Annotated in this window: 59 protein-coding genes (2 of these 59 cut by a window edge); 27 read left to right on the forward strand and 32 right to left on the reverse strand. The window is 68.9% G+C overall.

Annotated features, from left to right (window positions below):
• A protein-coding gene (locus tag LT971_RS13660) for a protein kinase family protein (RefSeq protein WP_237007497.1) crosses the window boundary here: on the reverse strand, positions 1–548 show its 5' portion. It extends 958 nt beyond the left edge of the window; the window shows 548 of its 1506 coding nt (coding positions 1–548); the start codon lies at positions 546–548; its stop codon lies off the left edge, out of view.
• 112 nt (positions 549–660) lie between these two features.
• On the opposite strand from LT971_RS13660, the gene LT971_RS13665 reads away from it, so the two are divergent.
• From LT971_RS13665 to LT971_RS13680, 4 genes are all read left to right on the forward strand, one after another.
• Entirely contained in the window at positions 661–1995 is a 1335-nt protein-coding gene (locus LT971_RS13665; RefSeq protein ID WP_237007498.1) for a glycerate kinase type-2 family protein, read from the forward strand.
• An 83-nt stretch (positions 1996–2078) separates the two neighbouring features.
• The gene (locus tag LT971_RS13670) at positions 2079–3107 is read left to right on the forward strand and encodes an LLM class flavin-dependent oxidoreductase (RefSeq protein ID WP_237007499.1); all 1029 of its coding nucleotides are present in this window, start codon (positions 2079–2081) and stop codon (positions 3105–3107) included.
• A 70-nt stretch (positions 3108–3177) separates the two neighbouring features.
• The gene (locus tag LT971_RS13675; protein ID WP_237007500.1) at positions 3178–4329 is read left to right on the forward strand and encodes a thiolase family protein; all 1152 of its coding nucleotides are present in this window, start codon (positions 3178–3180) and stop codon (positions 4327–4329) included.
• The gene (locus tag LT971_RS13680) at positions 4326–4712 is read left to right on the forward strand and encodes a Zn-ribbon domain-containing OB-fold protein (RefSeq protein WP_237007501.1); all 387 of its coding nucleotides are present in this window, start codon (positions 4326–4328) and stop codon (positions 4710–4712) included. The genes LT971_RS13675 and LT971_RS13680 overlap by 4 nt, the downstream gene beginning before the upstream one ends.
• 32 nt (positions 4713–4744) lie before the next feature.
• Here the strand turns inward: LT971_RS13680 and LT971_RS13685 are convergent, their stop codons facing one another.
• The 3 genes from LT971_RS13685 to LT971_RS13695 form a co-directional block, all read right to left on the reverse strand.
• Positions 4745–4969 carry a hypothetical protein gene (locus LT971_RS13685; RefSeq protein ID WP_237007502.1) on the reverse strand — a complete coding sequence of 75 codons (225 nt, stop codon included), beginning with the start codon at positions 4967–4969 and terminating at the stop codon, positions 4745–4747.
• 109 nt (positions 4970–5078) lie between these two features.
• Positions 5079–6290: a GNAT family N-acetyltransferase gene (locus LT971_RS13690; protein WP_237007503.1), complete on the reverse strand. Its 1212-nt coding sequence runs from the start codon at positions 6288–6290 to the stop codon at positions 5079–5081.
• Positions 6291–6335: 45 nt separating this feature from the next.
• Positions 6336–7436 (reverse strand): NADH:flavin oxidoreductase/NADH oxidase, encoded by a 1101-nt coding sequence (locus tag LT971_RS13695; protein ID WP_237007504.1) that lies wholly within the window; start codon positions 7434–7436, stop codon positions 6336–6338.
• Between the two features lie 129 nt (positions 7437–7565).
• On the opposite strand from LT971_RS13695, the gene LT971_RS13700 reads away from it, so the two are divergent.
• On the forward strand, positions 7566–8276 hold the full coding sequence (locus LT971_RS13700) for a DUF7504 family protein (RefSeq protein ID WP_237007505.1): 711 nt from the start codon (positions 7566–7568) through the stop codon (positions 8274–8276).
• A 3-nt stretch (positions 8277–8279) separates the two neighbouring features.
• On the opposite strand, the gene LT971_RS13705 is transcribed toward LT971_RS13700, so the two are convergent.
• Positions 8280–8528: a hypothetical protein gene (locus tag LT971_RS13705; protein ID WP_237007506.1), complete on the reverse strand. Its 249-nt coding sequence runs from the start codon at positions 8526–8528 to the stop codon at positions 8280–8282.
• 104 nt (positions 8529–8632) lie between these two features.
• Positions 8633–9274 carry a nitroreductase family protein gene (locus LT971_RS13710; RefSeq protein WP_237007507.1) on the reverse strand — a complete coding sequence of 214 codons (642 nt, stop codon included), beginning with the start codon at positions 9272–9274 and terminating at the stop codon, positions 8633–8635.
• A gap of 214 nt (positions 9275–9488) precedes the next feature.
• Between LT971_RS13710 and LT971_RS13715 the strand changes: the two genes are divergently transcribed.
• From LT971_RS13715 to LT971_RS13725, 3 genes are all read left to right on the forward strand, one after another.
• The gene (locus LT971_RS13715; RefSeq protein WP_237007508.1) at positions 9489–9986 is read left to right on the forward strand and encodes a metal-dependent transcriptional regulator; all 498 of its coding nucleotides are present in this window, start codon (positions 9489–9491) and stop codon (positions 9984–9986) included.
• Between the two features lie 65 nt (positions 9987–10051).
• Positions 10052–10933, forward strand: coding sequence for a hypothetical protein (locus LT971_RS13720; protein ID WP_237007509.1), 882 nt, complete (start codon positions 10052–10054; stop codon positions 10931–10933).
• A 58-nt stretch (positions 10934–10991) separates the two neighbouring features.
• Complete coding sequence (locus LT971_RS13725; RefSeq protein WP_237007510.1) at positions 10992–12047, forward strand: DUF2249 domain-containing protein; 1056 nt, start codon at positions 10992–10994, stop codon at positions 12045–12047.
• 179 nt (positions 12048–12226) lie between these two features.
• Here LT971_RS13725 and LT971_RS13730 read toward each other — a convergent pair whose 3' ends face one another.
• Positions 12227–12676: an SRPBCC family protein gene (locus LT971_RS13730; protein ID WP_237007511.1), complete on the reverse strand. Its 450-nt coding sequence runs from the start codon at positions 12674–12676 to the stop codon at positions 12227–12229.
• A gap of 106 nt (positions 12677–12782) precedes the next feature.
• On the opposite strand from LT971_RS13730, the gene LT971_RS13735 reads away from it, so the two are divergent.
• From LT971_RS13735 to LT971_RS13755, 5 genes are all read left to right on the forward strand, one after another.
• A complete protein-coding gene (locus tag LT971_RS13735; protein ID WP_237007512.1) occupies positions 12783–13790 on the forward strand; it encodes a hypothetical protein in 1008 nt (335 codons plus the stop codon).
• On the forward strand, positions 13783–14094 hold the full coding sequence (locus LT971_RS13740) for a sulfurtransferase TusA family protein (protein WP_237007513.1): 312 nt from the start codon (positions 13783–13785) through the stop codon (positions 14092–14094). The genes LT971_RS13735 and LT971_RS13740 overlap by 8 nt, the downstream gene beginning before the upstream one ends.
• The gene (locus LT971_RS13745) at positions 14087–14806 is read left to right on the forward strand and encodes a hypothetical protein (protein WP_237007514.1); all 720 of its coding nucleotides are present in this window, start codon (positions 14087–14089) and stop codon (positions 14804–14806) included. Before LT971_RS13740 ends, LT971_RS13745 begins: the two co-directional genes overlap by 8 nt.
• 142 nt (positions 14807–14948) lie before the next feature.
• Positions 14949–15608 carry a helix-turn-helix domain-containing protein gene (locus LT971_RS13750; protein ID WP_237007515.1) on the forward strand — a complete coding sequence of 220 codons (660 nt, stop codon included), beginning with the start codon at positions 14949–14951 and terminating at the stop codon, positions 15606–15608.
• A 50-nt stretch (positions 15609–15658) separates the two neighbouring features.
• Positions 15659–16132: a redoxin domain-containing protein gene (locus LT971_RS13755; protein WP_237007516.1), complete on the forward strand. Its 474-nt coding sequence runs from the start codon at positions 15659–15661 to the stop codon at positions 16130–16132.
• Between the two features lie 18 nt (positions 16133–16150).
• Here the strand turns inward: LT971_RS13755 and LT971_RS13760 are convergent, their stop codons facing one another.
• Positions 16151–17083, reverse strand: a complete 933-nt coding sequence (locus LT971_RS13760; protein ID WP_237007517.1) for a C40 family peptidase — start codon at positions 17081–17083, stop codon at positions 16151–16153.
• A gap of 22 nt (positions 17084–17105) precedes the next feature.
• Entirely contained in the window at positions 17106–17885 is a 780-nt protein-coding gene (locus LT971_RS13765; RefSeq protein WP_237007518.1) for a carbon-nitrogen hydrolase family protein, read from the reverse strand.
• Between the two features lie 96 nt (positions 17886–17981).
• Here LT971_RS13765 and LT971_RS13770 point away from each other — a divergent pair, with 96 nt between their 5' ends.
• On the forward strand, positions 17982–19424 hold the full coding sequence (locus LT971_RS13770; protein WP_237007519.1) for an aldehyde dehydrogenase family protein: 1443 nt from the start codon (positions 17982–17984) through the stop codon (positions 19422–19424).
• A 34-nt stretch (positions 19425–19458) separates the two neighbouring features.
• Here LT971_RS13770 and LT971_RS13775 read toward each other — a convergent pair whose 3' ends face one another.
• Positions 19459–20259 (reverse strand): ZIP family metal transporter, encoded by an 801-nt coding sequence (locus LT971_RS13775; protein WP_237007520.1) that lies wholly within the window; start codon positions 20257–20259, stop codon positions 19459–19461.
• Between the two features lie 105 nt (positions 20260–20364).
• Here LT971_RS13775 and LT971_RS13780 point away from each other — a divergent pair, with 105 nt between their 5' ends.
• The 3 genes from LT971_RS13780 to LT971_RS13790 all read left to right on the forward strand — a co-directional run bounded on the left by LT971_RS13780 (position 20365) and on the right by LT971_RS13790 (position 23969).
• Entirely contained in the window at positions 20365–20667 is a 303-nt protein-coding gene (locus tag LT971_RS13780; protein ID WP_237007521.1) for a MazG nucleotide pyrophosphohydrolase domain-containing protein, read from the forward strand.
• Between the two features lie 135 nt (positions 20668–20802).
• A complete protein-coding gene (locus LT971_RS13785; RefSeq protein WP_237007522.1) occupies positions 20803–22905 on the forward strand; it encodes an acetate--CoA ligase family protein in 2103 nt (700 codons plus the stop codon).
• Positions 22902–23969: a phosphotransacetylase family protein gene (locus LT971_RS13790; protein WP_237007523.1), complete on the forward strand. Its 1068-nt coding sequence runs from the start codon at positions 22902–22904 to the stop codon at positions 23967–23969. The genes LT971_RS13785 and LT971_RS13790 overlap by 4 nt, the downstream gene beginning before the upstream one ends.
• A 20-nt stretch (positions 23970–23989) precedes the next feature.
• Here LT971_RS13790 and LT971_RS13795 read toward each other — a convergent pair whose 3' ends face one another.
• Positions 23990–24388 carry a chemotaxis protein CheW gene (locus LT971_RS13795; RefSeq protein ID WP_237007524.1) on the reverse strand — a complete coding sequence of 133 codons (399 nt, stop codon included), beginning with the start codon at positions 24386–24388 and terminating at the stop codon, positions 23990–23992.
• An 88-nt stretch (positions 24389–24476) separates the two neighbouring features.
• Between LT971_RS13795 and LT971_RS13800 the strand changes: the two genes are divergently transcribed.
• A complete protein-coding gene (locus LT971_RS13800) occupies positions 24477–24824 on the forward strand; it encodes an ArsR/SmtB family transcription factor (protein WP_237007525.1) in 348 nt (115 codons plus the stop codon).
• Positions 24825–24892: 68 nt separating this feature from the next.
• Positions 24893–25174 carry a DUF7521 family protein gene (locus LT971_RS13805; protein ID WP_237007526.1) on the forward strand — a complete coding sequence of 94 codons (282 nt, stop codon included), beginning with the start codon at positions 24893–24895 and terminating at the stop codon, positions 25172–25174.
• 14 nt (positions 25175–25188) lie between these two features.
• Here LT971_RS13805 and minD read toward each other — a convergent pair whose 3' ends face one another.
• The 10 genes from minD to LT971_RS13855 all read right to left on the reverse strand — a co-directional run bounded on the left by minD (position 25189) and on the right by LT971_RS13855 (position 35805).
• Positions 25189–26166, reverse strand: a complete 978-nt coding sequence (minD, locus tag LT971_RS13810; RefSeq protein WP_237007527.1) for a MinD/ParA family ATP-binding protein — start codon at positions 26164–26166, stop codon at positions 25189–25191.
• A gap of 44 nt (positions 26167–26210) precedes the next feature.
• Positions 26211–27956, reverse strand: coding sequence for an archaellar assembly protein ArlJ/FlaJ (gene arlJ, locus LT971_RS13815; protein WP_237007528.1), 1746 nt, complete (start codon positions 27954–27956; stop codon positions 26211–26213).
• A 4-nt stretch (positions 27957–27960) separates the two neighbouring features.
• Entirely contained in the window at positions 27961–29850 is a 1890-nt protein-coding gene (gene flaI / locus LT971_RS13820) for an archaellum flagellar ATPase motor FlaI (RefSeq protein ID WP_237007529.1), read from the reverse strand.
• Between the two features lie 12 nt (positions 29851–29862).
• Positions 29863–30633, reverse strand: a complete 771-nt coding sequence (gene arlH, locus LT971_RS13825) for an archaellum protein ArlH (RefSeq protein ID WP_237007530.1) — start codon at positions 30631–30633, stop codon at positions 29863–29865.
• A complete protein-coding gene (arlG, locus tag LT971_RS13830; protein WP_237007531.1) occupies positions 30630–31085 on the reverse strand; it encodes an archaellum stator protein ArlG in 456 nt (151 codons plus the stop codon). The genes arlH and arlG overlap by 4 nt, the downstream gene beginning before the upstream one ends.
• The gene (gene arlF, locus LT971_RS13835; RefSeq protein WP_237007532.1) at positions 31086–31523 is read right to left on the reverse strand and encodes an archaellum stator protein ArlF; all 438 of its coding nucleotides are present in this window, start codon (positions 31521–31523) and stop codon (positions 31086–31088) included.
• Entirely contained in the window at positions 31507–32967 is a 1461-nt protein-coding gene (locus tag LT971_RS13840) for a FlaD/FlaE family flagellar protein (RefSeq protein ID WP_237007533.1), read from the reverse strand. Before LT971_RS13840 ends, arlF begins: the two co-directional genes overlap by 17 nt.
• A 171-nt stretch (positions 32968–33138) precedes the next feature.
• Entirely contained in the window at positions 33139–33609 is a 471-nt protein-coding gene (locus LT971_RS13845; protein WP_237007534.1) for a FlaD/FlaE family flagellar protein, read from the reverse strand.
• Entirely contained in the window at positions 33606–35510 is a 1905-nt protein-coding gene (locus LT971_RS13850; protein WP_237007535.1) for a methyl-accepting chemotaxis protein, read from the reverse strand. The genes LT971_RS13845 and LT971_RS13850 overlap by 4 nt, the downstream gene beginning before the upstream one ends.
• A 55-nt stretch (positions 35511–35565) precedes the next feature.
• Positions 35566–35805, reverse strand: a complete 240-nt coding sequence (locus LT971_RS13855; protein WP_237007536.1) for a DUF7385 family protein — start codon at positions 35803–35805, stop codon at positions 35566–35568.
• Positions 35806–35966: 161 nt separating this feature from the next.
• Between LT971_RS13855 and LT971_RS13860 the strand changes: the two genes are divergently transcribed.
• The 5 genes from LT971_RS13860 to cheF1 all read left to right on the forward strand — a co-directional run bounded on the left by LT971_RS13860 (position 35967) and on the right by cheF1 (position 40053).
• A complete protein-coding gene (locus tag LT971_RS13860; RefSeq protein ID WP_237007537.1) occupies positions 35967–36548 on the forward strand; it encodes a flagellin in 582 nt (193 codons plus the stop codon).
• Between the two features lie 4 nt (positions 36549–36552).
• Positions 36553–37167 (forward strand): flagellin, encoded by a 615-nt coding sequence (locus tag LT971_RS13865; RefSeq protein WP_237007538.1) that lies wholly within the window; start codon positions 36553–36555, stop codon positions 37165–37167.
• A gap of 2 nt (positions 37168–37169) precedes the next feature.
• Complete coding sequence (locus LT971_RS13870) at positions 37170–37745, forward strand: flagellin (protein ID WP_237007539.1); 576 nt, start codon at positions 37170–37172, stop codon at positions 37743–37745.
• Between the two features lie 70 nt (positions 37746–37815).
• Positions 37816–39036, forward strand: coding sequence for a HEAT repeat domain-containing protein (locus LT971_RS13875; RefSeq protein WP_237007540.1), 1221 nt, complete (start codon positions 37816–37818; stop codon positions 39034–39036).
• Positions 39037–39180: 144 nt separating this feature from the next.
• Entirely contained in the window at positions 39181–40053 is an 873-nt protein-coding gene (gene cheF1, locus LT971_RS13880; RefSeq protein WP_237007541.1) for a chemotaxis protein CheF1, read from the forward strand.
• Positions 40054–40110: 57 nt separating this feature from the next.
• Here the strand turns inward: cheF1 and cheF2 are convergent, their stop codons facing one another.
• From cheF2 to LT971_RS13930, 10 genes are all read right to left on the reverse strand, one after another.
• Positions 40111–40974, reverse strand: coding sequence for a chemotaxis protein CheF2 (cheF2, locus tag LT971_RS13885; RefSeq protein ID WP_237007542.1), 864 nt, complete (start codon positions 40972–40974; stop codon positions 40111–40113).
• Positions 40975–41079: 105 nt separating this feature from the next.
• On the reverse strand, positions 41080–41886 hold the full coding sequence (cheR, locus tag LT971_RS13890) for a CheR family methyltransferase (protein WP_237007543.1): 807 nt from the start codon (positions 41884–41886) through the stop codon (positions 41080–41082).
• Positions 41883–42347 carry a chemotaxis protein CheD gene (locus LT971_RS13895; protein WP_237007544.1) on the reverse strand — a complete coding sequence of 155 codons (465 nt, stop codon included), beginning with the start codon at positions 42345–42347 and terminating at the stop codon, positions 41883–41885. Before LT971_RS13895 ends, cheR begins: the two co-directional genes overlap by 4 nt.
• Positions 42344–43525: a chemotaxis protein CheC gene (locus LT971_RS13900; RefSeq protein WP_237007545.1), complete on the reverse strand. Its 1182-nt coding sequence runs from the start codon at positions 43523–43525 to the stop codon at positions 42344–42346. Before LT971_RS13900 ends, LT971_RS13895 begins: the two co-directional genes overlap by 4 nt.
• A 1-nt stretch (position 43526) precedes the next feature.
• Complete coding sequence (locus tag LT971_RS13905) at positions 43527–44114, reverse strand: chemotaxis protein CheC (protein WP_237007546.1); 588 nt, start codon at positions 44112–44114, stop codon at positions 43527–43529.
• 3 nt (positions 44115–44117) lie between these two features.
• Positions 44118–46226, reverse strand: coding sequence for a chemotaxis protein CheA (gene cheA, locus LT971_RS13910; RefSeq protein ID WP_237007547.1), 2109 nt, complete (start codon positions 46224–46226; stop codon positions 44118–44120).
• A gap of 1 nt (position 46227) precedes the next feature.
• Entirely contained in the window at positions 46228–47268 is a 1041-nt protein-coding gene (cheB, locus tag LT971_RS13915) for a protein-glutamate methylesterase CheB (RefSeq protein WP_237007548.1), read from the reverse strand.
• Positions 47265–47627, reverse strand: coding sequence for a chemotaxis protein CheY (cheY, locus tag LT971_RS13920; protein ID WP_237007549.1), 363 nt, complete (start codon positions 47625–47627; stop codon positions 47265–47267). Before cheY ends, cheB begins: the two co-directional genes overlap by 4 nt.
• A gap of 46 nt (positions 47628–47673) precedes the next feature.
• Positions 47674–48210, reverse strand: a complete 537-nt coding sequence (locus LT971_RS13925) for a chemotaxis protein CheW (protein ID WP_237007550.1) — start codon at positions 48208–48210, stop codon at positions 47674–47676.
• A 102-nt stretch (positions 48211–48312) separates the two neighbouring features.
• Entirely contained in the window at positions 48313–48930 is a 618-nt protein-coding gene (locus LT971_RS13930; protein ID WP_237007551.1) for a DUF7500 family protein, read from the reverse strand.
• Between the two features lie 165 nt (positions 48931–49095).
• Between LT971_RS13930 and LT971_RS13935 the strand changes: the two genes are divergently transcribed.
• Positions 49096–50586 carry a S8 family peptidase gene (locus LT971_RS13935; protein ID WP_237007552.1) on the forward strand — a complete coding sequence of 497 codons (1491 nt, stop codon included), beginning with the start codon at positions 49096–49098 and terminating at the stop codon, positions 50584–50586.
• 52 nt (positions 50587–50638) lie between these two features.
• Positions 50639–51544: a DUF7544 domain-containing protein gene (locus LT971_RS13940; protein WP_237007553.1), complete on the forward strand. Its 906-nt coding sequence runs from the start codon at positions 50639–50641 to the stop codon at positions 51542–51544.
• Here LT971_RS13940 and LT971_RS13945 read toward each other — a convergent pair.
• The gene (locus tag LT971_RS13945) at positions 51537–53870 is read right to left on the reverse strand and encodes a DEAD/DEAH box helicase (RefSeq protein ID WP_237007554.1); all 2334 of its coding nucleotides are present in this window, start codon (positions 53868–53870) and stop codon (positions 51537–51539) included. The genes LT971_RS13940 and LT971_RS13945 overlap by 8 nt on opposite strands.
• Positions 53871–53983: 113 nt before the next feature.
• Here LT971_RS13945 and LT971_RS13950 point away from each other — a divergent pair, with 113 nt between their 5' ends.
• Positions 53984–55008: the 5' portion of a pyridoxal phosphate-dependent aminotransferase gene (locus LT971_RS13950; protein ID WP_237007555.1), read on the forward strand. The gene runs 121 nt beyond the window's last position; 1025 of the gene's 1146 nt are visible here — the first part of the coding sequence; the start codon lies at positions 53984–53986; its stop codon lies beyond the right edge, outside the window.

Raw genomic sequence — 55008 nt, forward strand, 5'->3', positions numbered from 1 at the left:
GCCTCCGCAGCGCGCACGAGCATCGGGTAGCCGGCGTCGTCGGCGCGCGCAGCGATAGCCTCGGTCACGTCCCGGAACGCCTCCTCGGCGTACCGCGCCAGCAGCTGGTCCTCGTCCGCGGTAAGTTCCGCCAGTTTCGACAGGCCAGTCGTCGCCCGGCCCGGGTAGCGCTTCGTCACGCCCGCTACCGCGACGGCGCCGTTCTGTCGGACCAGCTGGTCGTCGGCGTCCGTCAGCTCGACCAGCTCGGAGAACTTCACGGAGAGCGCGTCCGGCTGGCGCTCCGCGAGCTCCGCCACCACCCACGTGGCGCCGCGACGCACCCAGCGGTCGTCGTCGTCGACGCACGCGACCACGTCGTCGAGGTGTGCGCGGACCGCCGTCGGGCGCCGCGACGCGGCCTCGACGAGCCGCCACGCTGCGCCCGCGCGTTCGTCGGAGTCCTCGCTGTGCAGTCGCTCGGCGAGCTCGGCGACATCGTCCGTGTCGACGGACGACTGGAGCTCGGCGACAGCCTCGGAGTCGACGCCTCGGCGCTGTGTATCCATCGACCGTATCGGTCGTACCCTCTCGCCGCCCCCAATTGAACGTTTGGCTTCGCGGTCTGCAACTGGCCCGCCAGCCCGGGTAATTTTGCCGCGCGCACCCGTCGGGGCGGGTATGGTGACGATTCGTGACCGCACGGCGCTCGCGGACACGCCGGCCAGAGACACGGCGCTGGCGTGTCTCGAGGCCGGCGTCGAGGCGGCGCAGCCACGACGGGTCGTCCCCGAGACGGTCGCAGTCGACGGCGAAACCCTGCGCGTGCAGGACGCGACCCACGACCTCGCCGCCTGCGACGCGGTCGTGGTGCTGGGCGGCGGGAACGCGGCGGCGCAGGTCGCTCGCGCGCTCCACGACGTCCTCGGGGACCGGCTCGACGGTGGCGTCGTGGTGACCGACGACCCCGTCGACGTGCCCGGGGTCGACGTGCTGGCGAGCGACCACCCCGTCCCGTCCGAGCGCGGCGTCGCCGCGACGGAGCGCCTGCTCGCCGCGGCACGAGATTGCGGTCCGGAGACGCTCGCGCTCGCAGTCCTCACGGGCGGCGGGAGCGCCGTGCTGCCCGCGCCCGCCGGCGACCTCGATCTCGCCGACCTCCGGGCGACCACGGACGCGCTGCTGGACTCGGGGGCCCCAATCCACGACGTGAACGCCGTGCGGAAGCACTGCTCGGCGGTCAAGGGCGGCCGGCTCGCGCGGGCGCTCGCCCCGGCGACGGTCGTCACGCTGGCGTTCAGCGACGTGGTCGGCGACGACCTCGACGTCGTCGCCAGCGGCCCGACGGTCCCGGACCCGTCGACCTACGGGGACGCGCTGGCAGTCCTCGACGAGCACGACGTCGACGTGCCGTCGCGCGTCCGCGAGCACCTGCAGGCCGGCGCTGCCGGCGACCGCCCGGAGACGCCGAAGCCCGGCGACGAGCTCTTCGAGGAGACGACCGCGCACGTGCTCGCGAACGGCCGGACGGCCCTCGACGCCGCCCGCGAGACCGCACGTGAGCGGGGGTACGAGCCCCTCGTGCTGTCGGCGGAGATCGAGGGTGAGGCGCGCGAGGTCGGCGGCGTCCACGCCGCGATAGCGCGCGAAGTGAGGGCGACCGGCGACCCGGTCGAGCCGCCGGCCGTCGTGCTCTCCGGCGGCGAGCTCACGGTGACCGTCGCGGGCGACGGTGACGGCGGTCCGAACCAGGAGTGCGCGCTCGCCGCGGCGGCGTCCGGAGTACCCGAGGGGGCCGCGTTCGCCTGCGTCGACACCGACGGCATCGACGGCGCCAGCGAGAACGCCGGCGCCGTCGTGGACCGAGAGAGCGTCGAGGACCCGGCAGCGGCGCGCGCGGCGCTCGACGACAACGACGCCGGCGGCTTCCTCGCAGACCGGAACGCCCTGCTCCGGACCGGGCCGACAGGGACGAACGTCAACGACCTCCGGGTGCTCGTGGTCGAATCGGTGTGACGCGAGCAGCGGGGCGCGCCCGGAGACGCCGGGAGCGCTGCTGGTAGCCGAATCGTTTTCTCCCGCAGCGCCCGAGGACCCCCGTGGACCTCTCTATCGTCGACCTCTCTCCGGTCCCCGACGGCGGCACGGCCACCGACGCCTACGCGAACACCGTCGACGCCGCCCGGCAGGCCGAACGCCTCGGCTACGAGCGGTTCTGGGTCGCCGAACACCACGGCATGGGCGACACGCTCGCGGGGACGACCCCCGAAGTACTGCTCGGGCACCTCGCCGCCGAGACCGACGAGATTCGGCTCGGCTCCGGCGCGGTGTTGCTGAACCACTACAGCCCGCTGAAGGTCGCCGAGCAGTTCGGCGCGCTGGACGGCCTCGCGCCCGGCCGAGTGGACGCCGGGCTCGGGCGGGCGAACGGCTCGCCGGCGGTCGACAGCGCGCTCGGGACGGAGCGCCACGTCAGCGACCCCGACGGCGACCACCGCGAGAAGGTCGAGTCCGTCCTCTCCCACCTCTACGACGACTTCCCGGAGGGACACGCCTACGCCGACATCGAGATTCCGCGCTCGGGCGAGCGTCCGCCGGTGCCGTGGTTGCTCGGGTCCAGCCCGTCCAGCGCCGCCATCGCGGGCGAACTCGGGCTGCGGTACTGCTTCGCGGCGTTCATCCGGCCGCAGTTCGCCACCCACGCCTTCGACGAGTATCGCGACACGTTCGAGTCGTCGCGGCTCCCCGGCGGCGTCGACGAGCCCGAGGGCGTCGTGGCGGTGAACGCGGTGTGCGCGGAGACCGACGAGGAGGCCGCCCGGCTGCGGGCGTCCGCCGAGGCGTCGTTCCTGCGCATGAAGCGCGGCGAGGTCGGCACGACGCCCGGCGTGACGGAAGCCATCGAGGAACTCGGCGGCGTCCCGGAGCCGACGCCCGAGACCCTCGACGAGGACGAGTGGCCGCGCGCCATCTCCGGCAGCCCGGAGACGCTGGCGGGTCTCCTCGAGCAGCTCGCCGACCGGGTCGGCGTCGACGAGGTGATGGTCCAGCACGTCGTCCCCGACCACGAGGCGGCCCTCCAGTCGCACGAACTGCTCGCGGACGGCGTCGGTATCGACGCCCACTGAGCAGGCGGGACCGATACGTGGCCTGGGCGCGCGTGGAAAGCTAAATGACGCCCCTGTACGAGGGAGGTGTATGGACCGCGTAGCAATCGTCGGCGCGTCGATGACGCAGTTCGGCGACCGCGACGCGTGGCTGCTGGACCTCCTCGCGGAGGCCGGCGACGCCGCGCTCGACGACGCCGGCGTGGACGGCGACGACGTCGACCACCTCTACGTCTCGAACATGGCAAGCGGCGAGTTCGAGGGCCAGACGGGCGTCCCGAACGCGCTCGCCCACGACCTCGCCGCGATGCCGGCGCACACCGCCCGCATCGACCAGACCAGTTCATCGGGCGGCGCCGGCATCTACGCCGCCTGGCAGTCCGTGGCGTCTGGCGCCAGCGAGACGACGCTGCTGGTCGGCGGCGAGAAGATGACCCACCGGACGACCGGCGAGGCCACGGACGTCATCGCGAGCCTCACGCACCCCGTCGAGTACAAGCACGGCGTCACGCTCCCGAGCTTCGCGGGGCTGACCGCTCGCAAGTACCTCGACCAGTACGACGCGCCCCGGGAGAGTCTGGGCAAGGTCGCCGTGAAGAACCACGAGAACGGGCTGGACAACCCTCACGCGCAGTTCCGGAAGGAAGTCGACCTCGAGACCGTCCTGGAGTCACCCATCGTCGCGGACCCGCTGCGGCTGTACGACTTCTGCCCCATCACGGACGGCAGCGCCGCGCTCGTGTTCTGCCCGGAGTCCGTCGCCGCGGAGTACACCGACGACTACGTCGTGGTGTCGGGCGTCGCGGGCGCGACGGACACCCACGTCGTCCACGAGCGCGACGACCCGACGACGATGCGCGGGGTCGTCGAGTCCTCGAATCAGGCCTACGAGATGGCGGGCCTCGGGCCCGACGACGTCGACGTGGCGGAGCTCCACGACATGTTCACGATTCTGGAGTTCCTGCAGAGTGAGGACCTCGGCTTCTTCGAGAAGGGCGAGGGCTGGAAGGCCGTCAGGGACGGCGTCACAGACCGAGACGGCGACCTCCCCATCAACACCTCGGGCGGCCTCAAGTCGAAGGGCCACCCGCTCGGCGCCAGCGGCGTCGCACAGGCCTACGAACTCTACCAGCAGCTGCTCGGGAACGCCGGCGACCGGCAGGTCGACGCCGAGGTCGGCCTGGCCTGCAACGTCGGCGGGTTCGGCAACTGCGTGACCACCACCATCCTCGAACAGCCATGAGTGACGACGACACCGAACGACGCCTCGACGCACACCGCTGCGAGAACGGCCACCTCAGCTACCCCGGACACACCCGGTGTCCGGACTGTGGCGCCGAACAGACCGAGACCGTCGACCTCTCCGAGCGCACGGGCGAGGTCGTGACGTGGACGACGTCGACGGCGACGCCGCCGGGCGTCCGCGAGCCGAACCACCTCGCAATCGTCGAGTTCGAGGTCGAGGGCGGGGCAGTCCGGGCGCTCGGCCAGCTGACGACCGCCGACGGCGTCGACATCGGCGCCGCCGTCGAGCCGGTGTACTGCGAGGAGCTGCGCGAGCCCGGCGCGGGCATCCGGGAGCCCGACAGCCAGGCGTGGGACGGCTACCGGTTCGAGCCGGTCTGACCGCCTCCCGAATCTGTTTCCTGCGGGCCTGCTCAGAGGCCGGCGGGCGTCAGGTCGCTGACCGTCTTCCCGAGTTTCTCCGCGGACCCGTCGACGAACGACCGCACGGAGCCGAGGACGTCACCGACGAACTCCGGCACCGGGTCCGGGAGGTCGACGGGCGGTCCGCCGCCGCCGCTGGCGGCTCCGGCGGCTTCTGCCGCAGCGGTTCCGACGTCGACGCCGACAGTCGCGAACAGGTCGAGTAGTTCGATCATTGCACTCGGCCCGAGGAGCCCGGGCCATAAGGGAAGGCGAGTCCGTGGCGCCGGGTTTCGGACAGTTAACGCCAGTTTCGGTGGGTTCGACCGCGCTCCCCCGAACGAGTCAGAATCCCTCCCGGAGGAACGTCGGCCGCTCGGGGAAGCAGTCGGCGAGCGCGTCGAGGGCGCGCTCGCCGGCGGCGTCCACGTCGCCGACCGCCGCGAGGTCGCTGGCGCTCCGGTAGCCGACGTACAGCTGGGAGAGCGCGCCGACGTCGAGTTCGACGTCGGCCGCCGCCGGGTCCGCCCCCCGCTCGACCGTGGCGGCGCCGCCAGCGACGGACAGCCGGTAGGTGTCGTCGTTCCAGTCCGCAAACGAGTCGCTGACGGCAACCACGAGCTCGCAGTCGGCGCCGTCGGGGTACGAGAGCGCCCCGAGGGCGGCCCCGACGTCCACGAGGCGCGCCATCGGACAGAGCCGGACTGTCGCCTCCACGTCGTCCGTGTTCGGGAGGTGGTCGAGCAGGTCGGCGTCGGCCGGCGTCCAGACGTGCACCCGGTCGACCTGCGAGTCGTGGTCGGCGAGGAATCGGAGGACTGCGAGGCGGGCGTCGTGGTCGACGGCCGCCCAGTCCCGCACCTGCAGCGTCTTCTCGTCGCCGTCGCCCTCGACACTGTACGTGAGGTACGCCGCGAGGTCGCCGTCCTCGCGTTCGAAGCCGTAGGCGTAGGGGTCGTCTTCCCAGCCGGCGAAGACGCGCTTGCGCCACCACTCCTCGGAGCGCTCCATCGTGAGTTCGTAGCCCGCGCCGTGGGCGTCGTGGACGGCGGCCGTGCGCTCCCAGTCGTCGTCGACATCGAGGGGCACGAACTCCCCGTGGTCGTGGTCGGGCGCGAACGACAGCGCGTCCGGGTCGAGGTCGTGTTCGACGGCGCGGGTCGCCGTCGCCCAGCCGTACTGGCCGTAGAATGACCGCTTGAACGGCCAGAGCGCGGAGAGGTAGACACCCTCGCTGCGGGACTGGACGAGGCTCTCGTGGAGCATCTGGCCGACCAGCCCCCGGCGCCGGCGCTCGGGCGGGCTGGCGACCGCCGAGAGGCCGTGGAGGTCGTGGACGTCTCCCCGCAGGCGGGTGCGGAAGTCGATGTGCTTGCAGGCAGCCAGGAGGTCGTCGTCGCCGTCGTACAGGCCGTATCGGGTGCCGACTGTCGCGCCGGCCGGGAGGTCCTCGGGGTCGAAGTCGTCGAAGGGGCCGTCCTCCGGTCGGAAGGCGTACGAGACGAGCGAGTGGAAGGCCTCGCGGTCCTCGTCGGGGACGTGGCGGAACTCGGGCATAGGAGCATCCCGGACGGACGAGCGCTTGAAGCTACCGGGAGCGTGTCACTGGAACCCGCGGCGGTACTGCGCGGGGACGTCGATTGCGTCCTCGCGGCCGAGTTCGCTGGCGGCGTGCAGCGGGAAGTAGGGGTCGCGGAGGAACTTCCGGCCGACGATGGCGAGGTCCGCGCGGCCGTTTCGGACGAGCGCGTCGGCCTGTTCGGCGGTCTGGATGCCGCCGACCGCGCCGACGGCGATGTCCGAGTCCGTCTCGGTCTTGATGCGTTCGGCGAACCGGACCTGGTAGTTTGGGCCGACCCAGTCGATGTCCTGGTCGGGGTGGATGCCGCCCGTGGAGACGTCGACGAGGTCGGCGCCCGACTCGGCGAGGTCGTCGGCGAGCCGGACCGACTGCTCGACGTCCCAGGAGTCGCGGTCGTCGAGCCAGTCCGTCGCGGAGATGCGCACGAACACGGGCTTGCCGTCGGGCCACTCGTCCCGGACGGCCTCGGTGACCTCCCGGACGAGCCGGGTGCGGTTCTCGAAGCTGCCGCCGTACTCGTCGTCGCGGTGGTTCGCGACCGGGGAGAGGAACTCGTGGAGGAGGTAGCCGTGGGCAGCGTGCACCTCGGCGACCTCGAAGCCGGCCTCGCGGGCGCGACGGGCGCCCTGCCGGAACGAGTCCACGACGTCCCGGATGCCCTCCCGGTCGAGCTTTCGGGTCTCGCGCGGGTCGTCCTCGAAGGGGTAGGGGTCGGCACTCGGCGCGACCGGATCCCAGCCGCCCTCGGCTTCCGCGAGCGGGCCGCGCTCCTCCTCCCACGGGCGCGCGGTGCCGGCTTTCCGACCGGCGTGCGCGAGCTGGATGCCCGGGGTGGCGCCCTGCTGTTTCACGAACTCGGCGACCGGTTCGAGGGCGTCGCGGTGGTCGTCGCTCCAGATGCCGAGGTCCTCGGGGGAGATGCGACCGCGGGCCTCGACGGCGGTCGCCTCGGAGATGACGACGCCGGCGCCGCCGACCGCACGCGACCCGAGGTGGACGCGGTGCCAGTCGGTCGCGAGGCCGTCGCGGTCCTCGCAGGAGTACTGGCACATCGGCGACACCGCGATTCGGTTCCGTATCGTCGTCTCACGCAACTGCAGTGGCGAGAAAGCGTCTGGCATCGTCGCTGGCTACCCGCCCCCGGGGTTTAGCGGTGGTGGACGCCGGGGCGTTTGCCGACACACCGGTGGGTTTCGTTCGACCCCGAGATGCCAAATTTTATACTGGACGGCGCCATCTGAACTAGTAGGATGAGTTACCCTTCCGCCGGGGACGGGTGGTCGTCGTCACCCGAGACGTTCGCCGACGCCCTCCAGGAGCTCAAGACGGCCGGCTGCATGGTGCTGGTCGTCGAGAACGACGACTGTGCCACCCACGACGGCTGCGACCGGCTGCTCGGCGCCGACCACTCCGAGGACCGCCGCCGGCTGTTCGTACAGACCGACGCTGCCTCGTCTTCCCGACTCTCGGCCGCGGGGAGACGGGACCGCACCACGGAGCGAGTCGCCCGACTCGAGACAGCGACCCGGAGCACCGCAGCCGGAGCGTCGACCTCCAGCCAAGGGGACGCCGACGGTCCGAGCCCCCGCACGAGCGACACAACTGTCGCTTCGGACCTCGACACGCTGGCGGCGGACGCCCGGGACGCCGTCGACGCGCTCGCGCCGCCGGACGGCTTCGAGCCCGGGCAGCTCCGCATCTGCATGGACGCCCTCGGCGACGTCGTCGCGGCCGTCGACACTGCCGGCGCGACCGGGCTCGTCGCGGACCTCCGAGCGCTCGTCGAGACACACGGTGGCCTCGGGCACGTCCACGTGACGCAAGCCGCGCCCGGCGCGGCCGCCGAAGCGCTCCTCCCGCAGATGGACGCCGTCGTGGAGATCGCGGGCGCCGACGGCAGCCCCCGCCACCGCTGGCACCTCCCCGACGAGTCGCTGACGAGCAGCTGGCTGTCGCTGTAGCCCTTACTCGTCGTTCTCGGGGGCAGCGTGTTCCTCGCCGTCCTCCGAGTCGCGGGACTGTTCGTCGCTGGGTTCGCTGTCCTCGGCCGAGTAGTCGGGTTCCCCCGCGACCTGTATCTCGGCTTCGACCTCGATCTCGAGGCCCGGCGCCGTCAGTTCGGCCTCGAAAGACTCCTCGTCGCCCGCTTCGACTTCCAGTTCGGTTGAGTCGACCTCGACCTCGACCTCAGCGTCGACGTACGTGTCCGGCATACGCGACACCACGGCCGCGACGCCGGTAAGCGATGTGGCTGTTCGCAGCCCGTGAAGCAGTGAACTGGAGACCCCGTGCGCCCGAGGTGCGTCGGGCAGTCAGCCTAGAAGGATTCGCGGTGGAGCACTTCGTCGACGCTGCGGCGGGGCAGGCGCTCGGGCTCGTCGCCGCCGCTCGGACCGACGGCCAGCAGCACGACCGGAATCGTGTCCTCGGGCAGGTCGGCGAACTCGGCGGCGGCCTCGAAGTCGAAGCCGGTCATCGGCGTCGCAGTGAGGCCGCGGGCGTGCGCCGACAGCAGGAGGTTCTGCGCCGCGAGGCTGGCGTTCCGGACGGCGTAGTCGCGGCCGGCGCGGTCGCTCTCGTAGCCCGCGACGGTCTGCTCTTTCATGCCCTGAGCGGTCTCCTCGTCGACGCGGCCGGCCTCGACCCACTCCTCGAAGACGCGGTCGGCGGTCTTCGGGTCGGTGTGGCCGGCGACGAGAATCGCCGTGCCCGCCTCGGCGATGTGTTCCTGGCCGAACGCGATGTCGACGAGTTCGTCCAGTCGGTCGTCGTCCTGCACAGTCACGAACTCCCAGGGCTGGAGGTTGTACGAGGACGGCGCGAGCGTCGCGTCCCGGACGAGTTCCTCCAGCGTCTCCTCGTCGAGGTCGGCGTCCGCGTCGAAGTTGTGGCCCGAGCGGCGGCTCCGCAGCCCGTCGATGAGGGCGTCCGTCTCCGGCAGCAGCTGTGTCTCTGACATCGACCTACGGTAGGTAACCCGCACTTAGTTGCGTGGCGTCCGGGGAGAGCCCCGCCGATTGGCGTGTGCGGCCGTTTCACGGACGTATTCGGGTGACTCCTGGGACCACAGGTGACAGCGGTGATACCGACAGAGCGTAACCCAGCGGGGCGAGCCACGCGAGCGAACGGATTCGGGGGGACACACTCCCGGCTGGCCGTGGTACAGCGTGTCGATGGCAGCTAGCGCCCACGCGAGTGCCCGATGCGGGTGCACCGACCCAGCGGACTGTGTCGACCGACGTACCGGCCGGTACCTGACCGCAGTTTACTGGCTCGAGGCCGCCGCCGACGACGGCCAGCGCGAGTACGTCAGGACGGGCGCCGTCGGCGAGCGCCTCGGCGTCACCCCCGCGACGGTCACGGAGATGTTCGACCGGCTCGCCGCCGACGGCCTCGTCACCTACGAGAAACACGTCGGCGTCGCGCTCACCGACCGCGGCGAGACCGTCGGCAGCGAACTCGCGTGGCGGCAGTGCGTCGTCCGGACGTTCTTCGCGTCCGAACTCGGCGTCGAGTTCGACGCCGGCGACGGCTACCAGTTCGGCTACGTGCTCCCGGACCACGGCGTCGAGGAACTCTGCGCGCTCGTCGACCACCCCGGTGGAGACTGCTGTGGGGGCGGTGACGAGATGGAGGCGACGGACTGCCGGTGTGTCACTCGGGCGGACTGACACCGCCGAGGCGAACACCTCCGGGTGCGAGCACAAGGGCGTCCGGGAGCTACCACCGGGTAGCGATGGGTCAGGAGACCGCCGAGACGACAGTCGCCGTCGAGTGGGCGCGGGCGACCGACCAGCCGCCGGACCCCGTCGTCGCGGCGGCGCCCTACCTCGAACTCGCGCTCGAACACCCGGAGCTGGACGCGACACACGCCGACGGCCAGTTCTTCCCCGACGCCGTCCCCTACCGCACAGGCGACGAGGCGAGAGTGTTCTACTGGCGGTCCGTGCTGGCCGACGACGCCGCCGGGTCCGGTACGCCGGGCGCGTTCTGGGCGACCACGCACGAGCTCCGCGCGCTCGGCGCCGGGACGGGTGGGCTCGCGGGTCCACAGCTCCTCGTCCGCGACGGTGACGTCCACGAAGTCGTGGTCGACGGCACCGTCGCTGGCGACTCCACGATTGCCCGGGTCCGGGGATACTCCTCGCCCAGCGTGGCTGTCCACTCGTTGGACGCCGACTCGGCGACTGTCGCTGCCGGCGACGAGACGGTGCCCGTGGCGGCCGGCGAGACGACCACGGTGACGCTGCCGAGTCAGTCGGTCCGGCCGGCCGACGGCAGTGAGCCGGTCGCGGTCACTCCCGTGCTCCGAATCCGGTTCCCGGGCGTCCGAACCGTCTACCACCCGCCAGCGGGCAGCGGGAGCGCGGTGTTCCCGTCGTTCGGACTGGACCTCGCCGGGCTCCCCGACCCCGTTTCTGTGCCGACCGAGCACGGCGAACTGAACCACGGCGCGCTCGCGGACGCCCTCGGCGTCGACCTCGACGACCGCCCGTACGCCGAGCGCACGCTCTGGCAGGCGTTCGCGTACGCCGCCTTCGACCCGCACCGCGACGACCCGCCGCGGCTCCGCCAGACCGACGAGGGCCTGCTGGTCGTCGCCAACCCCGTGACGTAGCGCAACCCGAATCGATTCGGCCGAGGCCCTACTCGCGTGGGGCGTCTCCTCCCGAGTGATGCAGACCGCCATCGACGTCACCGAGACCGACCGGTCGGAGCGCCGCCAGCGCGTCTTCGAGGAGCTCGACGCCGTCGACGACGGCGAGTCGCTCGTCGTCGTCGCCGACGAGGACCCACACCCGACGCTCCGCCAGTACGGCGTACTCCGGGCCCCCGAGGTGGACGTGACCTACGAGCAGGACGGCCCCGACGAGTGGAAGCTCCGCGCGACCAGGCGGGCCCCGGATGACGAGCGGGCCGACGACGAGCTCCCGGCGTTCGACGTCCGCGAGATGCCGCCGCGGCGCCGACACACCGTGCTGACGGAGACCTTCGAGCTGCTCGAACCCGGCGAGGGGTTCGTGCTCGTCAACGACCACGACCCCGAGCCGCTGTACCACGAGCTCCAGTCCGTCCACGGGGACGTCGTCGGCTGGTCCTACGAGCGGGAGGACCCCGGCGAGTGGCGGGTCGAGATTTCGCGCACGGGCGCCTCCGAGAGCGACGACGAAGACGACGGAGCGACCGCGACGTTCGACGTCCGGGAGATTCCGAAGCCGGACCGCCACCCGACCATCCACCACCGCTACGGCGGCCTGGCGGCGGGCGACAGCCTCGACGTCGTCGCACCCCACGAACCGAAGCCGCTGCGCCGCGAGTTCGAAGAACAGTACGGCGAGGACGCCTTCGGCTGGGAGATTCGCGAGCGCGAACCCGGGGAGGTCCGCGTGCGCGTTACGAAGCAGCCCGACGCTGCCGACGTCGACGACGATTCGGGCGACGAAGGTGACGGTGAACTGACCGTCGCTCACGAGCTCGACGTCCGGGACCGCCCGCCCGCACAGCGCCACGACGCCATCTTCGAGGCCTACGAGGACCTCGACGCCGGCGAGGGGTTCGTACTCGTCAACGACCACGACCCGAAGCCGCTGTACCACCAGTTCGAGGCCGAGGCCGGCCCCGAGTTCCACTGGTCCTACCGCGCGAAAGACCCCGGCGAGTTCCGGGTGCTCGTCGGGAAGGAGGCGGGAGCTGGCACAGCGCCCGACGAGACCGTCGACGCGCCGTTCTGAGCGCGGCTACGTCACGTCGAGCGCGCGCCCGCAATCCGGGCACTCCTCGGTGACGACGGTCACCTGCGCGTCACAGTCCGGGCAGTGCTCGCGGTAGCAGGCGCGATCTCCCATGCCCGCGACTATCGGCAGCCGACGACAAAGTCGTTGCTCCGACCGGGGCTGGGACGGACACCGGGTCACTTCACTGTCGACTCGTCCGCCCCCGACCCGGCCGCCTGTTGCTGGAGCCAGTCGAACTGGCTCTCGAGTTCCTTGCGGCGCTGGCGCTTGATGACCGTCGCGTCGAGTACGTCGCCCAGCACGGGGACGTCCAGCGAGAAGTCCGTCGTCGCGGTCACGACCGAGGCGTCGCCGCCCATGGCCGGGTCGACGGTGTAGGTGGTCGACATCTCGTCGAACAGCCCCTCCGTCTGGACGTACGCCAGGTCGGCGTCCGGGTCGTCGACGACCTCGAGGGTGAGTTCGAGGGTCATGATGCCGACCTGGTTGCCGACCTCGACGGTGTCGCCGTCGACGGCGACCTCGTCGAACCCCGAGGCTTCCACGAACGGTTCGAGCCGGCCGAGGGCGTCCCGGACGCTAGCCGGCTGGGCGTCCACGGTCCGCTCGACGGTGACTGTCTGCATCGTGTCCGGTTGTTCGCGGCCACCCCCTAACCAGTGTCGGGCGAATATGTGCGCGAGCACCCCTTTGTTTCGGTCGCCCTAATCCTCGGGCGGGTGAGGACTCCAGATGGCACAACAGGGACAGCGGACGTCCACGGCGCTCGCCGACGACCTCTTCGACAAGTACGTGCTCCCGAAGGCGGCGCTCGCCATCATCCTGGCCGCGTCGCTGGCCGGCACCGCTGTCTCCCTGCGCCTGTCGGGAGACTGGTCGCTGCTGGCCGCGGGCGCGACGTGGCTGTACCTCGTCGCGCTCGGCGTGCTCACCGGCGGCTTGCTGTGGAAGCACGGCTTCGTCCGGCCGGCAGACCTCGAGACCGGCGCCGACGAGTACTGCGCCCAGATGTACGGTCGCTACGACCGGTTCGCCGCGGCGTCGCTGGCCGTCGTGCTCGCCGCCGGCGTGGCCGTACTCTGGCGGTACCGCTCGGCTGGGATCGACCCCCTGCTCGTCGGGAGTCTCGGCGCGTCGCTGCTCGTGCTGGGTGCGGCGGGGAGCGCGCAGGTCGCGCGCTCGCAGCCAGTCGACCGCCAGTTCCGGCACCCGCTGGGGGTGCTCGCGCTCGCCGCCGCCGTCGCCGCCGTCGCGCTCACGGCGGCAGCCGAGGTAGCGCTGCGGTCTGGCAGCCTCGCCGCCGTCGCCGTGCGCGCGCTGCACCTGCTGTCGTTCTCGGTCTGGGTCGGCGGCGCCGTCTGGAACATCTTCGCCGCCGTCCCCACCGGCCAGGAGTACCCGACGCCCGAGGTCGTGCGGGCCGCCGGCGAACAGCTCGAGCGGTTCCGGTGGGCGGTCCGGTTCGTCATCCCGACGATTCTGTTCACCGGCCTCTACCAGGCCGTCGACGGGCTCGGCGTCGCTGCGGCGACGTACGTGGGGTCGCTACTCGGTCTCGCCGTGCTGTCGAAACTCGGGCTGATCGGCGTGCTCTTCGCCATCTTCAAGCTCTGCCCGATGTGGCGGGCGTGCTCGCCCATCGACGGAGTGTGTGACCTCGCGCACGCCGACGACGGTGCGGACACCGCCGACAGCGAAACGACGGCCACCACGACGACGACAGGCGAGGCAGATGACTAGCCACCAGCCACCGGAGTCCCTGCCGGACGTCGAGCCGGACCGGACCGTCGACAACCGCGGCCGGGGCTGTGCGAACGGCATCGTACGCGTGCAGCGCGCGCTCGAAGACCTGCCCGACGGGGCGGTCCTCGAGATCGTGAGCACGGACCGGCGCGCGAAACAGGAGTACCCGAAGCTCGCCGCCCAGACCGCCCACGACCTGCTGGGCGTCGAGAGCGAGCGCAGCGGCATCGTCAGCAAACAGTACACGACCTACCTGCGGATTCACGACGACGACGCGGCCGACGACATCCACCATGAGTGACAGCGCTCCGACGACAGCGTCGACGCACAGCGACACGAACGAGACCGGGCGAGCGGCCACAGACGCCGACACCACGCCGTGGCAGCGGCTGGCCGACGCGGACCCGATTCGCGTCCGCGACCCGCTGGCGGAAGTCCTCGGGATGGTACCGGAGGGCGAGCCGCTGGTCGTGACGTTCCCCGAGGTCGCGAAGGCCGCCGGGCACGCGTGTCCGGCGGTCGCGGGCGCATACCGCGCGACCCAGCTCGCGCTGGACGAACTGTATCCGGAGTCCACGCCGGTCCGGTCGGAGGTATCGGTGCGGGTCGGCGGCGAGCCCGAGCAGCCGGGCCTCGGGCCGATGGCGAACGTGATTCGGCACGTCACGGGCGCCGCCGACGAGACGGGGTTCGCCGGCTTCGGCGGGTACGGCGGCCGCGACGACCTGCTCTCGTTCGGCGAGGTGCCGGGGCCGGGGCGGTCGTTCGCATTCACGCGCGAGGACACCGACGAGACCGTCCGGGTGTCGTTCGACCCGTCGGCGACCGGCGTCGACCCCGAGGACGGCGGCGGGAGCCCGATGCAGGCCGTCGGGAAGCTCGTGGCGGGCGAGGCGTCCGACGCGGAGCGCGAGCAGTTCTACGACCAGTGGCACGGTCGCGTACAGCGCGTGCTCGAGGCACCGGCCGGTGACGGCAGCCCGTTCACGCTGGAGCGCGCCAGCGAGAGCTGACCGACTGCGCCGACGCGATTTCTGCGCCGCTGGTGAGACAGTCGACAGCTGTGGGTCCAGCGGACCGTCGTCGTTTATCCGACGCGAACCGAAGGCGTTCGGCGTCAGGTACTCCCCCCGCAGCGTTTTGGGTTAACCTAAAATGGTCCAGGCGTCGCTGACGCTGACGGTCCCCGAACAGACGTGGATTGGCACGGTCTCCCGGCAGTACCCCGACGCGCGCTTCCAGGTGCGGTCCGCGCAGTCCTGTGACGGCCTCGGCGTCGGCTTCGTCGAGCTGTACGCCGACGACCCCACTCGCATCTGCGAGGACATCACAGGCTACGAGGACGTCCACGCGGTAGAGGTGTTCCACGAGGACGACGACCGCGCAGTCGTCCAGATCGAGGCCGACGCCCCCATCCTCCTCCGGGTGCTCGACCGCACCGGTGTCCCCGTGGAGATGCCCTTCGAAATCGCCGACGGCGAGGTCGACTGGGAGGTCACCACGACGCGGAACCGGCTGTCGGATCTCGCGGCCGAACTGGACCGCTCGGAGGTCGGGTACATGGTCGAGCACATCCGCGACGAGACGAGTTTCGACGCCGTGCTCACGGACCGCCAGCAGGAGGTCCTGAACGCCGCCATCGACGCCGGCTACTACGACTCGCCGCGAGAGTGCACACAGGAGGAGCTGGCCGCCGAGCTCGAGATGGCGAAGTCGACGTGCAGCGAGATTCTGCACCGCGCCGAGGAGCGCGTCGTCAAGCAGTTCACCGACGGCGACCAGCCCGCGTTCACCGACCGCGTGCTGTCGGCCTGAGAATCGGTTCGCGACCGGACTTATGGTTCGTGACGCCGTACTGACAGGCGATGCTCTCGACAGGCGACACCGCCCCGACGTTCGACGCGACGCTCGGCACGACCGACCACGAGGACTTCTCGCTGTCCGAACGCCTCGGCGACGGCCCGGTCGTCCTCGCCTTCTTCCCGGGCGCGTTCACGCCGCCGTGCACGAACGAGATGGTCGCGCTCCAGGACCACCTCGACGAGTTCGAGGCCGCCGGCGCGACCGTCCTCGGCGTGAGCGCCGACTCCCCGTTCTGTCAGGGCGCCTTCCGGGACGAACACGAACTGGCGTTCGACCTCGTCAGCGACACCGCCGGCGACGCCATCCGCGCGTACGACCTCGAGATGGACCTCCCGGACCTCGGGCTGTACGGCGTCGCGAACCGCGCGGTGTTCGTGCTCGACGACGACGGCGAGGTCACCCACTCGTGGGTCGCCGACGACCCGACGAACGAGCCGGACTACGAGGAACTGCTGGACGCGGTCCGGGCGGCCTGACGCGAGCCCACGCTGTGCTCACAGCAGTCGTTTCGCGCACGCGAACGACTCGTCGAGGTCGGCGACGTAGCCGTCGTCAGCCGGGTCGAGGCTGTTCTCCGTGACTGCGTCTGCCGGTCCGTAGGCGTGGACGAACGACGAGCCGCCGGTGGCGACGGCGACGTGGCCCGGGAAGAACAAGAGGTCGCCCGCCGCCAGCGAGTCCCGGTCGACCGGGTCGCCCAGTGCGCGCTGCTGGTCGGCGTCCCGCGGCAGCGCGAGCCCGTGCCGGCGGTAGGCCTGCCAGACGAGCCCAGAGCAGTCGATGCCGTCGGTCGTGGTGCCGCCCCAGCGGTACGGCGTCCCGAGGTACTCGCGGGCGGCCGCGACGACCGACACACCGGTCGGCTCGCGGGGCGCCGCTGCGGCGTCCGAGTCGGCTTCCCCGCCAGTTCCGAACCTGAGTCGGCCGTCTCCGAGACGCTCGCAGTCTGTGCCCCGAGGGACGGTCACGCCGTCGACGGACAGCTCGGCCGTCGTCAGGGCGTCGGTGGTCACGTCGACGGGGGTGGCGAGCACACCGTCTCGGACCCACCCGAGGTAGCCGTCGGGTGCGCGGACCCGGCGCCAGCCACCAGTCGCGTCGAACGCCGTCACCTCACAGCCGTACCGGAGCTCCGTCACGCGCTCGCCGTCGTGGGCGGGTGCATCCCGGACGGCGGCCACGCGCTCGCTGCACGTGGCCGGCTCGGCGTGCCGGGAGAGCACTGTCACCTCGCACTCGACGTGCGCCCCGGCCGCCTCCCGGGCCGCGCGGAGCGCGCGCTGGCGGAGTTCGGGCGTCGAGACTGCGCCGGTGAGCGCGGGCGGGTCGCCAGCGACCTCGAGGTCGAAGACGGCGACTCGGTCGTCCGGGGCGTGCCGGGTTCGGCAGCGCTGGACGGCGAGCCGGGCTCGTCGAGCGGCGTCCATGACGGGGTGTGGACGGCGCGCGCTAAGAATCCTCGCCCAGCACGGGGATGAACTCGCGTTGCTCGGTCAGAATCTCGGGGTCGAGGTCGGCGACGAGCGTGCGTTCGTCGCGGTTGAGCGCGCGGCCGACGGCGCCGTCGGGTCGCACGACGGCTGACCGACCGGCGTAGTCGACGGTGGGTGCGTCCGGGAGGTCGCGGCGGCCGGTGCGACCGCAGCCGACGACCCAGCGCACGCCGTCGAGCGCGCGAGCCCTCAGGAGCAGCCGCCAGTTCTCGCTGTAGGTGCCCGGCCACGCGCCGACGACGAGCAGGGCGTCGACGTGCTCACGGGCGAACGCGGCACTCACCTCGACGAAGTTCAGGTCGTAGCAGGTGACGAGGCCCGCCTCGCCGACCGGCGTGTCCACGGTGACGGCGTCGTCGCCGGTCGCGAGCACCTCGCTCTCGGCCGCCCAGAGGTGGCGCTTCCGGTAGAACGTCCGGTCGCCGTCCGGGGTCACGTAGGCGACGGTGTTGTAGTACTGGCCGTCGGCGGCGTCCTCGACGAACCCCGCGAGCAAAGCGAGGTCGTGGTCGCTGGCGTACGCTGCGAGGCGGTCGAGTTCAGTTCCGTCCCGGGTCAGGGCGGCGTCGTAGACGCGTTCGTCGGCGACGAAGCCGGTCAGGCCGTACTCGGGGAAGAGCGCGAGGTCGACGCCGTCCTCGAGGGCGGCGAGGCGTTCGCCCACGGTGGCGAGGTTCGCGGCCGGGTCGAGGTCGGCGACGTCGGTCTGGCAGGCGGCGACGGTCGGTGCTGGCACGCGCGGACCGAGGCCGCCGACCCCCATCAAGCCCCCGGAGCAATCTTTCTTCGATTTTGAGTAAACTCTTTACCGGCCGGCTGCCAAGGGTCGCACATGGAGCAAAACGCAATCCACCGCCGCGAGCGACCCTTCGTGGCCGGTGAGTGGGTGTCCGACGGGGACCCGATGCCCGTCTCGGACCTCGCAGACGGCGGCACGTTCGCGTCCGTCGCCGCCGCCAGCGCGGGCGACGCCAAGCGCGCGCTCGCCGCGGCAGACGACGTCCAGTCGCTCCTCCGGGAGACGACGGTGCCCGAGCGCGTCGAGTGGCTCGAAGCCATCGCCGACGGCATCCGCGCCCGCGAGGACGAACTCGCGGAGGTCATCGTGCGGGAGGCGGGCAAACCCATCTCCAGCGCGCGCGGCGAAGTCCAGAGTGCCGCCGAGCGCTTCGAGCGCGCAGTCGGCGAGATTCGCCACCTCAAGGGAGAGTACCGCGAGGGCACGACGGCCGGCCACGAGGACTGGCGCGCCGTCGTCAAGCACGAGCCGATGGGGACCGTGCTGTGCATCTCCCCGTACAACTACCCTCTCGCGACTACGGCGCTGCAGGTCGCGCCGGCGCTGGCCGCCGGCAACGCCGTCGTCGTGAAGCCCGCGAGCAAGACGCCCGTCAGCGCCGCCATCCTCGCGGAAATCGTCGCCGAGGCCGGCCTCCCGGCCGGCGCGTTCAACTTCGTGCCCGGTGAGTCCAGCGTCGTCGGCGACCCGCTGGCGTCGGACAGCCGCGTGGACGCTATCGCGATGACGGGGTCGTCGGGCGCCGGCGAGCACGTCGCCCGGCAGTCCGGCATCACCCGGCTCCACATGGAGCTCGGCGGGAACGCGCCGGCCATCGTCTTCGAGGACGCCGACCTCGACGACGCCGCCAGCGCCGCAGCGAAGGGGTCGCTGAAGTACGCGGGCCAGCGGTGTTCGGCCGTCTCCCGCGTGCTCGCTCACGAGTCAGTCCACGACGACCTCGTGGCGCGCGTCGACGACGCGATGGACGACTGGACGGTCGGCGACCTCTTCGAGGAAGACACCGACCTCGGGCCGCTCGTCAGCGGCGACCAGGTCGACTGGGTCGCCGAACTGGTCGACGACGCCGTCGACCGCGGCGCGACCGTCGTCCGCGGCGGCCAGCAGTACGAGGACAACGGCGTCCACTACTACGAGCCGACGCTGCTCGCCGACGTTCCCCGGGACGCCCGCATCGTCGACGAGGAGCAGTTCGGTCCGGTCTGCGCGGTCACGACCATCGAGGATGAGGACGACGCTCTCGACCTGGCGAACCGCTCGGACCTCGCGCTGGACGCCGCCGTCTTCACCAGCGACCACGACCGCGCGATGCGGGTCGCCGAGCGCGTGAACGCCGGCGCCGTCCGCATCAACGGCGCACCGAGCCACGGCCTCGGCGACGTGCCGTTCGGCGGCAACGACGCCTCCGGCATCGGCCGCGAGGGCCTCGACTCGACCATCCACGAGTTCGTCCGGAAGAAGTCCATCGTCCTCTGAGGCGGCCACTCCGACCGCCGCCTTCGCCGTTTTGCTACGCGAACAGCAGCATCGGGACCATCCCGAGGATGCCGACGACGAGGCCGACAGCGAGTTCGCGGGTGCCGCCGTTCGGGAGGCGACGCCCGACCTCGCGGGCTTCCGGCAGGAACTCGCTGACCACGAGGAACACCATCGCGCCGCCGGCGAAGCCGTAGCCGAACGGCAGCGCGGCCCGGGCAATCTGGACGAAGATGTAGGAGATGGCGGCGCCGATCGGCTGCGGAACGCTGGTGAAGACGGCGACGGCGACGAGCGTCCAGCGGCGCGCGCCGTGTTCGTGCAGCGGGATGGACACCGCCAGCCCCTCCGGAACGTTGTGGATGGAGATGGCGATGGTCATGAACACTGCGAGGACGGGGACCGTGAACCCCGCAATCGGGATGCCACCCTCGAGGCCCATGTCGGCGAAGGAGACGCCGACGGCGACGCCCTCTGGGAACGAGTGGACGGTGAGCACGCCGGCGATGAGCACGAGCTTCTTGAAGTCGGCGGCCGCGATCTCCCGGGGTTCGAACTCGTGGTCGTCGATGATGCGTCCCGCCACGAGCACGAGCGCGACGCCGACGAGCGCGCCGAGCCCGATTTGAACCGGGCCGCCGTAGTTCAGGGCCTCCCGGAACAGGCCGAAGCCGGACGCGGAGAGCATGATGCCGGACGCGAGTCCCCAGAGGCCGACGCGCCACCGGTCGTCGACGTCGTCGACGAAGAAGAACGGGAGCGCCCCGAGGCCCGTCGCCAGGTCCGTCAGGAGGCCGGCGACGAAGACGAACGCGAGCTCCCCGGTCAGTACCATGCCAGAGGGTTATCGAGCACACCCAAAACAGTTTCCGAATCGGAAACTGAACTTTGGGAAGCCTAAACCACGTGGTTGAAGTCGCAGTCCGTCGACGCCACCGGCATGGACGAACAAGCGCGCGTCGCGGCGTTCCTCGCCGACCACGACCTCCACGCACCACCGGAGCACCGCGTCCTCGACCTCACCAGCGAGGTCGGTGAGCTCGCGAAGAACGTCAACGAGACCACCGACTACGGCGCCACGGCCGGTGCCGACGTCGACCGCGACGAGCTCGGCGACGCCCTGTTCTGTCTGCTCGCGCTCGCCGACGAACTCGACTACGACGCCGGCGACGCCCTCGACGAGGCCCTCGAGAAGTACGAGGACCGGCTCCACCAGTCGGGGACGGCCGGCTCCGGCGAGTGACTGGCGAGACCGCTGGTGACCCGGTCCCAGACCACCACGAGAGCCCCGGACTGTCACGAATCATCGTGGGAGAGCGGTTCTCCCGCCACGGGAACGTCGCCCAGATTTAAGCCGGCGTCTGCCCTCGGTCCACGTGTGAAGACACAAGAAGACGCAGGCGGGCTGTTCGCCCCCGAGCGGGTCGCGGTGGTCGGTGCGACCGACCGCGAGGGGTCGATCGGTCGCGCCATCGTGGACAACCTCGGGGACTTCGACGGCGAGGTCGTCGCAGTCAACCCCGGCCGCGACGAGGTACTCGGGTACACCTGCTACCCGGACCTCGGCGAGGCACCAGCGGTAGACCTCGCGGTCGTCGTCGTGCCGCCCAGCATCGTCGTGGACGCCGTCCGCGACGCCGGCGAGGCGGGCGTCCGGAACGTCGTCGTCATCACCGCCGGGTTCAGCGAGACCGGCGGCGAGGGCGCCGACCGCGAGCGCGAGCTCGTCGAGGCGGCCGAGGAGTACGACCTCAACCTCGTCGGCCCCAACAGCCTCGGCGTGCTGTCGACGCCGACCGGACTGAACGCCACGTTCGGCCCGTCGAACGCGCTGGACGGCAATCTCTCGTTCATGAGTCAGTCCGGGGCGTTCATCACGGCCGTCCTCGACTGGGCGAACGACCAGGGTATCGGCTTCAAGGACGTCGCCAGCCTCGGCAACAAGGCAGTCCTCGGCGAGACGGACTTCATGCGAGCCTGGGGCGACGATCCCGAGACCAACGTCATCCTCGGCTACCTCGAGGGTATCGACGACGGCCGCGAGTTCATCGACGCGGCCCGCGAAGTCACGACGGAGACGCCGGCGGTCGTCGTGAAGTCCGGCCGCACGGAGGCGGGCGCGCAGGCGGCGTCCTCCCACACGGGGACCATCGCCGGCAGTGAGGCCGCCTACGAGGCGGGCTTCCAGCAGGCCGGCGTCGTCCGCGCGGAGAACGTCCAGGAGCTGTTCGACTTCGCGCGAGCGCTGGACGGCCTCCCGATGCCGGACTCCGAGAACGTCGCCGTCGTCACGAACGCCGGCGGCCCGGGCGTGATGGCGACCGACGCCGTCGGCGACTCCCGGCTGTCGATGGCGTCGTTCCAGGACGAGACACTCGACGCCCTCGACGAGTCGCTGCCCGACGAGGCGAACGTCTACAACCCCGTGGACGTCATCGGCGACGCCGAACTCGACCGCTTCCGGTCGGCAATCGACACCGTGCTCGCCGACGACAACGTCGGCTGCGCGCTCGTGCTGTCGGCGCCCACGGCGGTCATCGACTACGCCGAACTCGGCGAAGCCGTCGTCGACCTCCAGGCGGAACACGACAAGCCCGTCGTGACCTGCCTGATGGGCGGCGAACGCACCGACCGAGCCGCGGGCGTGCTCCGGGAGGCCGGCATCCCGAACTACTTCGACCCGGCGCGCGCCATCGGCAGCCTCGACGCGCTCGCCGTCCAGCGCGAGGTCCAGGCCCGCGACTACCAGGCACCCACCGAGTTCGACGTCGACCGCGAGGCTGCCCGGGAGATTCTCGAGGACGCCGCCGACCGCGGCGCCACCCGGCTCGGCGTCGAGGCGATGGACCTCCTGGACGCCTACGGCATCCCGACGCCGGAGGGCGACGTCGTCGACGACCCCGCGGACGCCCGCTGGGTCGCCAACGACATCGAGGGCGACGTCGTCATGAAGATCGTCAGCCCCGACATCCTCCACAAGTCCGACATCGGTGGCGTCAAGGTCGGCGTCTCCGACGAGGACGTCGCCGACGCCTACGAGGACCTCGTCACGCGCGCCAAGAACTACCAGCCCGACGCCACCATCCTCGGCGTGCAGGTCCAGGAGATGGTCGACGTCGACGCGGGCACGGAGACCATCCTCGGCATGAACCGCGACCCCCAGTTCGGACCGCTGCTACTGTTCGGTCTGGGCGGCATCTTCGTCGAGATTCTCGAAGACACCAGCGTCCGCGTCGCTCCCGTCTCGGACCGCGAGGCCGGCGAGATGATCGACGACCTGGACTCCGCGCCGCTGCTGCGGGGCGCCCGCGGCCGCGACCCGGCCGACGAGGCCGCCATCACGGAGAGCATCCAGCGGCTCAGCCAGCTGGTCACCGACTTCCCGGCCATCCTCGAACTGGACGTCAACCCGCTGCTCGCCACGGGCGACGGCGCGACGGCACTGGACGTGCGACTCACCATCGACCCTGAGGAACTATGACAGACACCAACACGCTACTCGTCACGTCGACCGACGCAGGCACCGGCAAGACCGCCGTCTCGCTCGCACTCGCGCGACTCGCCGCCGAGCGCGACCAGACGGTCGGCTACATGAAACCGAAGGGCACCCGGCTCCAGAGCAACGTCGGGAAGACCCTCGACGCGGACCCGATGCTCGCCCGCGACCTCCTCGACCTCGACGCCGAGATGCACGACCTCGAACCGGTCGTGTACTCGCCGACGTTCGTCCAGGGCGCCATCCGCGGCCGCGAGGACAACGAGGAACTCGCCGACCGCGTCCGCGAGGCGTTCGACGGCCTCGCCGAGGACCGCGACTTCATGGTCGTGGAGGGCGCCGACGACCCCGCGACGGGCGGCATCGTCGACCTGACCGACGCCGACATCGCCGAACTGCTGGACGCGCGCGCCATCGTCCTCGCCCACTACGAGGAGCCCGGCGACGTCGACGACGTGCTCGCCGCCGCCGAATCGCTGGGTGATCGCTGTGCGGGCGTCGTGTTCAACGCCGTCGAGGACGCCGCCTACGACGACGTCGAGAGCGAGGTCGCGCCGTTCCTCGAGGCCCGCGGCATCCCCGTGCTCGGCGTGCTCCCCGTCGAGCGCGAACTCGCGGGCGTCAGCGTCGCGGACCTCGCGTCCGACCTCGGCGCGACCCTGCTGACCGAGGACAGCGGCGAAGAAGACGTCGTCGAGCGGTTCCTCGTCGGCGCGATGAGCGGCGAAGCCGCGCTCAGCCACTTCCGGCGCACGAAGGACGCCGCCGTCATCACGGGCGGCGACCGCGCGGACGTCCAGACGGCCGCCCTCGACGCGCCCGGCATCCGGTGTCTCGTGCTCACGGGCGGCCACCGCCCGCCGGGCGCCGTGCTCGGGAAAGCCGCGGACGCTGGCGTACCGGTGCTGTCGGTGCAGTCGGACACGCTCACGACGCTCGAACGTGCCGAAGGCCTCGTGCGGGGCGGTCGCGTCCGCGACGAACACACCGTCGACGTGATGCAGCGGCTCCTCCACGACCACGCCGACGTCGACCGGCTCATCGACTGAATCGGGATTCCCGGAGGCTGCTACACCAGCGCGTCCGGCTCCACCCAGACGACGAACCGGTCGTCACGGCGAATGACGCCTCGCGTCGTCTCGGACGCCGCGGACTCGTCGAGGTCGGCTTCCGCGACCGCCTCGACCTCGTGGACGTCGTCGACCAGCAAGCCCGTGGCGTCGTGGTCGGACAGCACCACGATGCGGGTGCCGTCCGGCTCGCCGGACTCGTCGAGGTGTACCCGGGGGTCGACGACCGTCGTCGTCTCTCCGCGGAGGTCGACCACGCCGACCACGTGCGCCTCGGAGTTGGGAATCGAGGTCACTTCCTCGTCCGCGTCCACGATCTCGTCGACGTGTGCGATGTCGATGCAGTACCGGCCCTCGCCCAGGGAGAACTCCAGCACGTCCGTCTCGTCGTCGGCCATAGGCCCGAATCGGCGGCCGGCCGAATTAAGCGTTTGGTTGACGCCAACCCCGACACTCTTTTTTCGGGCGGGTCCCATTTCCTTCTCGATGGACCCGGTGGACGTGTTGCGGGTACTCGGCAACAAGTACAACGCCGAGATACTCGAAGCGACGCACGCGCCGAAGTCCGCCCAGGAACTCAGCGAGGAACTGGACATCCCGATCGCCACCAGTTACCGGCGCATCGAGGAGCTCAGCGAACACGACCTGCTCAAACTCGAGGGCAAGGAGCTCTCCGACGAGGGCCGCCGCACGAAGGTCTACCGGCGGCAGGTCGACGAGATCAGCGTCCAGTTCGGCGTCGACGAGACGACCATCGACACCAAAGAGCGCACCGAAGCGAAGAACGCGCTGGTCGACGTCTGGAGTGACCTCGGGGCAGACGGCGGCGATTGATTCTCGCGGCTAATAATCACGCCCCTACATTTTTAGGCAACCTCGGGGTGATTTAGGGTAAGACCCGCATGCGTCTCATCGAAGCACTCTACCTGTTGTTCAGCGGGACCCTCGCGGTCGCCGGCCTCAGCATGGTCGCGTTCGCGGTACGCGCCTACAGGGACACGGGCCGGTCGTCCATGATGCACCTCTCGGCCGGCTTCGGGCTCGTGGTCGCGGCCGCGGTCGGCACGACCGTCCTGGCGTTCCTCACTGGATTCGAACGGACTCGAACGCTCCTCACGGCGAACTACTTCATCACGACCGCTGGCTACGTGTTCCTGATGTACAGCATCGTCCGGTCGAGCTAGCGCCCTAGGCCGGACTACGAGAACTTCGACTTCACGCGGTCGAACAGCTTCACGCGACGTTCGGCGGCCTCGTCGTCGCTGTCCACGCCCGCCTCGGCCATCAGCTCCTCGATAGAGATCTCGTACACCGGCCCGTCTGCTGCCGGCTCCTCGTCCGCCGTCTCGGGCTCCGCGGGTTCGTCGGCCTCCCCCGTGTCGGGGTCGACCCACTCGAAGGCGTCTTCCTCCGTCTCCTCCTCGCCGGCCGCGGGCGTCGACGGCTCCATCCCGACGCTATCTGCGAGGCTCGCGGCCAGCCTGCCGTACGCGCGGGCAGCCGGGCTCTCCGGTTTGAGGTCCACGACGGGGCGGCTCTTCCGCACTGCGAGCTTCACGGCGTCGTCGTGGGGGACGCTCACGGTCACGGCGTCCGTCGTCCCGAGCGCCGCCGCGATGCCCTCCACGTCGTCGAAGCCGCCGTCACCCGTCCGCGTGAACACCGCGCCCACCACGGGCTTCTCCAGTTTCGAGACGAGCTTCCCCGTCTTCGTCGCGTCCGTCAGCGAGTTCAACTCCGCCGTCGTCACCAGCAGGACGCCGTCCGCGACGCTCATCGCCATCGCGATGTCGTAACTCAGGCCCGCGCCCGCGTCCAGCAGGACGACGTCGTGGTCCGCCCGCAGGTGGGTGACCACGCGGTGCAGGGCCTTCGCGTCCGCCTCCGCGAACTGTTCGAGGTCGGTCGAACCCGGAACGAGAGTGACGCCGTGGGCGTCGTACGTCGCCTCGCTCGGCGACGCGTCGCCCGCGAGCACGTCGTGGAGCGTGACGTCCTCGTCGACGCCCAGCAGCCCCGCGAGGTTCGCCATCCCCAGGTCGACGTCCACGACCGCCACGTCGAACCCGTCGTCGGCCAGTGCGACGCCGAGATTCGCCGTCGTCGTCGACTTGCCGACGCCGCCCTTGCCACTGGCGACGGCGAACACGAACCCCTCGCCTCCGGCCTCGGTCATCGTGGTCGTCCTTGCGGAGGCCCGCACATAAGTGTGGCCCCCCGTCAGACGGCGAGCAGCGACTCCACGAGCCCCAGTGTCAGCGATCCGATGGTACACGAGACCCAGGTCAGGACGACGAAGTGGATGTACGAGTTCACCTTGTGGCCGCCGTCGACGACGCGGACCATCAGCGACGACAGCGTCGCGTTGATGACGAGGGTCAACACCAGCAGGTACTCGATGAGCTCGATGTCGTACACTCCGGTGTTGATGATGGTACCGACGTCGAACGCCGGATTCGAGAAGTCCAGCCCCAGCCCGGAGATGACGTCGACGATGCCCAGCCCGATGAAGAACGCGAACGTCGCCGCCGCCGAGATGCCGTACAGGACGCCGACGAGCGTCGACGCCGACTGGCTGCGCTTCTGGCGGAGCTGCAGCACCTCGCTCATGTTCTTCGAGATGAGCTCCCCGAGGTGCTTGGGAGCGCCACCCATCTGGCGGCCGATGAGGTACATCTCCGAGAACTTCTGGATGAGGTAGGAGTGAGAGTCCGCCGTGAAGTGCCGCCACGCACGCGCCGCGTCCAGCCGGAGGTTCAGGCGCTTGTAGAGGTCGTCCACGAGCGCCGTCAGCGGCCCGAAGTTCTTGTCACGGAGCGACTGCAGGACGCGCGTCGTCGTGGTCTGGCGTGCCGTCTCACTGGACCCCAGCGCTCGAATGAAGCTCGTGAACGCGTCGTCTCTGTCTTTCACGCGCTCCTCCTCGGCGCGCGCCACCAGGCCCGGAATCAACAGCGGCGTCGTCGGGATTGCGGCGTACATCGGCAGCGGCAACACGTCTTCGGCCAGCGGCGTCCACCCCAGCTGGATGGCAGCGACGACCAGCGCCAGCACCACCGCCAGCCCCCCGCCGACGGCCGTGGCGCCCCGCAGCCGCCACTCCGCACTCGTCGTCTTGTCCTCCGGGAAGTACCACAGGGGGTCGCTCGGGGCGAGCGTGTACATCGTGTACAGGAACCCGATCTGGATGAACGTGTACAGCACGACGACCGCCGACACCGTCATTGTCGGGTTGGTTCCCGAGAGAATCGGCAGGACTGTCGCGAACACCAGCGCGAACGTCACTGACAGCACCATCGACAGGTAGAGGTCTTTCATGACCTCGATGTTCTCCAGCTGGCCTTCGTAGGTCGTCGCGTAGTTCCGGATGATGGCTTCCTGCTCGGTCACCAGGTAGGACTCCAGGCTCTCCCCGGAGTTGATGGTGTACGCGAGCCGGTCGAGGAAGTCCGCCAGGAGGTCGCTGGGGACCTTGTTCGCGCGCATCCGGCAGGCGTCGTCGAGGCTCTGGTTCCACGCGTCGATGAGCTGGACGATGCGCCGCGACTCCTCCGCCAGCGGCCCGTACTCCTCCTCGGAACCGATGCGACGGAACACCTCCACTCGATCGATGTTCGTCGTCGACAGCACCGTCATGTGCGTGACGAAGAGGTGAAACCGGTTCTCCATCCGGACGCGGCGCTGGTCCAGCCGGATCTTCGGGTAGAAGACGGCCGCCGTCAGCCCCAGCAGCCCGAGCATCGGGATCGGCACCAGGAGGAACGTCGGCAGGTCGAAGACGAACGCCGTGACGACCGTCACGAGGAAGAACAGCACCGACGGCACGACGACCAACACGACGTAGTTGAACGTCGGCATCGGCATCGCGCGGTACGACTCCAGCACCGAATCCACGAACTCGCCGAGGTCGATGTCGTCCAGCGACCCCTCGACCTCGACGTTCTCGCTCTCGGCTTCTGCAGCCATGATGCTAGAACCCGCGCGAGATGGTGAACGGGAGGCCCTCGACGCCGTCCCGCTGGAACGCCGCGATGGTTTCGTTGAAGTCGTGGTACCCGATCAGGTCCTCCTGGATGATGCGCTCGATGATCTCCGCGCGGAAGTCCATCTCGTCGTAGATCTCCCGCGTGTCGGCGTACCCCAGCAGCGTCGCGATCTGCTCCTCGAGGACGTAGGAGTTGTTCCGGCCCTGGAAGACGATCTCGTCCTCCACGGGGTCCCAGTAGAACGCCTGCCGGGTGACCACACCACCCATCTCTTTGGAGTACCCCTCGATCTCCTGGACGGACGTGACCCGGCGCAGCACGTCGTCGCCCTGCTTCACGCGGTTCTGGAACAGCGCCACGTCGGCGTTGTCCATGAACGTCTCCGGGACGTTGATCGGCTCCCCGGTGAAGCGCTGAATCATCGAGACGATGTCGCTGGCGTGGAACGTCAGCATCACGGGGTGGCCGGTCTGTGCCGCCTGGAACGCCATGCGGCCCTCCTCGCCACGCACCTCACCGACGATGATGTAGTCGGGACGGGAACGCAGCGCCGCCGCGACCAGGTCGAACATGTCCACGTCCGCGGAGTTCTCGCCCTGCCCCTCCCTGGTCAGCAGCTGCTGCCACGTGTCGTGGGGCGGGATGACCTCCGCGGTGTCCTCCGCGGTGTAGATCTTCGAGTCCCGGGGGATGAACGCCATGATGGAGTTCAGCGTCGTCGTCTTCCCGGACGCCGTCTCCCCGACCACGAACACCGTCTGCTCGTTCTCCAGACACAGCCAGAGGTACGCCGCCAGCTCCGGCGACAGCGTCCCCCACTTCGTAATCTGGCCGACCGACAGCGGCACGTCGTCGCCCTGACGGATGGTGAGCGACGGCCCCTTCAGGGAGACGTCGTCGCTGTAGATGATGTTGATACGCGAGCCGTCCGGCAGCGTCGAGTCCACGATGGGGTCGCTGTCCGAGACCGGGTCGCCCATCCGCTCGCCCATGTTGCGCAGCCAGCCGTCGAACTCCTCGGGCGTCCCGAAGTCCACGGTCGTCTCCAGCATCCCGTACGTCCCGTGGTCGACGTAGCAGCCGCTCGGGCCGATGACGTGAATGTCCTCGTTGTAGGGGTCACGCATCACCGGCTCCAGCGGCCCGAACCCGACGATGTCCCGGTTCAGCTGGTAGCGGATGTTCTCGTAGGTCCCCTCCGAGACCGGAATGCGGCCGAACCCGAACGCCTCCTCGAGTGCCTTCCGCATCATCGGCATCGCCGCTCGGAACTGGTTCGCGACGTTCCGCGGCGTCGACGCCACCTTCCGAGCGCCCGCGGCCACCTGCTGCGTGGAGAGGTCGCCCGAATCGAGGGACATCTGCCCGCGGTCGTCCCCGACCATCTGGTCTGCGACGCTCGACGCGTCGAAGTTCTTCACGAGCGACCCGAGGTTGTTCGGGAGCTGCTTGACGCGGTGGAACACGTCCTCGGACTTGTCGTCCGAGACCCGCACCGTCTCCTCGAGGAGCTCCTCGATGCGGTCGTCGTACTCGGCCTCGGCCTCCGGCGCGGGCTTGTTGACGGACTTCTCCAGGATGCGCTCCTGAACGTTCTTGAACACCGCCGCCTCCGGTCCCGAGAGCTCCGGCTCGATGGTGTAGTACTTCGTGTCCTTGCCCAGGTCGCCGTACACGTGACAGAAGATGGGGCCACCCACGGGATAGAGGACGTTCGGCTTGTCGGCCTCCCAGTCGTCGGTCGGCTCGTCGATCAGCTCCGGGAACTCGCCCGTGAACTGCTTGAACCGCTGGAGGTACTCCCGGAGATGGGTGTAGCGGGTCGCTGTCTCCCGGAGCTCGTGGCCGATCTGTCGACTCCCGTGGTCTGCCATGGTTGGTCCCCCTTACGCCACACTGCGGCTCTCGATGACGATACCTGTGCCGGACCGCACCGAGTACCCGATCGTGTCCCCGACCTGCTCGCCCATCCCGGCGAACCGCCGCACCGCGATGGAGCGACGGACGTCGTTGCCGACTTCCACCATCTGTAACTCGAGGTAGACGTCGGCAATCGACCGGAACGGTCCAATCGCCTCCTCGTCAACAGTACTGGGGTCCACAGTCAAAACGATGACCTTTCCTTGCGAGACCAGATCCCTAAAGAAGGAAATGATTTCGAGGGCGGCCTGACGCTCCTCGTTCTGCCGCACCAGCGCCTCGAAGTTCGGGTCGTTCCGGAGGATGGCGTCGAACGTGTCCACCACGACGACGTCGGCGTCCCACATCTTTTCGGCCTCCATCAGGCGTTTCAATAGCTGCCGACGACTCCCGTCCTCGTCCGTGCTTCCGCCCCCGCCGCGCAGCGCGCTCTTCCCCGTGTCGACGTCCGCCTCCAGGAACAGCAAGTCCTCGTTCAGGAGGTGTTCCTCCACGTCGTAGCTCAGCGAGTGCATCTGGTCGATGAACCCCCTGACTGTCAGCTCCGTCGATACCAGGGTCACCGAGTTGTTCTCCTCGCAGAGCCCGTAGGAGAGCCGCTGGCTCATCGCGGACTTCCCGGCACCGTAGTCGCCCTCGATGAGGACGATGCTGCCCCCGGGAATTCCGCCACCGAGCTCGTTGTTCAACCGGTCGTGCTCGTCGAGACCGAGCGAGTAGAGTGTGCGCGTGCTCATGACGTTCTCAGCTCTAGCACTTCTCTGTCGCCGTTCACGATCACGACGATTCGATGGTCGCCAGAGTTCAGATTCACGCTCGTCGCGTTCACCCGAACCACGTTCCCCGGCCCCCAGCTACTCCCATCGACCACCTCGACGGACAGCTCCGTCGCGTACTGGCCGTCCACGATGACGTCGAACGTACTCGGTTGCGCCGCCAACGACTCGGAGCCAGTGTTCTTCACGAGCAACGTCAGATTGTTGTTCGCGCCGTCGTACACCGCTTCTGGGCTGCCCGGGTCGCTGATGATCTCGACGTCCGTCTCGATCTGCCGACTGACGTCGACACTCCGGTCGCCGAGCGCGCCGCTCAGCCGCTGGACGCCGTTCGTCATCGTCCCCGCGACCGACGCCGCCACGAGAATCGACGCGATGAAGATTATCAGCGTCGACGAGGACACGCCCGCCACTCAGACCACCTCCGTAGCGGCGACGCCGTTCTCGGTCACGATCTTCACACGGTCCGGCTTCGGAGACTGCGTCACCGTCAGCGAGTACGTCTCTCCGGGCAGCCAGAGGTCGGTCTCGGTGTTACTGTCGACCGACGTCGACACGTATGCGTCACGCGTGACGTACGAACCATTCGAAATCAGGTCCGTCTCGTTGATAGACAGCGCCGTCGACCCGTTGTTCGTCACGTTTACGGTCATGTTCTCCTCGGTCGAGTCGTAGGTGACATTCGAAATCTCGATGGCGGTGTTCTTCGCTTCCAGCACGCGGTCGTCCTGAACCTCCTCCGCGTCCTGTACGCGCTCGTAGCCGTTGAACGCAGCCGAATAGAGGATGCCCACACTCACGAACGCGGCGATGAACAGGATCGCCGCAGAGCCACTAACGCTGAATCCCATGCCTGTTGAGGTCCTCGCAGCGGTCGACGATGACTCGCTCTATGTCCTCGCTCGACAGCTCCTCGATGTAATCGAGGCTCTTCAGGTGGTCGTCCATCGTCAACTCGGTGCTCCCGAACTCCTCGCGGTAGAGGTAGTCCGAGTCGGTCAACCCCTCCAGGAAGTCGAACAGCTGATCCCGCACCGGCTCACCGATCCAGCCGATGCGCTCGTAGTAGTTGATGGTGCGAACCGTGTTCTTCGGCCCGAACTCGGTCAGGAGGTGGTCGAGCCACTCCAGACAGACGACGTCCGCGAGGTAGCCCTTCGGGGGCTCCGCCAGATGCGGTCCGTCGTCGCCACCGAGCGCCAGGCCGGGCGCCGCGCCCGACGCCTCGTTGACGCTCGACCCGCTCGCGGGCTCCGGCTCCGGCTCGGGTTCCGGCTCGGGTTCCGGCTCTGGGTCCGCCTCGAGGTCGTCCTCCTCGAACTCGAAGTCGTCGGTGGTTTCCTCGGGCTCGTCCTCGCCGGCTTCCGCCTCGAGGTCTGAATCGTCGAACCCGATGTCGGGCTTGTCCTCGGCTTCGATGCCCTCCTCGTCGACAGGTTCGCCGTCCTCGCCCTCGGCCCAGTCCGCGTCTCCCGACTCGTACTCTTCTTTGAGCTCCTCGAAGGAGGTGCCGCCGCCGTCGCCAGCGGCCTCCTCGCCGTTCGGACCGCCGAACTCGTCGTCCATCATGCCACCCTCTCCCTCCTCCTCCTCGTCTTCTTCGCCGAATTCGCCGAACTCGTCGTCCATCATCTCGCCGTCGTCCTCCTCAAACTCTCCGTCCGCGTCGAACTCGTCGCCTCCGTCGTCTTCGGCTTCCTCGCCGAACTCGCCGAACTCGTCGTCCATCTCGTCGTCCTCGCCCTCTTCGAAGTCGTCGTCGAAGGCGTCGTCCTCGAAGAACTCGTCGGCTTCGGCTTCCGCGACGTCCTCGTCGAGGTCGCCGCCGCCGTCGTCCTCTTCTTCCTCTTCGTCGAACAACCCGAAGCTCTGGCCGCCGGCAGCGCCACCGCCGCCGGCAGCGTTCGGGTCGACGTCGTCCACGAACGGGTTCACGCCCCGCGTCACCATCTCGTAGATCTCGAGGAGCTTCCGGACGTTCTCCTCGACGTCCTCGACGCTCTCGCTTATCTGTTCGTTCTCACTCCGGACGGTGTTGGCCTTCGACGCGACGTTCGACACTTCGGTCTCCAGTTCCTCGATGCGGTTCTCGAGCTCGTTGACGGACGAGTCCGCGCCACCCGCGCCGTCCCCGCCGCCACCGCCGTCCATGTCGTCGAACGACCCGAAGTCGTCGTCGAAGTCGTCGTCGAAGTCGTCGTCCATGTCGTCGTCCATGTCGAAGTCGTCGCCGTCGCCACCACCACCGCCGCCGCCGGAGTCCCCTGACCCCTCGTCGTCGAGCCAACTGGCCATTCCGACGGCCAGTGCCCCGAACTGCAAGAAGGCCACGGCAGCCGGGGTGAGGTCGATAATCGTCATCGGGATAGATAACGGGAGCCCCACGTAATTAATGTTCTCCCCCAGTTCTCAATCAGATAAATCGGGTTTGACACTCGTAAACCCCCCGGAAGCCACGCCCTACCGTCACTCCATCGACGACAGGCGCGCGATGTACACCAGACTCAACACGTGGTCGGCCATCTCGAGGTCGCTGTGCGACTCCTCGTCGGCCGGACCGGAGAACCCACGAACGTGGCTCTGCAGCCGCTCCGCCGCGCCCTCGCTGACCCAGCCGATGGTCTGGTAGTACTCGAGGGCCTTCAGCGCGCGCTTCACACCGCCGCGCTCCAGCAGGAAGTCCAGCCACTCGAACAGCGTGATCTCCGCCGCGTACTTTCCGGGCATCGACTCGAGGTACGGCCGCTCGAGGTTCTCCGGGGACGCACTCGAGTGCATGAACAGCAGCTGCTTGAGCTGGTCGGACCGTACCGTCTCCTCGGCCGTCTGTTCGTGCTCCTTCAGGCGCTCCTTGAGCTCTCGGATGTTCTCGTCCCCGCCCGCGCGGGCCGCACTGCGCAGTTCCTCTGGGTCGTACTCGCGTGGGTTCAAGGTCATTGGCTGTCAGTAGTGAGCTGGTCGACGCGCTCGCTCAACTCCGAGACGGCCTGGGACTGATCCCGGGTCGCGGACACGATGCGTTCCGAGGCGTCGGCGGCCTCCTGGGCCTGCCCCTGGACCTCCTCGATGGTCACGATGACGTCCTCGACCGTCGACGCCTGCTCGTCGTTCGCCCGCGCGACCTCGGTGATGCCCGTCGCAGCCTCGTCGACTGCCTCCGCAATCTCTTCCAGCGCCGTCAGGGCGTCGTCGATCTCTTCGCCCGCACGGTGAATCTGTTCGTGGGATTCCTCGACGGCGACGACCGTCTCGTTCGCCTGCTGCTGGACGTCGTCGATGCTGCCCGCGATCCGCTCCGTGTGTTCACGAGTCTCGTTCGCCAGCTCCTTGACCTCGTCGGCGACGACGGCGAACCCACTGCCCGCCTCTCCCGCGCGTGCGGCCTCGATGTTCGCGTTGAGCGCGAGGAGATTCGTCTGGTCCGCGACCTCCGCAATGACCTCGACGACGCCCTCGATTTCGTCCATCTTCGACTCCAGCTCCGAGACGCTGTCCACGAGGTCGTCGCTGATGTCGATGACCTCGTCCGTCGCCTGACTCGCCCCCTCGCTGGCCTCGAGCCCGCTCTCGGCAGCCGCCTGCGCCTGCTCGGCGGCCGACGCGACCTGGTCGGAGCTCGCCGCGACCTCCTGCATGCTCGCGGAGAAGTTCTGCATCTCGCTGGCAGCACCCGAGAGCATATCGTTTTGCTCGCTGACCGTCTCCGCGATCTCGTTCGCGTCCTCGGTCGCGCGCTTGATGGACTCCGCCAGCTCCTGGGTCTGCCCGTCGACCTGACCGACGAGGCGTTCGAACTGGTCGGCCATCCCGTTCAGGTCGTCCACGACCGTCACGAGCCGCTCGTCGATGATGCCCTCGTGCTCGAAGGACGCCCGCGTCTCGAGGTGGCCGTTCGACAGCGCGTCGATGGTCGAGCTCAGCTCCGTCACGAGGTTCTCGACCGCCTGCGTCCGCCTGACGTCCTCCGTCCGGTCCTCGACAGTCTCCACGACCGCGAGCAGCTCCCCGTCGTCACCGAAGATCGGGCTGGCCTTGAACCGGATGTCCCGCTCGTCGCCGTCCGGTGTCACCATCGTACTCGTGTCGATGTACATCGCGTTCTTCGCGTCCGCGCGCTGGACGTCGAACTCGGAGTCAGCCGACTCCGGGGCCTCGATGACCTTGTCGGCGAGCGTCTTCACGCGACGCCCGTCCGGGTAGAACGCCTCGCTGGCGTGTTCGAGGCCGAGCGCGTCCGCCTCGGAGCACTGTGTGAGCTCCGCGAGCGCCTCGTTCCACGCCACGACCTCCCCCTCGGCGTCGAGCATGAACACGGGCATGCCGACGCCGTCGAGCAGCTCGTCGTCCTCGACGTTCAGCTCTTCCTCTTCGTCTTCCTCGTCTCCTGCCCCTGCTGCCCCGGCGCCGTACGCGTCGACCCCTGCTGCCGCGTCTTCGACGACCGCGTGCATGCCAGAGCGAACCTGGCGCTCCGCACGGTCTATCGCCGCGTCGTCGACACCCTCCTCGCGGAGCTGCTGGAACGCAGCGTCCACGACGGCGTCGACCGACGCCTCGTGGGCGTCCACGAACTCGGCCGCAGACACGTCGGCTGCCTGGTACGCCGGCACGTACGACGCGGTGTTCGGCGCAGTCTCGTCCAGCAGCGACCCGAGGTGTTCGGTCGCCTCCGCCGGAAGTCCGGGGTCGACGGCAGCCGAATCGACCTCGTAACGCTCCCGGAGCGTCGCCTCGGCGTGGCCGGACTCGTCGAACGAGACGGCACCCACCTCGGTGCCACCGTCCGTCGCCGCCGACCCGGACCCCCGACGCAGCAGTTTGCGGAAGATACTCAACATTCGTCGGTACATCGGTGCAACCACGTATAAAACGTTTCCCCGTCGCGTATCAGTTCTAAGAATCGCCCGCGTGCGTGAACAGGACCACCCTGTCCGCCTCGTTGAGGAGACACAGCGACAGCCCGTCCCTGGGTGAGAGCTGTTCCGAATCTCGCTGTGACGCCAGGGCCTCCGCGAACGGCTCGCCGCAGACCGGACACTCGACGCCGTCCCGGTTCTCGAACACCCGTGAGTCGCCGGTGTCCTCGAGGAGCTTCACCCGGTGACGGACCGCCTCGAAATCCACGCTGGCCATACACACCGGGAACACGAACAGGTGCTTAACGGTTCGGTACTCCCCGATTTATCGGTTTTCACTGGTGATAACCGCACCCCCACCTTTTTGTAGGGAAGACGGATTTGTGCAGGTGAGCCCCAGAAACCCGGACCGGGTGGGGGCAGAGAAACACCGAAACAATGTTCGAGTTCATCAACGACGAGGACGAGCGCGGGCAGGTCGGGATCGGCACGCTCATCGTGTTCATCGCGATGGTGCTGGTCGCGGCGATCGCCGCTGGCGTCCTCATCAATACGGCCGGCTTCCTCCAGTCCAAAGGCAGCGCGACTGGCGAGGAAGCCAGCGCACAGGTCTCTAACCGCATCAACGTCGTCTCCGCCTACGGCAACGTCACCGGGAGTGAAAAGGTCGATTACACGAACCTGACGGTCCGGCAGGCTGCGGGTGCGGACAACATCAACCTCAGCAAATCCACCATCCAGTGGATCGGCCCGGACACCGCCACGACGCTCACGTACGATCAATCGACCGCGAATGATACCGAGTTCACCACTGAGTCTATCAAGGGCGACAACACCGACGTGCTGGTCCAGCAGTCCGACCGCATCAAAGTCGTGCTGGACTCGAAGGCCATCACGACTGACGGCCTGAAGGCGGGTGAAGAGGTCCAGCTCACGCTGACCACGCAGTACGGTTCGAAGACGACGTACTGGGCGAACGTCCCCGAGTCGCTCAAGGACAAGAACGCGGTGAACCTCTAAACCAATGTTCGAGTTCATCAACGACGAGGACGAGCGCGGTCAGGTCGGGATCGGCACACTCATCGTGTTCATCGCGATGGTGCTGGTCGCGGCGATCGCCGCCGGCGTCCTCATCAACACGGCCGGCTTCCTCCAGTCCAAAGGCAGCGCGACTGGGGAAGAAGCCAGCGCACAGGTCTCTAATCGCATCGACGTCGTCTCCGCCTACGGCAACGTCAACACCACTTCGGAGATAGTCGATTACGCGAATCTGACGGTGCGGCAGGCTGCGGGTGCGGACAACATCAACCTCAGCAAGTCGACCATCCAGTGGATCGGTCCGGATAAGGCGCTGACGCTGACTCACAACGACACGGCAGCGAACGACACGGAGTTCGCCACCGAATCCATCAAGGGCGACAACACCGACGTGTTGGTCGACCAGTCCGACCGCATCAAAATCGTGATGTACGCAGGCGGGTCCAATGAATCGGGGACTGGCCTCAACGACGGTATCACTGCGGGCCTCTCCGCTGGTGACGAGGTCCAACTCACGCTGACCACGCAGTACGGTTCGAAGACAACCTACTGGGCAACCGTCCCCGAATCCCTCAAAGACAAGAACGCGGTGACCCTGTAACGATGTTCGAGTTCATCAACGACGAGGACGAGCGCGGTCAGGTCGGGATCGGCACGCTCATCGTGTTCATCGCGATGGTGCTGGTCGCGGCGATCGCCGCCGGCGTCCTCATCAACACGGCCGGCTTCCTCCAGTCCAAGGGCGCAGCGACTGGCGAGGAAGCCTCTGCACAGGTCTCTAACCGTATCGATGTCGTCTCTGCCTACGGCAATGTCACGGGTGAAGCGGTCGACTTCGCGAACCTGACGGTGCGGCAGGCTGCAGGCGCGGACAACATCAACCTCAGCAAGTCCACCATCCAGTGGATCGGCCCGGACGAGGCCATCACGCTGACGCACAACCCTTCGGCAGCGAACGACACCGAGTTCGCCACCGAATCCATCAAGGGCGACAACACCGACGTGTTGGTCGACCAGTCCGACCGCATCAAGATTGTCATGGACGCGGGACAGATCACGGGCAATCTGGGTGCCGGTGACGAAGTCCAGCTCACGCTGACCACGCAGTACGGTTCGAAGACGACGTACTGGGCGAACGTTCCCGAGTCGCTGAAGGACAAGAACGCCGTCACGCTGTAAGACGGTCGTTCCCCACCCGTACCGCTCTTTGAACGCCATCATTTTGTAGTCGCGTCTCGTCCCACTAGTCGTGCCATCGCTGTACGGGCTGGAGCGCTCCGGCGACGTCGAGAAGCTCGTGGAGTTGCTCCAGGAGAGCGAGAAGGAGACGGTGCGTCGGCGCGCCGCCGAGATCCTCGGGAATCTGGACGAGCCGGAATCCGAGGGGGTTCAGGCGCTCGTCGACGCGATGAGCGACGACGACGAGACGGTGCGTGCGGCGGCGATCGACGCGCTGACCCAGCAGGAGGCGGTCGACGCGCTGATGCGTGGACTCGGACAGGAAGTGCCCGAGTCCGGGGCGACGTGGGCGCAGGCGGAGGCGTTCGTGGAGAGCCTGCACGCTGGGACGCCCGAGTTGCGGATGGCGTCCGCGAACGTGCTCGGGCTGCTCGGTGTGGAGGATACGGCGAAGCCGCTCGCGCAGCGGATGCAGGACGAGGAGCACGTCGGAGTGCGGGCGCGGATTGCCCGCGCGCTCGGCCGCGTGGAGCAGCCGGCGGCGACGGGCGTGCTCGTGAACTGTCTGCACGGCGAGCCGCTGAAGGTTCGCCGGGAGGCGGCCGAGTCGCTGGGCCGACTGACGACCGAGGAGTCCCTCGACGGACTGCTGTCCGTGGTGGAGGACGACAGCGAGGCGATGCGCCGGACCGCAGTGAGTTCGCTGGGGCAGTTCGGGACGCCAGAGCCGGTGGACGCGCTCGTCGAGCGGCTCGGCGACGACAGCGACCTCGTGCGGCGTGCGGCCGTGTTCTCGTTGATCGAGATTCTGTCGAACGTCCCGCCGGACCAGAGCCACCAGCTCCGGGAGACGATCGTGGACCGGATGGCGACGCGGTCGGACCCGAGCATCGTGAAGTCCCTCATCGAGATCATCGAGGAGGGGACGCAGCTCCACCAGCGGCGGAACGCGACGTGGATGCTGGGCAGGGTGGCCGGAGACCAGCGGACGAAGATGGACGCAATCGAGGCGTTGCGAGACCTCCTCGGTGAGGACGACGACCTGATCGCGCAGTTCGCGGCGACGGGCCTCGCCGAAATCGGTGGGGCGTCGGTGGAGACGTCGCTGCTGGAGGTCATCGAGACCGACGACTACGGCGAGGACGCCGTGGCGATGGCGGCGTTCGCCCTCGGGAAGGTGGGCGGTGACCGCTCGCGCCAGCGTCTGGAGCGGCTGGTCGACGAGACGGAGAACGAGGAGGTGCGTCGGCGTGCGTTCTCCGCCATCTCGAAGCTGGGCGGACACACGTAGCCGGTCGCGGTTTCAGTCGCGAGAATCGCACGCAAAGCATTAAATACGCTTGCAGAAAAGAGACGTGTGAATGAGTTCGGGCGCGTGGTGGTGTCGAGGGGTGACCGGCTGGAGCGCGTCCGCAGGGACGATCGCAGGTGAGGAATGAGCGAGTCAGAGTACAAGATAGCGGACGGGTCGGGGAAGTTCCTGCAGGCCGTCAAGGACGGCCGGCGGATGAAAGACGCGCAGTGGTCGAACGGCCGCATCCTCCTGTCGAACAAGCGCATCGTTCTGGCGGGCAACGACGGGAAGCGGAACCTCCCGCTGTCAGAAGTGCAGGGGCTGAGCGGTCGCTACGACGTGAACCAGACGGTCGCGGAAGTCGGGGACTACGTGAGCATCCGGATGAGCAACGAGAGCGTGGTCCTCGTCTCGCTGGGCGACAACACGGAGAGCTTCGAGAGCAAGCTCTACGGCGCGCTCCTCGACCAGACGGAGCTACAGGTGAAACACCCGGCGGTGAAGGGCGGGGTGGTGACCGACGAGGAGTTCGAGCGCGCGCGCATCAAGGTCGACGAGTCGGAGTTGAGCGTCGCGATGTCGAACGGGTCGTTCGTGTCCGTCGAGCTGGACGACGTCGGGTCGGCGGAGGCGGCGTCGCTCGACGTGAACGGCGAGAAGAAGCCGGTCCTAAAGGTCGAGCACACGATCGACCAGGACACGAGCGTGCAGACGTACTTCGCGACCGACTCGCACACGGCGTCGATTCTGGAGTCGCTGCTGACGAAGGAGGCCCAGAAGAGCCAGGGGTCAGTCGAACTCTCCGAGACCGAGAAGCGCGTGCTGATGGCGCTGTACTCGGGCGTGTCGTCGTTCGAGATTCCGGACTTCCTCGGGATGGACGTCGACGAGGTCGAGGAGATCTTCGAGCGGCTCGTCGAGGTCGACGTCCTCGAGGAGGTCCGGAAGCGCCGCGAGGTGACGATGAAGACCCGCGGCCGGAACATCGCCAGCGAAGCCATCAACGAGGAGTAGCTGTGCTGCGTGGTCGCCTCCGCCAGTAGCGGCGTTCCAGCGGGTGCCGGGAGCCGGTCAGATGTTGACGTCTTCGATGTGTTCGCTGACGGCGGCTCGCCCCAGTGACGTGAGTTTGATGCCGTCGTCGTCCGTGACGAGTTCCTTCTCGATGAGGTCGTTGAGCAGCATCGTGATGCGGGAGGCGTCGACGCCGAGGACTGCAGCGAGGCTGGCGTCGGGGCCACTGGAGTAGATGGCGACGAGTGCCTCGATCTCCTCGTCGGTGAGGTCGACGTCCTTGAGCTCCTGCTTGAGGTGCGTGTACTGGAGCCGGATGTAGCGGCCGAGGAGGTTCATCTTCCGGCCGGAGTTCAGCGCGAGTTCGGTCGTAATTGGACCGGTGGCGCCCATGTGACGGACCGAGAGGAGCTGTCGGCTCGAGCCGTCGACGTCGCGGTCGACGCGCTCGAAGTGCGAGACCGTCGAGAGGTCGACGGACGCGTCGGCGCCACCTTTGACGACGAGTTCGCCTGGGGCGAGGCCGAGCTTGCCGCCCTCGAAGGGCTGGTCGGTGACGCGGCCGCCGCGGCGTGCCGGGTGTTTGACGTAGACGGCGGTGCCGTGCAGCAGCGCTTTGAACACGAGCGTGACGAACCGGTCGACGGTGTCGCCGCCGCCCTCGACGACGGCGACGTGGCGGTCGCCGCCGCGCTCGTAGGCGATGGTGACGGTGTCCTCGAAGAACCGGGCGAGGTCGCCAGGCGCGGTCTCGTGCTGGACGTCGAAGACGCCGTCCAGAGGAACCGTCGTCTTCTCGTCGTCAGTAGCGAGTACGATGCGGCGCTTGCTCATGACGACGCGGCCACGCACCGGTTCGACGTGCGTGGCCGTGTCGGGGATGAACGACGAGACGAAGTCCGCGATTGCTGATTCCGACATGTCCCCCGTGTGGTGTTCGGATGTGAATCGGGTGGGCGGGCGAATAAGCGTTACTCCTCTGTCCTGTCTGGGGCACCGAGCGGCGACGCGCTCGAAGGACGGCCGTCAGTCGTCGCTGACACGCCGGTAGATGCGAATCCGGGGGTCGGCGGCCTCGAAGCGCTCCTTGACGTCGCCCGGGAGCGTCTCGGTCTGCCCGAGGACGAGGTGGCCGCCCTCGCGCAGTGACTGGCTGACGGTGTCGAGTATCGGGAGCTTGTACTGTTTGTCGATGTAGATGCAGACGTTCCGGCACGCGACGAGGTCGAAGCCCGACTTGGGGTCGTCCGTGATGAGGTCGTGGCGTTCGAACGTCACGAGGTCCTTGACGTGGTCGGCGACGACGAAGCCGCCGTCGCCGTCGTGGTCGACGTACTGACTGGGGTCGTCGAGGAAGTCCAGCTGTTCGCTGATGTCGGCCGTGCGCGTGCTCTCGTAGCGGCCGGCACGGGCTCTCGACAGGGCGTCCTCGTCGATGTCCGTCGCGAGGATGTCGACGTTCCGGGGGTCGAGGCCGGCGTCCAGGGCGAGCATCGCGATGGAGTACGGCTCGCGGCCGTCGGCGCAGGCGGCGCTCCAGATGTCGACCGACCGCACCTCGTCGGCGGTGTCCAGCAGTACGTCTTCGAGGGCGCCCCAGACTTTCTCGTCCCGGAAGAACTGGGTGACGTTCACCGAGAGCGTGTCGAGGAGTTCGCTGCGTTCCTCGGCGTCGTCCGTCCGGAGCAGTTCGAGGTAGTCGGCGTAGTCGTCGACGCCGCGGCGCCGCATGCGCGCCGACACCCGGCGGTCGAGGTACGACTCGTCGTAGTAGCTGGTGGCGAATCCCGTCTCGCGTTCGACGAAGTCGAGTACGTCCTGGAACTCTGTCAAATCACGTGCACCTCGGCGTCAACACGGTCTATGGTCACGTCTCCGCTGGTCGGACTAAAGGACACCGACCGGCCGCTCTCGCCGCCGGTCTCGGTGGCGAGCAACTCGATGTCGGCGTCGGCGAGCGCGCGTTCGGCGGCGGCGACGTTCCGCGCGCCGACGCTGTCGCCGACCGAGAGGTCCAGCATCGTGGAGCCGCCCGCGAGCTTCGCGGAGAGGTTCTCCGGGGCGGCACCGAGCCGGACCATCGCCGATAGCATCTCGTCGAGCCCCGAGTCGACGTACTTCGCGGGGTTCTCGACGGGGCCGTCAGCTTCCGGAAGCATGGCGTGCAGCAGGCCTCCGACGTCGACGTCCGGGTCGTAGACGGCGACGGCGACACACGACCCGAGACCGCTGGTGACCAGCAGGGAGTCGTCGTCGGTGACCCGCCAGTCGGCGACGCCCACGCGAATGGTCACGGCTCCTCACCTGCATCGTCGAGGTCGTCGAAGTCGGGGATGTCGTCGCTTGCGTCGTCGGCGAGGCCCGCTGCGATGTCGCCGAGCTGGTCGGCGTCGTCGGGGCTGGGGAACGTACACACCCGGCAGGTGACGTCCGGCCCGAGTTCGATGGTGGCGTTCACGACGGCGATGGTGTCCGCGCGTTCGCCGTAGGCCGCCGCGACCGTGTCGAGGACGGCGGCACCCGCGTCGCGGACGTGCGACGGCGTAGAGATGTCGATGGTGGTCTCCAGCGCGTTCGCCCACTCGTCGAGGAAGCCGCTGGCGGTGATGTTCCCGAGTTCGGCGACGGCGCTCTCGGCCATCTCGGAGCCCGCGTCCGGGTCGTCGAGGAGGAGCGCTGCCACCGCGCCGGGGTCGGCTTCGTCGAACAGGATAGCGATGACGCTGTCGACGACGCCCTCGCTCTCGAAGATGGCGCCCTCGTAGGCGGCGTCGCCGAGCAGGGACGGCACGCGCTCGACCGGCACGAAGTCGACGTGGGATTCGACGAGCGTCGCGTCCACGCCCGTCATCGCTTCGAGGTGCGAGGAGACGGCGTCGGCGCTCACGGACGCCACCCGGATGTGTGCTGCGAGGTCGGCCAGCGAGAACTCGGTGTCCGCCTCGGTCACGTACGACCCGAACGAGTCCACGTCGGGCAGCACCGCGAACCGACACGTGCCACGGGTGCCCGACAGCACTACCCGGCTCTCGAAGACGAACGCGCAGTCGTCGACGATGGCGGCGTCCTGCACTACCTGCTGTTCGTCGCCGACGCGCTCTGGCGGCTGGATCTCGATCGTGTCCTCGTCGTCGGCCGCCCACGCGTCGACGAACCCGCTCGTGAGGATGTTCGCGACCTCCGGGAGCGCCGCCTCGGCGCCGACACCGAGTTCGTCGGCGACGTGGTCGGCGAACGCCTCGTCGAACGACAGCACTGCGCGCCCGGCGAGCGCGCCGTCGAACGCGACGGTGATCCGCTCGCTGGACGTCCCGAGGAACGAAGCGAGGCCGTCGGCGTCTACGAGCGTCGTGCGGGTCAGTTCGCAGGTCGCGGGGATACCCGTGAGCGTCTCCAGGGAGTCCGCGGCGCGCTGGCCGCCCTCGTCGCCCGTGCGGCTGAACGACGCGACGGCGTCGAGGTCGACACGCATCTTAGATGTTGTTGATCATCGACACGAACGCCTCGATGTCCGGGAACGAGTAGATCTTCGCCTCGACGTCCGCGTCGGGGGCGTGCAGTTCCGCGTCGAACACCATCGCGATCTCGTGCTCGCCGGGGTCGACGCAGTGGCTCGCGATGTCCTCGCCCGACGCCCGGATGAGCTGTGGCGTGGAGATGTCGATGGTGCGACCGAGCACGTTCGCCCAGCCGTCGATGAAGCCGCTGGTCATGATGTTGCCGACCTCCCGGATTGCGGACCGCTCCATGTCGCTGTACCCGCCGCCGTCGCTCTCGATGCCGCCCATCATGGTGTCGGCGACGCTGCGCGCGCTCTCGTCGTCGAACAGCACGAGCACGGAGCCGTAGGGCCGCTCTTTCAGGGGGACGTTCACGCCGACCTGCTTGTCGGCGCCGAGGTGGGCACCGAGGTCTTCGACGTCGATGACGTTGATCTTCGTGATCTGCATCTCCGTCTCGACGCCGGTCAGTTGGCTCATGTTCTCCGCCACCGTCGAGGCGCCCTCCCGGGCGAGCTCGTTCACCGTCTGCAGCCGTCGAATGTCGATCATCGTACTCATAAGTTACAGCGTCGCCACGTCCAGGATGGTCACCACGTCGCCCTCACCGAGGACTGCCGCCCCCGACAGCCCGGGGATGCCCGAGAGGATACCCTCGAAGGGCTTGACGACGACCTCCTCCTGGCCGCGGACGTCGTCGCAGTGCACGGCGACCTGGCGCTCGGACTCGCGGATGCGCACGAGCATGCCGTCGCCGTTCTTCGTCTCCCCGGGGACGTCGAGGGCGTCGCCCAGCCGGACGAGGGGGTAGACCGTCTCGTCGTACGTGATGACCTCCTCGCCGTCGACCGACTTCACCGGCTTCATCCGCGAGATCTCGTCGACGGTCTTGATCGGGATACCGTACTCCTCGCCGCCGCTCTCCACGAACAGCACCTTCACGATGGCGACCGTCACTGGCAGCGTCATCGTGAACGTCGTGCCCTCGCCGGGCGTGCTGTCGACGGAGACGCTGCCGTCCAGCCGCGTCACGGTGTCCCGAACGACGTCCATGCCGACGCCGCGTCCGGAGACGTCGGTGACCTCGTCGTTCGTGGAGAATCCGGGGTGGAACACGAGGTCCTCGACGGCGTCGTCGGACATGTCCTCGACCTCCTCCCGGGACTTGACGCCCTTCTCGACGGCTTTCTCCCGCATCGTGTCGTGGTCGATGCCGGCGCCGTCGTCTTTCACCTGGATGAGCACGTGGTCACGGTCGCGCTCTGCCGACAGCGTGATGGTGCCCTCGGGGTCTTTCCCGTTCTCCTCGCGGACCGCCGGCGGCTCGATGCCGTGGTCGACGGCGTTCCGCAGCAGGTGCATCAGCGGGTCGCTGATCTCCGTGAGGATGGTGCGGTCGAGCTCGACGTCGTCGCCCTCCACGACGAAGTCGATGTCCTTGTCCTGCTCGCGCGCGAGGTCCCGGACGAGCCGCGGGAACTTCCCGACGATCTTCTTCATCGGGACCAGCCGCATGTCCATCACGGTGTCCTGGAGGCTCCCGGAGATCTTGTCGAGCTCGTCGAGCTCGTCGAACACCTGCCGGTCGCTGTCCTCGACACCCCGCCGGAGCTTGATGCGGGTCGTGACGAGCTGTTCGACGAGCCCGTGCAGCTCGTCCAGCTGGTCGACGTCGACGCGAACCGACTGGATTTCGGTGTCCGTGTTGTCGATGGCAGACGACTCATCGTCGTCGTCGTCGTCGTCCCCGCCGTCTCCGCCACTGCTGTTGCTGCCGCTCGCGCTCGTACTCGAACTCCCGCTGGCGGACGTGGACTCGCCGGCTCCAGCGTCCTCTGAAGTCCCTTCGGCCGTCTCGTCCGCGTCGTCGGCCGCTTCGTCGCCGGCGTCGGCTTCCCCGTCGCCGGCAGCCACCGCGTCCCCGTTGGCGCCGATTTCGGTGACGGTGGCGTCCGTCAGCTTCGGGAAGGCGTGGACGGTCTCCGCGACTTCGGCCTGGTCGGTCGCGACGACGAGGTCGAAGCCGTCCTCGTAGTCGCCGTCGTTGATGGCGTCGGCCGACGGTTCGGACCCCAGCAGGTCGAACGTCTCCGTCGCCTCCTCGAGGACGAACATCCCGTCGACGCCCTTCATCTGGGAGTCGCCCATGTCCACGCGGACGTGGTACACAGGGCTCTCAGCAGCCTCGATGACGTCGGGACCGACGACGCTCGTCGGGTCGACGCCCGCGCCCGAACCAGACTCGCCGTCGTCGTCGCCACCGTCGCCGCCTTCCGCTGCTGTGCCGTCTTCGGCCGCAGCGGCCTCGAGGACGCCACGCACGGCGTCGATGGTGCCGGTCACGTCGCGGGTGACCTCGCCGTTCGCCTCGATGTCGTCGAGGCACGCTTCGATGTCGTCGATGCCGGCGAACACCACGTCCATCCGGTCGCCCGTCACCTCGAGGTCCCCCTGTCGCATCTCGTCGAGGAGGTCCTCCACCGCGTGCGCGAGGTCGCTCGCGTCCTCGAACCCCATCGCGCCGAAGTTCCCCTTCAGCGTGTGGGCGGTCCGGAATATCTCGTCCATCGCCTCCTCGTTGCCCGGATCTGACTCCAGCTCCAGCAGGGCGTTGTTGAGGCTAGTTACGTGCTCTTCTCCTTCCCGAACGAACGCTTCGAGGTAGTCGTCCATGTCACGTACTCCTCCGTACTGAATCCGCGATGGCTTCCGTCAGCCGGTCGACCGGCAGCACGTCGTCGACACAGCCCGTCTCGATGGCCCGATCCGGAATGCCGAACACGGCGCTGGTCGCCTCGTCCTGCGCGAGCGTCGTCCCGCCCGCGTCTTTCACCGCGCGAACGCCCGCTGCCCCGTCGCTGCCCATGCCCGTGAGCACGACCGAGACGAGCGGGTCGGTGACGCGCTTCGCCGCGCTCTCGAACGTCACGTCGATGGCGGGCCGGACGCTGTGCCGGCGTTCACTCTGGTCCAGGCGCACCCGGAGGCGGCCGTTCGAGTAGCCCGAGACGCGCATGTGGTAGTCGCCGCGCGCGACCAGTCCTTCGCCGCCACCGATGCGGTCACCGTCCTCCGCCTCGCTGATGTCGTAGTCGCTGGCGGCGTCCAGTCGCTGTGCGAACCGCGAGGTGAACTGGTCGGGCATGTGCTGCACGATCAACACCCGGAAGTCGGCCTCCCGGGGGAGCGAGGCGAGAATCGACTCGACGACGTTCGGCCCGCCGGTCGACGCGCCGACCAGCAGCGTCGGATTGTCCACGTACTCCGCGGTCGCCTCCGGCGACGCCGCCGGCTCCATGTCGACGTCGTGGCCCGCAGTCGGGTCGGCGGCCGCGACTCGCTCGACCGCTCCGACCAGCTCCTCGCTGTGGCCGGACAGCTCCGTGGAGATGGTGCCGCCGGGCTTCGCGAACGTGTCCACGGCGCCCTTCTCCATCGCTTCGAGCGTGGCGTCGGCGTCTTCCGTCGTCAGGGCAGACACCATCAGCACCGGCGTCGGGTGCCGGTCCATGATCTCCTCGACGGCCTCGATGCCGTTCATCTCCGGCATCTCGACGTCCATCGTGACCACGTCGGGCTCTACGTCCTGTACCTGCTCCACGGCACGAGCGCCGTTCTCCGCGGTGGCGACGACCTCGATGCCGCCGTCCTCGAGGATGTCGCTGATGACCGTCCGCATGAAGTGCGAGTCGTCGACCACCAGCGCCCGCGTCATGCCGTGAGAACGTCGGAGATGGCGTCCATCACGCTGGGTTTCTGGAAGGGTTTCGTGATGTAGCCGTCGGCACCGGCCTTCACCGCCTTCTTCATCTTCTCCTCCTGGCCGATGCTCGTGCACATGATGATGTGCGCACTCGAGTCGAACTCCTTGATCTCGGAGGTCGCCTCGATGCCGTCGCGGATGGGCATCACGATGTCCATCATCACGAGGTCCGGTTCGTACTCCTTGTACATCTCTACTGCTTCGACCCCGTTCTCGGCCTCGTCGGCGATCTCGAATTCCTCCTCGAGGATCTCCCGGAGGAGATTCCGCATGAATTCGGAGTCGTCGACCAGTAAGACCTGCTTCGCCATGCCCAGTCGTAGTGCGAAGGGGCTAATAAACCCAACTGACCGATTATCAGACCTGATTGTCGACCGTCTCGGCGGCGGACACTGAATCGATGAGTTTGTCGATGTCCAGCCACAGCACGAGCTCGACCTCCTGCTCTTCGGCGTCTTCCTCGCCCGGTGGCGTCGCCCCCTTGCGGATGACACCCCGCACGAGTTCGCTCTCGATGGCGGAGGTACCGATGCGGTCGAGGCGGTCGCCGCGGTCGATCTGGTGTTCGGCGTACCCCGAGACCTCCGTGACTTCGGCGACCCGCAGCCCGATCTTCTGTTTGTCGTCCGCGCGGTCGAGCACGAGGATGTTGTCCGAGGCGAGGTCGCCCTCGATGGCGAGGAACTCCCGCGGGTCGACGATGGCGGTGGTCTCCCCGCGGAGGTCCATCACGCCCTCGACGGCGTCGGGCGCCCGCGGCACGCGAGTGACCTGCTTGGATTCGACGATGCTGTCGACGGCGCCGATGTCGATGGCGCACACCTCGTCGCCGAGCTCGAACTCCACGACGTGCGCGGCGTCCTCGGCCACTCGGTCGGCGTCTTCGAGGTTCATCACTGGTTGCACGAGGGGACAGCAGCCCCAAAACTGTTTCGCGGGTGGCCACCCGTGTGGGGTAGCAGCCGGGCGGGGCGCGAGCCGCTCGGAAGGCTACGGCTACCGGGGGAACTCCATGCCGTCCTGGTCGTCGACGGTCTCCACGAGCTCCCGGATGGAGTCGTCCGGCCCGAGGTCGTTGGCTTCGAGGTACGCGATGAGTCGCTTCGTCGGGTACTTCACCTGGACGCTGGACTCGCCGAGGAGGATGCCGAGCGCGCGGTCGATGGACGTCGACCCCGCGAGCTGTCGGGCGTACCAGACGAGCAGCCCGTCGAAGGCGGCGCCGACGTCGTCGGTGGCGAGCTGCTGGTGTGAGATGTCGTCGCCGTACTTCGCGGCGATGTGGTAGGCGTAGTCGCTGTCGTGGCTCTCCAGCTCCTCGGAGAGCCACTCCTTGACGTCCCGGCCGGTGACCTGTGGCTCCGGGGGCGCTGCGGGCTCCGCCGACTCCTGAGGGGAAGCGGACTCCTGCTCCGGCTCCTGGTTCGCGTCACCGCCGCCGCCGCTGCCGGCGTCGCCGTCCGCCGCTCCCTCCTCCGGGGCCTCTGGCGGGCCGTCCGGACCGATGACGTACCGGTCCTCGCCGATGGCCGCGACCTCGTCCTGCTCCTCGATGTCGAGCTCGTCGGGGGAGAGCACGCGGCCGTCGTCGTCCTGGTCGCCACCGGATACCATGCCGTGACGTTGGCCACGTGCCGTCTAAAGTCTTGCCGCAGGTACCCCCGGGAGGTCCCGAGGTCGCCGGTCGAGGCACTGGCTATCAATTAGCTACTCAGAGAACAAAAACCAAACAGTACTTGGAAAGTATTTTGTGGCCGACGCCGAACGAGTAACGTAGCCATGGCAGGCTATAACAGGCGGACGTTTCTGAAGGGCGCAGGCGTAGCACTCGGAAGTCTCGCGTTCGGCGCGGGGAACGTATCCGCGACGGCAGACAGCGAGCGATTCTTCATCAACCTCACGGAGGTCGACCGGAGCGACGTACCGGACGACGTGGAGATCATCCACGACCTCTCGGCGGCTGACGTGCTGGTCGCTCGTGGCGACCAGTCCCGCGTCGGAAGTGCGGTAGCGACGGCGCCGGACGTGAAGATTGACCTCAGCGACGACGAGACTGGAGCGGTCGCCGAAGCCGAGGGGCCGACGGTCGCGGGCAACTCGGCAAGCCACAACCACGACGGTGCGCCGAGCAACACCGAGTATCAGTGGGACAAGCGCGAGCAGGAGGCCAGCGGCGAACTCACCGACAAGCCCGGCGGCGGGAAGTTCGTCCACGACACGACGACGGGCGAGGGGACCCGCGTCGCCGTCGTCGACACGGGCGTGTACGACGACCACCCAGACCTCGAGGACGTCGTCAACGCGGAGCTCTCGAAGAACATCACCGGCGACGGACTCGACTTCCGTCCCAACGGTGCGGGCAGTCACGGCACCCACGTCGCGGGCACGATCGCCGCGACGAACGACAACGACGGTCCGGCTGGCGGTGTCCTCGGGACGGCGCCGGACACCGAGATCGTCGCAGTCCGAATGTTCTCCGGTCTGCAGGGGTACGCGGGCGATGGCCTCGCCGGCTGGGAGTACGCCGCACAGATCGGCTGTGACGCGATCAACTACAGCGTTGGCTACACGGTCGCCGACACCGTCGAGTACCCGGGTCTGATCGCCCTGGAGAAGATCATCAGCCAGGTTGCGAACTACGTCCGCTCGCAGGGGACGGTCGTCGTCAACTCCGCGGGCAACGCGTCGCTGGACATGGACGCCGAGAACATCCTCAGCCTCCCGACGGAGGCCGACGGCGTCTTCGGCGTGAGCGCGACCGGGCCGATTGGCTACGGCTGGGGTGGCAAACACAGCGACAACGAGGCAAAGTGGCTCACCGGGAACCGCCTAGACGAGCCGACGACCGAGCCCGCGTTCTACACGAACTACGGCTCTGCCGTCGACGTGAGCGCAGCCGGCGGTAACGTCGACCTCGAAGCGATCGCGACCAACCCGGACGCGTACAACGACCTCGTGTACTCCACAATCAACACGACGAACGACGACGGCGATGTCGTCCCGGGCTACGGCTGGAAGGCCGGCACGTCGATGGCCGCCCCGCAGGTCGCGGGCGCGGTTGCACTCGTCCGGTCCCTGCGGCCCGACGCCAGCGTCGACGAAGTCGAATCGCTCATCCAGGAGACCGCCAGCCAGCCCGAGGAGGGCGAAACGTACCACGGCGCTGGCCACCTGGACCTCAATGCACTCGTGAAGGCCGCCAGCGACGGCGGCGGCGGGAACGCCGGCGGCGGCACCACGGGCAACGGCAAGAAGAAGAAGGGCAAGTAGCGCGCTCCGAGACCCCTGCATCTTTTTCGCGACTGCGCGAGATTTCACGCCCATGAGCTGGTACGCCGTCGACGCGCTGGACGAGGCACTCGCGGAGACCCGCGACCTCCTGTTGCCGTTCGACCTCAGGACGTGGGTTCGGCTCGCGGTCATCACGGCGTTCGCGGGGCTGTCGGCGCCCCAAACGCCGACGTTCTCGGTGGAGGCGCCGCCGGAGGCGGTCTTCGAGGTGACCCGGGAGGTGTCGGTCTCGGAGGTCCTCGCGGTCGCCGCACTCGTGGGGGTGGCGGTACTGGTGGTCGGGACGGTCGTCGCCGCCATCGGCGCCGTGATGGAGTTCGTACTGGTCGACGTCGCGCGCTCGCGGGACGTCCGGGTCGCGGAGCCGTTCGGACAGCGCCTCGGGCCGGGCTTGCGCCTGTTCGGGTTCCGGATCGCGGTCGTGCTCGTCGGCGTGCTCGCGTCGGCGCTCCTGCTCGCGCCCGTCGCCGCGGCACTGCTGCTCGGGCAGCTCGTCTGGCTGCTGGCGCTGGTGGTGACGCTGCCGCTGGCGCTCGTCGTCGGGGTCGGGACGGCGCTGGCGTCCGAGTTCACGACGGCGTTCGTCGTGCCGCTGATGGCCGAAGACGGCGTGGGCGTGCTGGAGGGGTGGCGACGGCTCTACCCCGAGGTGCGGGCCGACTGGCGGCAGTTCGGCGTCTACGTGCTCGTGAAAGCCGTCCTGCTGTTCGGTGCGAGTCTCGCGCTCGGGTTCGGGGTGGCCATCGTCGCCGTGCCGTTCGGCGTCGGGACGCTGTTCGTCGGGCCCGTGTCGGCAACCGGGCTGGCCGCGCTCGTCGTCGCTGTGGTCGTCGGACTGCTCGTAGTTGGGGCAGTCAGCGTGCCGACGATGACGTTCCTGCGGTACCACTCCCTCTCGGTGCTCGACCGGTCGACCGTCGAGTTCTCGCTCAGGTGAGCGCGTCCAGGCACTCGATGGCGAGCGCCTTGTCCAGTGGGTCGTTGGCGTTCCCGCACTGCGGGGACTGCACGCAGGCCGGACAGCCGTCCTCGCAGTCGCAGGCCCGCAGCATGTCGAGTGTGCTGTCGGCGAGACTTCCCATCGCCTCGAACCCCTCACGGGTCAGCCCGACGCCGCCCGGGTAGCCGTCGTAGATGAAGATGGTCGGCCGGCCGGTGTGGGGGTGAACGGGCGTCGACAGGCCACCGATGTCCCCGCGGTCGCAGAGGAACTCGGTGGGGAACATCGAGATGAGCGCGTGCTCGGCGGCGTGAATCCCGCCCGGGAGGTCGCCGCCCGCCAGCAGCTGCTGTTCGACGTCCGGCGGCAGCGCGAAGTACAGCGCCTTCGTGTCCAGCGTCTGCGGCGGCAGGTCCAGGGACAGCGTGTCCAGCGCTTCGCCGCGCTTGGCGTCGCGGCGCTGGTAGCCGGTGACCTCGGTGGTGAGCGTGATGTCCGCGAACCCGACCGGGACGTCGTCGCGGGCGAACGGCGTGCGCTCGTCGAGGTCGGCGTGGACCTCGATGTCTTTCTCGGTGAGAACGCGCGTGTAGTGGTCGGCCCACGTCGGCGAGAGCGTCGCGACCCCCCGGTCGAGGTCGAGGTCCGAGACCTCGTAGCGCTGGCCCTGGTGGTGGTAGATGGCGCCCGGGTGGGCGTCACGGACGGCGTCGTCGAGCTCCAGCGTCGCGAGCGTGTCCCCGCCCGGCTCCCGTAGCCGGACCTCGGTGTCGTCGATGGTGCGCAGGCTCATCTCGTGCTGGGGGCTGCCGTCGCCGTCGTCCACCCACCGCAGGCCGTACTTGGTCGCGCGCTGCTCGAGGTCCCCGCGTTCTTCGAGGTGCTTCACGCGCTCCTCGAACCGGGGGAAATACTCGCGGTCTTCGGGCTTGAGCCAGTTCTCGCTGGCCGCACACCGCAGGTGGTCGTCCAGCAGGTGCTCGTTGCCGGGGTCGACGACCGCGCGCTCGGGGTCGCCGTCGAACAGCGCGTCGGGGTTGGCGGCGACGTACTGGTCGAGCTGGTCCTCCCCCGCGACGAGCACGACGGCGGCGTCGTCGGTCCCGCGGCCCGCGCGGCCCGCGCGCTGGAAGGTGTTCATTCTCGTGCCCGGGTAGCCGTCAAGCAGGACGGCGTCGAGGCCGCCGACGTCGACGCCGAGTTCGAGCGCGTTCGTGCTCCAGACGCCACGCAGGCTGCCGTCGTGGAGGTCGGTCTCGAGGCTGCGGCGGCGGTCGTCGGTCAGCGACCCCTGGTAGGCGGCGATGGCGTCCGCGAGGTCGTGTTCGCCCCGGTCGCGGAGGTCGTCGCTCGTGGCGGTGGCGTTGCGCTCGGCGCCCTGCCGGGAGCGCGTGAACGCCAGCGTCTGGTAGTCCTCGGTGACGAAGTCCGCCATCAGGTTCCGCGTCTCGACGTGGGAGGACCGCCGCCGACCCTCGCCGCCGTCCTGCTTCGGGGGGTTCCAGACGAGCCAGTCCGTGTCGCCGGTCGCGCTCGTGTCCTCGTCAACGAGCCGGAACCCCTCTTCCTCCTTGCCGGTGACCCGGCTGGCGTGCTCGACGGGGTTGCCGATGGTCGCCGAACAGCAGACGAACTGGGGCGAGCCCTCGGTCAGGTGGCTCCCCTCGGAGCCACCACCGCTGTCGAATCGCTCGCAGACCCGCCGGAGTCGCCGTAACAGCAGCGAGACGTGCCCACCGAAGACGCCGCGATAGACGTGCACTTCGTCGACGACGACGGTCTCCAGCCCCGAGAAGAACCACTCCCAGAGCCGGTGGGCGTGGGGGAGCAACGCGTAGTGCAGCATGTCCGGGTTCGAGAGCAGAACCGTCGGCCTGCGGTCCCGGACGTCCCGCTTCTCGGATTTCGACAGCCGGCCGGTGTAGGTGTCGACCTGCACCCGGCTGCCGAACCCGAGGTCGCGGGCGAGCCCCGAGAGTGTCTCCGCCTGGTCGGCGACGAGGGCGTTCTGGGGGCCGAGGTAGAGCGTGCGGCCACCGTGGTCCATCGCGCGCTCGAACGCCGGCACGGTGTACGCGAGACTCTTCCCGCTGGCTGTCGGAGTCGCAATCACCACGTCGTCGCCGTCCCGAACTGCCTCGATGGCGTCGGCCTGGTGGTCGTAGAGCGCGTCGATGTCGCGGTCCGCGAGCGCCGACGCGAGCCGGTCCTCGAGAGCCACGTCCCGGGTCCGCGCGTCGCGCCCCGGGCGCGTGCGCTCGTCGGCTATCTGGTCCGCGTACCACGGCCGCCCCCGGAGCCAGTCGGCGAGGTCGTCGTCCACGGCGTCCACTCCGCACGCCGCCCCCTAACGGTTTCCGGTGACCCCCACGCCGTGGGGCCGTCCAGCCTGCCGAAGCGGTAACTTCTTTCCCGTCAGCCGCCAGACCCGGAAGCATGTTCCCACGGCTGGACTACCTCGAGTGGATCTCCGGCCGGCCGGAGGTCGCGCTGTACGACCTCGGGTCGAGTGACCTGCGCGGCGACCGCGACCACGACCCCGTCGTCGTCCCCGAACCCCTGGAGGGACTCTCGGACCCGCCGGTCGGTGCGACCCTCGAGACGCAGATTGCCGGCGAGTACGGCGTCCACCCGGAACGCGTGCTGGTGACGCCGGGAGCGTCCACGGCGAACCTCGTCGCAACCGTCGCGGCGCTGTACCCGGACGCCGGCGCGAACCCGGACAGCGAGGGCGAGGGCGAGGACGGTGACGACGGCGACGGAGTCGCCGAACCGACTGCGCTCGTCGAGAAGCCGGGCTACGAGCCCCTCGTCGAGGCACCGCGGGCCGTCGGCGCCGGCACCGACCGGTTCCTGCGGCCGGCCGACGACGACTACCGGCTGAACCCCGAGCGCGTCGCGGCCGCGCTCACCGAGAACACGCAGCTGGTCACGGTGACGAACCGCCACAACCCCAGTGGCCGACTGTCGGACCGCGAGACGCTGGCCACCGCCGCCGCGGAAGCCGGCGAGGCCGGCGCGCGGTTGCTCGTCGACGAGGTGTACGCGCCGTTCACCGAAGACGCGGACGACGGTCCGTTCGGCGGACCGTCCGCTGCCGGCGTCGACAACGCGGTCGTCACGGGGTCGCTGACGAAGTTCTTCGGCCTCGGCGACCTGTGCGTCGGCTGGATCGTCGCCGACCGCGAGTTCGTCGACCGCGCGCGCTCGGTGCTCCGCCACCTCCCCGGGAACACCGGCCCCAGTCGCGCGCTCGGGATGCGCGCGTTCCACAACCTCGACGAGCTCGCCGAGCGCGCCCGCGGGCTGCTCGCGGAGAACCACGCGCTGCTCGCCTCGTTCCTCGACGCCCACGACGACGTCGACGGCGTCGTCCCCGACGGCTCGACGTACGCCTTCCTCGACCCGGCGGACGTAGACGGTGACGAACTGACCGCGGCCGCCTGGGACGAGGGCGTGCT

The sequence above is a fragment of the Halobacterium rubrum genome (genome assembly GCF_021729015.1).
GTDB lineage: Archaea > Halobacteriota > Halobacteria > Halobacteriales > Halobacteriaceae > Halobacterium > Halobacterium rubrum.

Coding starts and splice junctions, on each gene's coding strand:
- LT971_RS13795 (WP_237007524.1), bottom strand. CDS start 24,388: ATGGCCGACGACGAGACGGACGTGCTGGAGTTCTCCCTGGGCGAGGGC.
- LT971_RS13760 (WP_237007517.1), bottom strand. CDS start 17,083: ATGGACGCCGCTCGACGAGCCCGGCTCGCCGTCCAGCGCTGCCGAACC.
- cheA (WP_237007547.1), bottom strand. CDS start 46,226: ATGGACGACTACCTCGAAGCGTTCGTTCGGGAAGGAGAAGAGCACGTA.
- LT971_RS13770 (WP_237007519.1), top strand. CDS start 17,982: ATGGAGCAAAACGCAATCCACCGCCGCGAGCGACCCTTCGTGGCCGGT.
- arlJ (WP_237007528.1), bottom strand. CDS start 27,956: ATGGCTGCAGAAGCCGAGAGCGAGAACGTCGAGGTCGAGGGGTCGCTG.
- LT971_RS13840 (WP_237007533.1), bottom strand. CDS start 32,967: ATGGCCAGTTGGCTCGACGACGAGGGGTCAGGGGACTCCGGCGGCGGC.
- cheB (WP_237007548.1), bottom strand. CDS start 47,268: ATGACGCGGGCGCTGGTGGTCGACGACTCGCACTTCATGCGGACGGTC.
- LT971_RS13780 (WP_237007521.1), top strand. CDS start 20,365: ATGGACGAACAAGCGCGCGTCGCGGCGTTCCTCGCCGACCACGACCTC.
- LT971_RS13750 (WP_237007515.1), top strand. CDS start 14,949: ATGGTCCAGGCGTCGCTGACGCTGACGGTCCCCGAACAGACGTGGATT.
- LT971_RS13690 (WP_237007503.1), bottom strand. CDS start 6,290: ATGCCCGAGTTCCGCCACGTCCCCGACGAGGACCGCGAGGCCTTCCAC.
- LT971_RS13695 (WP_237007504.1), bottom strand. CDS start 7,436: ATGCCAGACGCTTTCTCGCCACTGCAGTTGCGTGAGACGACGATACGG.
- LT971_RS13705 (WP_237007506.1), bottom strand. CDS start 8,528: ATGCCGGACACGTACGTCGACGCTGAGGTCGAGGTCGAGGTCGACTCA.
- LT971_RS13790 (WP_237007523.1), top strand. CDS start 22,902: ATGACAGACACCAACACGCTACTCGTCACGTCGACCGACGCAGGCACC.
- LT971_RS13855 (WP_237007536.1), bottom strand. CDS start 35,805: ATGGCCAGCGTGGATTTCGAGGCGGTCCGTCACCGGGTGAAGCTCCTC.
- LT971_RS13775 (WP_237007520.1), bottom strand. CDS start 20,259: ATGGTACTGACCGGGGAGCTCGCGTTCGTCTTCGTCGCCGGCCTCCTG.
- LT971_RS13735 (WP_237007512.1), top strand. CDS start 12,783: ATGGCACAACAGGGACAGCGGACGTCCACGGCGCTCGCCGACGACCTC.
- LT971_RS13935 (WP_237007552.1), top strand. CDS start 49,096: ATGGCAGGCTATAACAGGCGGACGTTTCTGAAGGGCGCAGGCGTAGCA.
- arlH (WP_237007530.1), bottom strand. CDS start 30,633: ATGAGCACGCGCACACTCTACTCGCTCGGTCTCGACGAGCACGACCGG.
- flaI (WP_237007529.1), bottom strand. CDS start 29,850: ATGGCAGACCACGGGAGTCGACAGATCGGCCACGAGCTCCGGGAGACA.
- LT971_RS13730 (WP_237007511.1), bottom strand. CDS start 12,676: ATGCAGACAGTCACCGTCGAGCGGACCGTGGACGCCCAGCCGGCTAGC.
- cheY (WP_237007549.1), bottom strand. CDS start 47,627: ATGGCGAAGCAGGTCTTACTGGTCGACGACTCCGAATTCATGCGGAAT.
- LT971_RS13900 (WP_237007545.1), bottom strand. CDS start 43,525: ATGCGTGTCGACCTCGACGCCGTCGCGTCGTTCAGCCGCACGGGCGAC.
- LT971_RS13710 (WP_237007507.1), bottom strand. CDS start 9,274: ATGTCAGAGACACAGCTGCTGCCGGAGACGGACGCCCTCATCGACGGG.
- arlF (WP_237007532.1), bottom strand. CDS start 31,523: ATGGGATTCAGCGTTAGTGGCTCTGCGGCGATCCTGTTCATCGCCGCG.
- cheF2 (WP_237007542.1), bottom strand. CDS start 40,974: ATGTCGGAATCAGCAATCGCGGACTTCGTCTCGTCGTTCATCCCCGAC.
- LT971_RS13845 (WP_237007534.1), bottom strand. CDS start 33,609: ATGACCTTGAACCCACGCGAGTACGACCCAGAGGAACTGCGCAGTGCG.
- LT971_RS13665 (WP_237007498.1), top strand. CDS start 661: ATGGTGACGATTCGTGACCGCACGGCGCTCGCGGACACGCCGGCCAGA.
- LT971_RS13925 (WP_237007550.1), bottom strand. CDS start 48,210: ATGAACCTCGAAGACGCCGACCGAGTGGCCGAGGACGCCGCGCACGTC.
- minD (WP_237007527.1), bottom strand. CDS start 26,166: ATGACCGAGGCCGGAGGCGAGGGGTTCGTGTTCGCCGTCGCCAGTGGC.
- LT971_RS13680 (WP_237007501.1), top strand. CDS start 4,326: ATGAGTGACGACGACACCGAACGACGCCTCGACGCACACCGCTGCGAG.
- LT971_RS13930 (WP_237007551.1), bottom strand. CDS start 48,930: ATGGTATCCGGTGGCGACCAGGACGACGACGGCCGCGTGCTCTCCCCC.
- LT971_RS13745 (WP_237007514.1), top strand. CDS start 14,087: ATGAGTGACAGCGCTCCGACGACAGCGTCGACGCACAGCGACACGAAC.
- LT971_RS13860 (WP_237007537.1), top strand. CDS start 35,967: ATGTTCGAGTTCATCAACGACGAGGACGAGCGCGGGCAGGTCGGGATC.
- LT971_RS13805 (WP_237007526.1), top strand. CDS start 24,893: ATGCGTCTCATCGAAGCACTCTACCTGTTGTTCAGCGGGACCCTCGCG.
- cheF1 (WP_237007541.1), top strand. CDS start 39,181: ATGAGCGAGTCAGAGTACAAGATAGCGGACGGGTCGGGGAAGTTCCTG.
- LT971_RS13685 (WP_237007502.1), bottom strand. CDS start 4,969: ATGATCGAACTACTCGACCTGTTCGCGACTGTCGGCGTCGACGTCGGA.
- LT971_RS13720 (WP_237007509.1), top strand. CDS start 10,052: ATGGGTCAGGAGACCGCCGAGACGACAGTCGCCGTCGAGTGGGCGCGG.
- LT971_RS13850 (WP_237007535.1), bottom strand. CDS start 35,510: ATGTTGAGTATCTTCCGCAAACTGCTGCGTCGGGGGTCCGGGTCGGCG.
- LT971_RS13865 (WP_237007538.1), top strand. CDS start 36,553: ATGTTCGAGTTCATCAACGACGAGGACGAGCGCGGTCAGGTCGGGATC.
- LT971_RS13675 (WP_237007500.1), top strand. CDS start 3,178: ATGGACCGCGTAGCAATCGTCGGCGCGTCGATGACGCAGTTCGGCGAC.
- LT971_RS13740 (WP_237007513.1), top strand. CDS start 13,783: ATGACTAGCCACCAGCCACCGGAGTCCCTGCCGGACGTCGAGCCGGAC.
- LT971_RS13700 (WP_237007505.1), top strand. CDS start 7,566: ATGAGTTACCCTTCCGCCGGGGACGGGTGGTCGTCGTCACCCGAGACG.
- LT971_RS13715 (WP_237007508.1), top strand. CDS start 9,489: ATGGCAGCTAGCGCCCACGCGAGTGCCCGATGCGGGTGCACCGACCCA.
- LT971_RS13870 (WP_237007539.1), top strand. CDS start 37,170: ATGTTCGAGTTCATCAACGACGAGGACGAGCGCGGTCAGGTCGGGATC.
- LT971_RS13905 (WP_237007546.1), bottom strand. CDS start 44,114: ATGAGTACGATGATCGACATTCGACGGCTGCAGACGGTGAACGAGCTC.
- LT971_RS13940 (WP_237007553.1), top strand. CDS start 50,639: ATGAGCTGGTACGCCGTCGACGCGCTGGACGAGGCACTCGCGGAGACC.
- LT971_RS13725 (WP_237007510.1), top strand. CDS start 10,992: ATGCAGACCGCCATCGACGTCACCGAGACCGACCGGTCGGAGCGCCGC.
- LT971_RS13755 (WP_237007516.1), top strand. CDS start 15,659: ATGCTCTCGACAGGCGACACCGCCCCGACGTTCGACGCGACGCTCGGC.
- LT971_RS13800 (WP_237007525.1), top strand. CDS start 24,477: ATGGACCCGGTGGACGTGTTGCGGGTACTCGGCAACAAGTACAACGCC.